This is a genomic window from Catellatospora coxensis (assembly GCF_016862635.1).
GTDB lineage: Bacteria > Actinomycetota > Actinomycetes > Mycobacteriales > Micromonosporaceae > Catellatospora > Catellatospora coxensis.
The window spans coordinates 1-48,863 of record NZ_BONI01000072.1 but is presented as its reverse complement, the minus strand read 5'-3'; the positions used below and the strand labels follow the sequence as shown (position 1 = coordinate 48,863).

Genomic DNA, 48,863 nt, shown 5'->3' with positions numbered 1-48,863 from the left:
TCATGCGTTCCGGTGGTGACACGGTGCTCATGCGAGCGAGCCTCGCACAACCTTGCACAGTGCGCAAAATTACACGACGTGCAACTATGCCGTAACGGCACGAATTCCTTCGACGTCTGCGGTCACCGCGCCGGGGGCAGCGCGAGCGGATACCGGGCGAGCAGCCGAGCCAGCGCCGGCGGGTGCACGTTCGCCGCGCCTAGGTCCTGGTCGTAGTGGGCGAGCACGCGCCGGTCCATGACGCGCCGCCACAGCGGCGGCAGCAGCGCCGCCACGATCATCGTGGCGTACCCGGCGGGCAGCTGCGGCGAGCTGTCGAAGCTGCGCAGCACCTGGTATCGGCGCAGCGGGTTGGCGTGGTGGTCGCTGTGCCGCTGCAGCTGGAACAGGAAGACGTTGGTGACGATCCGGTCGCTGTTCCAGCTGTGCCGCGGATCGACCTTGTCGTAGCGGCCGGTGGCGTTGCGGGGGCGGGCCAGCCCGTAGTGCTCCAGGTAGTTCACGACCTCCAGCAGTGCGAAGCCGACCACCGCCTGCGCGGCCAGCAGCGGCAGCACGACCGGCCCGAACCAGGCGGCCAGCGCGGCGCACAGCGCCACCGTCATGACCCACGCGTTGAGCACGTCGTTGCGCCACGTCCACGGGGTGCGCCCGCGCAGCCGGAAACGCGCGCTCTCCAGCCGCCAGGCCGAACGCAGGCTGCCCAGCACCGTACGCGGCAGGAAGGCCCAGAAGCTCTCCCCCAGCCGGGCGCTGGCCGGGTCCTCCGGGGTGGCCACCCGCACGTGGTGGCCCCGGTTGTGCTCGACGTAGAAGTGCCCGTAACCCGTCGGCGCCAGCGCGATCTTCGACAGCCACCGCTCCAGGCGCTCGCGCTTGTGGCCGAGCTCGTGCGCGGTGTTGATGGCGATGCCGTTCACGATCCCGACGCTGAGCACCAGCCCGGCCGCCGCGAACGGGCTCAGCCCGCCGCGCGCCCACACGGCACAGCAGGCGGCCAGCGCCGCGTACTGCAGGGGCAGGTAGAGGTAGGTGAGCACGCGGTAGTAGCGCGAGCGCTGGAGCGCGGCCGCCGCCTCCTCGGGCGGGTTCACCCGGTCGTCGCCGACGAGCAGGTCGACCACCGGGATCAGTCCGAACACGACGACGGGGGTGAGCCACCAGCCCCACTCGTGGCCGCCGGCGGCGAGGGCCAGGCCCTGGAAGGGCAGCGTGGGCACGAGCAGGGCCGCCGGCCACAGCAGGCGGCGGGGGTCCCGCCAGGTCGCTTCGCTCATGGTCGCCTCCGCGATGAGGGGTGTACGCCGAGAGTCCCATGCTCATCGACTGTCGACAATCACGAGTATTTTGTAAAGTCATGGGATGATGCCCCCGATCGTCCGCCCCGACCGCGCCGCCACCCGGGCCGCGATCGTCGCCGCCGCCCGCGAGCTGACCATCACCCACGGCTGGGCCGAGGTGCGCATGGCGGGCGTCGCCGAGCGGGCCGGGGTGAGCCGGCAGACCGTCTACAACGAGTACGGCGGCCGGGCCGGGCTCGCCGACGCGCTGGCCGACGCCGAGATCGAGCTGTTCATCGCGGGCGTGCGCGCGGTCCTGTTCGCACACGGGTCGCACGTGCGGGCCGCCGTCGCCGCGGCGGTGCGCTTCGCGCTGGACGAAGCCGCCGCGAACCCGCTGGTCCGCGTCATCCTGACCAGCTCCCGCGGCGGCGCGGACCCGCTGCTGCCGTACCTGACGACCCGGTCCGACATGGTCCTGGCGGCCGCGGCGGTGCCGCTGCTGGAGTGGGCCGCGGCGTTCGCGCCCGACGTCGAGCCGGACGAGCTCGCGTTCGCCGCCGAGACCGTGATCCGGCTCGTGGTGAGCCACATCGTGCTGCCGCTGCGCCCGGCCGCGCACACCGCCGACGCGCTCGCCGGACTCGTCGTGCTGCTGCTCGGCGCGAGGCGGCGCGGCGCCTCGGACTGAGCCGGCGCGCTGCCGAGTCGGGTACCCGCTTTGGCGTTTTGTCCATGTTAGGGATACGTCGCCGGTAAACTGGGCCCGACCGCTGTGCCCCGGACGGGCTACGCCCCGAACAGGACGGGGGAACGGGTGTGAAGACCTGGCACATGGTGGCGGCGCTGGCCGCCGCGGCCGTGCTGACCCTGACCATCGGGCTGTTCCCGGCCCGCGCGGCGGCCCCGGGCGACTGCCCACAGGCGGCCTTCGGATTCTCCGACTCCGAACGCGACCGGATGCGCGCCGCCGTCGACAAGGCACGCGCCGACGCGAAGGCGCCCGGGATCACCGCCGGGGTGTTCGTGCCCGGCCGCGGCACCTGGATCTGCGTGGTCGGCGTGTCCGATCAGGAGACCGGCCGGGCGATGAACGCCGCCGACCGGTTCCGCGTCGGCAGCATCACCAAGACGTTCACCGGCACCGCCGTGCTGCGCCTGGTCGACCAGGGGCTGATCGGCCTGGACGAGCCGCTGAGCCGGTACGTGGACTGGCCCGACGGCAACGTGATCACCATCCGCCAGCTGCTGAACATGACCTCTGGTGTGTACGACTACACCGACGACCCGGAGTTCGAAAAGCGCTACCTGGCGGATCCGGCGGGCTCCTTCGGCCCGCGCGACGCCCTCGACATCGCCCGCAACCACGAGCCGTACTTCCCGCCGGGCCAGGGCTTCCACTACTCCAACACGAACTACATCCTGCTGGAGACCGTCGTCGAGCGGGTCACCGGACGGGCGATCGGCGACCTGATCACCGAGGAGATCATCGACAAGCTCGGGCTGGACTCGACCCGCTACCCGGCCACGCCAGCGCTGGAGCCGCCGTACGCGCGCGGCTACGACGAGACGCCCGACCCGGGCGACGGCGCGGCGCTGCGGGACGTCACCGAGTCCAACCCCGGCTACGCCGGAGCCGCCGGAGCGATGGTGTCCAACCTGCACGACCTGCGCATCTGGGCCGCGGAACTGGCCAACGGCGCGCTGATCAGCGAACGCCTGCAGCGCGAACGGCTGCGGACCGTGCCGCTGGCCCAGGGCGCCGAGGTGTCGTACGGGCTGGGCATCGCCGACTGGGGCGGCTGGCTCGGCCACAACGGCACGATCATCGGTTACAACACCGCGATGTTCTACCTGCCCGAGACCGGGGCGGCCATCGTGGTCGAGGTCAACCGGTCGTCCCTGGACACCGACCACGCGACCCCGCTGTTCGGCGAGCTCGCGAAGATCCTCTACCCGGACCGGTGACCTCGTGTCCCAGGCGCCCACCGCATGGCAGGCCGTCCCGCTCGACGAGCGCATCGCCTGGGCCCGCCGCACCATGACACTGACCGCGCGCGCCGCGGCGCAGCTGCCGCCGATGCGCGGCGTACGGCTGGCCTGCACCGCGCACCTGGACCTGAAGATGCTGCTGGCGATCGAGGCGTTCGCCCGCGCGGGCGCGCTGGTGGCGGTCGTGCCGGCCAACCCGCACACCACGCAGTGGGACGTCGTCGGCTGGCTGCACGCCGAGGGCGTGGAGACCGCGTTCACCCGGTTCCCGGACGAGGCGCAGGCGGCCGCCGCCTGTGTGGAGTGGGCCCCGACGCACGCGCTGGAGATGGGCGCGGTGGTGATGACCGCGGCCGCCCGGGCCGGCTATCCCGGGCTGCGGGCCGGTGTCGAGGTCACCCGCACCGGCATCGACCGCCTGTTCCGGGTCGAGGTGGGCCATCCGGTGTTCGACCTGGACGCGGTGCCGCTCAAATCGGCCCTGCACAACCGGTTCGCCGTCGGCACGAGCACCTGGGCCACCCTCGCCGCCCGCACCAACCTGTCACTGCACGCCAAGTCCGTGCTGGTGGTCGGCTACGGCGAGGTCGGCGCGGGCCTGGCCCGCTCGGCCCGCGCGTACGGCGCGCAGATCCTCGTCGCCGAACCCGACCCCTCCCGGCGCGCCGTCGCCTCCTACGAGGGCTACCGCGTCGGCACCGCCGACGAGCTGATCGCCGACGCCGACATCGCCGTCACCGCGACCGGCCGCCCCGCCTCGATCCCCGCCCCACTCCTCGGCCAGGCCAAGGACGGCTGCATCCTCCTCAACGCAGGCCACTCCGACGACGAGATCGAAGTGACCGCCCTCGGCCCCGCCCGCCCCGTCCTCCCCCACCTCACCGCCCACCGCTACGGCGACCGCGAACTCTTCCTCTTCGCCGCCGGCCGCATCGCCAACCTCGTCGCCGGCGACGGCGACAGCCTCAACGTCTTCGACACCACCGCCGCCCTCATGACCGCCTCACTGGGCTGGACCATCACCGAAGGCTCCACCTACCCACCCGGCCTCCACCCCCTCCCCACCACCGCCTGGCGCCCCGCCACCCCCTGACCCCCACCCCCTCGCCGCGGCGATCTTGCGTGGACTGTGGGGATGACACGCTCGAAAGCGACATAAGGGCAACAGTTCGCGCAAGATCGTCACGATCTTGGGGGTGGTGATCTCAGTGCGTGGTCAGGGGGCGTGGTGGGGGTGGGGGGCGGGCCATACTGGCGGCCGTGTCTGAGAATTCACTGCCGTCTGTGATCATGCTGTCGCCGGTGGAGCAGCCGCCGGACACCACCGTGCAGCTGCCGGGATCCAAGAGCATCACCAACCGGGCGCTGCTGTGCGCGGCGCTCGCCGAGGGGACGAGCACGCTGACCGGGGTGCTGTTCGCCGACGACACGCGGGCCATGCTGGGCGCGATCACCGCGCTGGGCGCGCAGGTCACGGTCGACGAGGCCGCCGCGACGGTGACGGTGCGCGGCACCGACCCGCGGGCCGCGACCGGGCCGGTGTCGGTGTTCGCCAACCAGTCCGGCACCACCGCCCGGTTCCTGCTGCCCGCGCTGGCGCTGCGCCCGGCGCGCGGCGTGCTCGACGGCGACGCCCAGCTGCGCGCCCGCCCGTTCGGCCCGCTGGTCGAGGCGCTGCGCACGCTCGGCGCGCGGGTCGAGGAGCCGGCCGAGGCGGGCCGCCTGCCGCTGGCCGTGACCGGGCCGGTGCACGGCGGCCGGGTCCCGCTGCCGGGGCACCTGTCCAGCCAGTTCCTGTCCGGGCTGCTGATGGCCGGGCCGCTGATGCGCGACGGGCTGGCCGTCGAGCTGACCTCGCCGCTGGTCTCGGTGCCGTACGTGACGATGACCGCCGCGGTGATGACCGCGTTCGGCGTGCCCGCCGACGGGCTCGGGGTCGCCCCCGGCCGCTACCGCGCGACCGGGTACGCGGTCGAGCCCGACGCGAGCGCGGCGTCGTACTTCCTGGCCGCGGCGGCGATCACCGGCGGACGCATCACCGTCGCCGGGCTGGGCACGGGCAGCCTGCAGGGCGACGTACGCTTCGCCGACGTGCTGGAGCGCATGGGCGCGCGGGTGTCGCGCGACGCCGACGGGATCACCGTGTCCGGCGGCGAGCCGCTGCGCGGCGTCGACGTCGACATGGCCGACATCTCCGACACGGCGCAGACCCTGGCCGCGGTCGCGGTGCACGCCGACGGCCCGACCCGGGTGCGCGGCATCGGCTTCATCCGCCGGAAGGAGACCGACCGGCTGGCCGCGGTCGTCACCGAGCTGCGCCGGGCGGGCATCGACGCCGAGGAGCACGAGGACGGCTTCACGATCCGGCCGGGGCGGCCCGCGCCGACGCGGTTCGACACGTACGGCGACCACCGCATGGCGATGAGCCTGTCGCTGCTGAGCCTGCGCTCGCCCGGCATCGAGATCGACAACCCGCGGTGCGTCGCGAAGACGTACCCGGAATTCTTCGCCGACCTCTCGCGGGCCACCGCCCGAGCGTGAAGGATCAAGCCCTATGGAGTACGTGAAACTGGGCCGCACCGGCCTCGACGTGTCGCGGCTGAGCCTGGGCTGCATGAGCTACGGCGAGCCGAGCCTGGGCAGCCACACCTGGACGCTGCCCGAGGACGAGTCCCGGCCCTTCATCAAGCGGGCGCTGGAGCTCGGGGTCAACTTCTTCGACACCGCCAACGTGTACTCGCTGGGCAGCAGCGAGGAGATCGTGGGCCGGGCGCTGCGCGACTTCGCCGACCGCGACGAGGTCGTCATCGCCACCAAGGTGTGGGGCGTGATGCGCGACCGGCCCAACGGCCGCGGCCTGTCCCGCAAGGCGATCATGACCGAGATCGACCAGAGCCTGCGCCGGCTCGGCACGGACTACGTGGACCTGTACCAGATCCACCGGTTCGATCCGTACACGCCGCTGGAGGAGACCCTGGAGGCGCTGCACGACGTCGTCAAGGCCGGCAAGGCCCGCTACCTGGGCGCGTCCTCGATGTACGCGTGGCAGTTCGCCAAGGCGCTGCACATGGCCGACGCGCACGGCTGGACCCGGTTCGTGACCATGCAGAACCACTACAACCTGATCTACCGCGAGGAGGAGCGGGAGATGCTGCCGCTCTGCCTCGACGAGGGCGTCGGGGTGATCCCGTGGAGCCCGCTGGCCCGCGGCCGGCTCACCCGCGAGCCCGACACGGTGACCGCCCGCACCAAGGACGACGCCTTCGGCGAAGGCCTGTACGCCTCGACCGAGGCGGCCGACCAGGCGGTCATCGCCGAGGTGGGCCGGATCGCCCGCGAGCGGGGGGTGCCCCGGGCACAGGTCGCGCTGGCCTGGGTGGCGAGCCGGCCGGGCGTGGTCGCGCCCATCGTCGGCGCGACGAAACCGCAGCACCTGGAGGACGCGGTGGCCGCGCTGGAGCTCACCCTGAGCGCGGACGAGGTCGCCGCGCTGGAGAAACCGTACGAGCCGCACCGGATCGCCGGGCAGTGACCCGCGCGGACCGGCGCGGGAACCGGTAGCGTGTGCCCAGCCGTGGCAGGTGCCACAGATGTCATGACGGTCGGCGGAGATTCGAGGACTCGTGAGCGGACAGGTGAAGGACCGGGCGGACAGCACCCGGCGGGCGACCAAGGCGGAGCGGCGTGATGCCCGCATCGCCGCGGCGAGGGCGGCCAAGCGCAGGAAGATCCTGTACGGCACGCTCGGCACGTTCGTCGGCACGGCCTTGATGATCGTATTTGCCTTCGTGGTGTTCAAGGACGGCGGCGGCGAGGACACGGGCGCGCAGCCCGACGCCTCGGCCAGTGCCGGCGCCGGGGCAGGCTCGGCGGCCGACCCGAACGCCGCGGACCCGAACGCTCCCGCGCCGGACGCGAAGTTCCCGCCGCTGCCCGAGGGCGCCGACCCGGCGCTGGGCACCAAGCCGGTCGTCACCAAGGACAACGCGTCGCTCAAGCAGCTGAAGGTCACCCCGCTGATCACGGGCAAGGGCCCGGCGGTCAAGGCCGGCGACACCATCACCGTGAACTACGTGGGCGTGAGCCTCACGACCGGTCAGGAGTTCGACACCTCCTGGAAGCGCGGCCAGGCGTTCACCACGCCGATCGGCGTCGGCCAGGTCATCCCGGGCTGGGACCAGGGCATGGTCGGCGTCAAGGTCGGCAGCCGGGTGCAGATCGACATCCCGTCGGAGCTGGCGTACGGCGACAACGGGCAGGTGCCCGGCCCGCTGCGCTTCGTGGTCGACGTGCTCGCGGCGACTCCCGCCTCCTGACCCGCTCCTTCGCGACACCCCGCCCCCGGCCTGCCTGGCAGCCGGGGGCGGTCTTCTTTGATGGACGTTGGCCTATCTCATCGAAAAACCGGGGCTCGGATTCGACGTGATAGGCCAACGTCTATGAAGAACGGGTGCCGTCGCGTGCAGCCCGAATGGGCAAAACGCCTCATATCCGCTCGCATCGGGCTATGGTCGAGCAGCGGAACGAAGGAGAGGGCGATGGCAACGAGCAAGATCAGCTGGATCACCGCCGGAGTGGTCTCCGCGGCGGCCGCAGGGGTCGGCGCCGTCATGGCGTACCGGCGCCGGCGGATGCAGGCGACCGAGGACAGCTACACGGCACTGGCCGGGCTGAGCACGCACCCGGACAGCACGCCCAAGCACAAGAAGGAGCGGCTGCCGCGCAAGCTCAAGAAGAGCCGCGCGCACGCCGAGGCACTGGCCTCCGGCCACGGCGGCCAGCACTGGTGACTCAGCGGGGCGTCCGCTCCCCCGCCTCGACCGCTACCGCCAGCAGGTTCTCCGGCGGCGGCAGCGGGCACGTGCCGTAGTCGGTGAACGCGCACGGCATGTTGACCGCGCGGTTGAAGTCGACGACCGCCGCGCCGTCCACGCCGGGCTCGGCCACCGTCAGCGAGCGCGCCCCGCCGTGCGTCGTCACACCACTGGTCGCGTCGCGGAACAGCACGGACAGGCTGCCGTCGGCCGCGTCCATGGCCGTCAGGGCCTGCGCGGCCCCGTCGATCTCGAAGCGCAGCACGCCCCGGGCGATCTGATCGTGGGTCAGCCCGGGGATGACCGCGCCGACGGTGACCGGGCGGGGCGTGTCGTACGGCTCGAAGACCGCGTCCAGCACCCAGCGCGCGTCGAGCGTGAACATGGGCACGCCGGTGAAGCCGGTCCGGGTCGGCGCCTGGGGGTCGCGCACGCGCAGGGCGTACGCCCCGCCGCGCTGGATGAGCTCGACGAGCCGGTCGCCGTGGTCGAGCGTGATGCCGATGCCGCCCTCGGCCGGGCTGAGCATCAGCTCGCCCTCGACGGGTTCACCCGCATGGCTGAACCCGTCACCCGCCTCGGCGAGCAGCCGTACACCGTCGGCGTGCACGTGCCAGCGTCCCGGCACGCCGGGCAGGGCGACCTCGTCGGCGGGCAGCCAGTGCAGCGCGGTGAGGCTCAGCCACCCGTGCGGGGCACGCAGCTCCTGCTCGCGGGCGGCACGCCAGGCGTCCCACTCCTCGACCAGCGTCCGGGGGTCGACGGCCATGTCGTGCCTCCTCATCGTCGACGGGGCTCCCGGCAGCCTGCCACGGCCGCAGCACTCTTGCAAGATCAGCAGAGGTGGCCACGAGGTGGCTGTCGGTGACCGGACCCGGCCCGACCCGATCCACGTCGCCCGGTACGGAGCCGCGGGCCGGCGGCCCCGGCGTCCGGCCTGCCTGGCGCGTCAGGCGGTGACGGGCAGGCCCGCGGCCTGCCAGGCGGCGTAGCCGCCCGTGAGGTCGGTGGCCCGGTGCAGGCCGAGCTCCTGGAGCGCGGCAGCGGCCAGCGAGGACGTGTACCCCTCCTGGCAGAACACCACCACCGGCAGGTCGTACCGGCCGGCCTGCGGAAGCCGGGCGTCGCTGCGCGGGTCGAAGCGCCATTCGAGGACGTTGCGCTCGACGATCAGCGCGCCGGGGATGCCGCCGTGCGCGGCCCGCTGGGCCACCGGCCGGATATCGACCAGCAGCGCCCCGTCGCGCTGGGCGGCCGCCGCGGCCGGTGCGTCGAGGCGGGTCAGCCGCGAGCGCGCCGCGGCGAGGATCTCGTCGATGCCGCGCGAGCCCACGGGCGGGGCGGGGTCGGGGTGCACGCTCACCACTGTGCTCCCGCCCGGTCGACGGCAGCCACCCGCAGCCGTCCGCCCTGGAGCCGGTAGCGGGTCATGGTCGTCAGCTCGGGGCCGTACACGTGCACGCTCACGGCGGGCTCGCCGCCCTCGTTGACGATCTGGTGCAGGTGGTGCTCGCCGAACTGGCGGGCCGCCCCGGCGGGCAGCACCCGGCCGGTGAGCCGAGTCGCGCCGTCCGGGCCGGTCACGGTGCGTTCGGTCAGCGTGCCGGAGACGACCACGAACGCGCCCGCGCTGCCCCCGTGGTCGTGCAGGTCGGTCTGCTGGCCGGGCAGCCAGGTGAGCAGCCACGCCTCGACCCCGGGTTCGCCCAGCAGCCGGTGATACCAGCGTCGCTCCGGGTCGAAGCGGGGCGCGACGGGCCAGGCGCCGGGGTCGGCGGCCAGGCGGCGGGCCGTGCTCAGATGGTCGGCCCGGACCCCGGTGTGGACGATCATTCGGATCACCTGCTTTTCCTAGCGGCTTTGTAGGAATTACATCACCAGGCAGGCCGGGGCACAACAGGAAACGCCGATCCGGATCGTGGCGCGGGCCACGGATCCGGGTCGGCGTACGGCGGAAGGGGTCAGTCCTTGGCCAGCGACCGGGCGATCACCATGCGCTGGATCTGGTTGGTGCCCTCGACGATCTGCAGCACCTTGGCCTCGCGGAAGTAGCGCTCGACCGGGTGGTCGGCGACGTAGCCCGCCCCGCCCAGCACCTGCACCGCGTCCGTGGCGACCTGCATGGCCATGTCCGTGGCGAACAGCTTGGTCTTGGCCGCCTCGATCGAGTACGGCAGGCCAGCGTCGCGCAGCCGGGCCGCGTGCAGCATCAGCGCCCGCGCCGCGGTGATCTGCGTCGACGCGTCGGCCAGCATGAAGCCCAGACCCTGCAGGTCGATGATCGGCTTGCCGAACTGCACCCGCTCCCGGGCGTAGTTCACCGCGTAGTCCAGCGCGCCCTGGGCCAGGCCGATCGCGCAGGCCGCGATGCCGAGCCGGCCCGAGTCCAGCGCGCCCATCGCGATCCGGAAGCCCTCGCCCTCGCCGCCGATCAGCCGCTCGGCGGGCACCACCGCGTCGTCGAGCGCGATCTGGGCGACCGGCGAGGAGCGCAGGCCCATGGTCTTCTCCCGCGCCTGCGGGTTCAGGCCGGGCGTGTCCGCCGGTGCCAGCAGGCAGGAGATGCCCTTCGGGCCGGGGCCGCCGGTGCGGCAGAAGACGTTGTAGAAGTCGGCCACGCCCGCGTGGGTGATCCACGCCTTGGTGCCGCTCACCCGGTACCCCTCGCCGTCGCGGACGGCCTTCGTGGCGAGGTTGGCGGCGTCGGATCCGCCGGCGGGCTCGGACAGGCAGTACGCGCCGAGCAGGTCGCCGCCGATCATGTCGGGCAGCCAGCGCTCGCGCTGCTCCGCGGTGCCGTGATGGGCCAGCGGGTAGCAGGCCAGGGTGTGCACGCTGACCGTCTCCGCGATGCCGACCCACCGGCTGGCGAGGATCTCCAGCACCTGCAGGTAGACCTCGTACGGCTGCTCCGCGCCGCCGTACTCGGCGGAGTAGGGCAGGCCGAGCAGGCCGGAGCGGCCCAGGGTGCGGATCAGCTCGCGGGGGAACTCCCCGCGCGCCTCGAAGTCGTCGGCGTGCGGCGCGAGTTCCTTGTCCGCGATCTCGCGGGTGAGCTCGAGCAGGTCGTGTGCTTCGGGGGTGGGAAGCAGTCGGGTAACGCTGGGCATGCAGCCAGCTTAACGAACGTTAGGTGTCCGCGCCTGGCCAGCCTGCCGCCGCACGACCGCACCCGGCTCGTTCCGGTTCTGTCGCCGCCGGCGCCGGGCGCGACGATCGGCCTTGTGGCGCATGTTGCGGATCCTCGTCACCTCGGCCGGCCGCCACCGCCGCGCGACCCAGCCAGGCTCGTCGCGCAGCCCCGGCGGCACCAGCCGGGCAGGGCGGTTGACCGCGTTGACCACCCACTGCAGCACCGTCAACGGCACGGCGAGCGCGCCCAGCAGCACGAACGCGCGGGCCGGACCCAGCGAGTAGAGAGCCGGATCCAGCCGCGCGCAGCCGTGCACCAGGAACTGCAGGCCCAGCGCGATGAGCGAGGCGAGCAGGGCGGTCAGCGGCAGGATCCCGGTCAGGTAGCTGCGGGGGTGGATCAGGTAGACCCGGCCGCCCCGGAACGGCACGTGCCGCCGCGTGCCGCTCCAGATCGGCGGGACCGGTCGCCACAGGGCCCGGATGCCCCAGGCCGCGCCGATGATCAGCGCGAGGCCGATGAGGAGGTCCTTGACGAAGAGCACGCGCCACCGTAGCCGGGCAGCCGCTCGGCGCAAAGCCCTGACCAGCATTTATATACCGCCCGTTTCCCACCGGAGGGGGCCGGGAAAGGACATAGTGGAAGTGAGCTGAGCAGGGAGGCGGGCCATGAGCGTCGGGCTGACCGGGCCGGTGGTGGTGGGCGTGGACGGCTCGCCGGCCGCCACGACGGCGCTGCGCTGGGCTGCCGACGAGGCCGCGCTGCGCGGGCTGCCCCTGCGGATCGTCCACGTGAGCGAGGACCCGGGGCCGAGGCTCGGCGACGGCGTCGCGGAGGCGGCGATCTCGTCTGCCGGGCACACGGTGACCGAGCACGCGATGACCGAGGTCCGGGCGATGCGGCCGGACATCACGCTCACCAGCGAGGTGCTGCGCGACGACCCCGCGCACGGCCTGATCCGGGAGTCGGAGGCGGCGGCGCTGGTCGTCGTCGGCAGCCGGGGCCACGGCGGCTTCCACGACCTGATGCTCGGCTCGACGAGCCTGCAGGTGTCGATGCACGCCCGGTGCCCGGTGGCGGTGGTGCGCCCGCCGGCCGCCCCGGACCGCGCCGGCGTGGGCGCGGTGGGCCGGATCGTGGTCGGGGTGGACGGCTCGCCGCAGTCGGGCGACGCGCTGGCGTTCGCCTTCGACGAGGCCGACCGGCGCGGCTGCGGCATCACCGCCGTGCACGCCTGGCTGGGGCCGATCACCACGGGCGCGGCGGGCATGCCGTTCGTGTACGACATCGACACGCTGCGCGCCCAGGAGGAGTCGGTGCTGGAGACGGCGGTGGCGGGCTGGCACGACCGCTACCCGCACATCGACCTGCAGCGGATCACCATGGAGTCGTCGGCGGCGGCCGCGCTGACCGAGCAGTCCATGGGCGCGCTGCTGGTGGTGGTCGGCTGCCGGGGCCTGGGCGGGTTCACCGGCCTGCTGCTGGGCTCGGTCAGCCAGGCGTTGATCCACCACGCCGGGTGCCCGGTGATCGTCGCGCACCGGCGCGGCGAGGCCAAGAAATAATCGGGCCAAGGATTGACATGCCGGATATGCCGGTCTAACGTGAGAAGTGAAGCCCGACCGATCTCACCAGTGAGATAAGCCGGGCTTCCCGTATGTCCGGGGTCGGGCCGGTCAGTCACCCGGCTGCGACGGCTTGGTGGCCAGCGGCAGCACGTACCAGAGCAGGATGTAGATCAGGGCCATGCCGCCGCCCAGGAAACCCGCCCAGCGCACCCCCGCCACCACGTCGACGACCAGGTAGATGGCCAGCACGATCGCGGCCATCTCGAAGAACAGGCCGAACTGCGCCAGCACGTGCGCGGTGCGCACGATCTGCGGCTTGCGCCCCTCCCGGAACGCCAGCCGGTGGTAGCTGACCGGGGCGATGAGCAGGGACGCCGCGAGCGCGCTGCAGATGAACGTAACGACGTACAGCACCCGCTCGGTGCCGTTGATCTTCCCGAAGCCGACCGAGAACGGCAGCGTCAGCAGGAACGCGAACAGGATCTGCACGCCGGTCTGCGCCACCCGCAGCTCCTGCAGCAGCTCCGAGTAGTTGCGATTCCAGCGCTCGTCCGGGTCCTCCGCCGACTCCTGCCGCCGGTCGCCGTCGATGTCAGTCACTGTCAGCCTCCGCATCCCCAGGGTATGCCCGGGGCAGCGGAGATCATGCCGACTCGGACGGGCTCAGGCGGCGTTCTCCGCCAGGGCGTCCACCAGCCGGCGGCACGGGCTCGCCAGGTTCCACTGCTCGGCCAGGTCGAACAGGCGCTCCGGATCGCGCGGCACCCTGGGCAGGGTCAGGTCGTGCTCGGGCAGCTTCAGGTCGGTGGCCACCCGCACCACCTTCGGCGCCACGGCCAGGTAGTCCGAGGCGGCCTCCAGCTTGGTGCGCAGGCCGGGGGCGAAGTCCGACGCAGGGTCGCCCACTGCCGCGACGATCGCGTCCAGGCTGCCGTAGCGCTCGATCAGCCGGGCGGCGGTCTTCTCCCCCACGCCCGCCACGCCGGGCAGGCCGTCGCTCGGGTCGCCGCGCAGCGCCGCGAAGTCGGCGTAGCCGCCCGCCGGGACGCCGTACTTGGCCAGCACCGCGGCCTCGTCGCAGTCCTCGAGCTTGGCCACGCCGCGGCCGACGTAGAGCAGCCGCACCCCGCGCGCGTCGTCGACCAGCTGGAACAGGTCGCGGTCGCCGGAGACCACCTCGACGGGCGCGGCCTGCGTCGCCGCGAGCGTGCCGAGCACGTCGTCGGCCTCGTTGCCGTCCACCCCGTACGCCACGATGCCGAACGCGTCGAGCACCTCCAGCAGCAGGTCCACCTGCGGCACCAGCTCGTCGGGCACCTCCTCGCCGCCCGCGGGGGCGACCCGGTGAGTCTTGTACGTGCCGATCAGCGCCACCCGCCACGCCGGCCGCCAGTCGTAGTCCAGCGCGCACACCAGCCGGTCCGGCCGGCGGCCCTTGACCAGCGTGGTGACCATGTCCAGGAAGCCGCGCACCGCGTTGACGGGGGTGCCGTTCGGGGCCATCGCCGCCTTGGCGGGCACACCGTGGAAGGCGCGGAAGTACAGGCTCGGCGCGTCGATGGCGAGCAGGGGTCCGGTCATGCCTGACAGCCTGCCACAGGCCTGGGACAGCCGCCCCGGGACGCGTCCGCCCGTGCCACCGGAGCGGCACGGGCGGACGATCGGATCAGGGGCGGCGGGTCACTTGCCGCGCGGGGTGAACGCGGTCGGGCGGCGCACCGTGCCGCGCTGCTGAGCGATCGCGGTGGCCTCCTCGCGGGCGGCCTGCACCCGGTCGAGGTAGGCGCGGGCCTCCAGGTCCTCCTTGGTGGGGGCCGCGCCGATCGCGAAGACCAGGCCGCCGATCACCAGCAGCACCAGCACGCCGATCGGCACCAGCAGGTTCGCCGCGGACGCGCCGCCGACAGCGCCGGCCAGGGTCGGGGCGGCCAGCTTCACCGACATCGCGGCCATGCCGGTGTAGTGCATGCCGCACACCGCGACGCCCATCAGCAGCGCCGCGGCCGCGATGACCAGCGGCTTGGTCAGCGTGACGGTGAACCACAGCGCCACCGTCGCGGCCACCACCGCGATGATCACCGAGGCGGCGACCAGGGCCGTGTCGTAGGCCACCGCGCCGTTCAGCCGCATCGCGAACATGCCGAGGTAGTGCATGCCGGCGACCCCGACACCGGTGAAGATGCCGCCGACGATGACGCGCCCGACGTTGGGCCGCCCGAATCCGACGATCCACAGGCCCAGGCCGACGACGACGATCGCGACCAGGGCGCTCAGCGCCGTGCGCGGGATGTCGTAGCGGATCTGCGCCCCGGTCACGCTGAAGCCCAGCATGGCCATGAAGTGCATGGCCCAGATCGCCGTGCCGCCCAGTGCCCAGGCGGCGAGCACGATCCACCAGAAGCGCTGCTTGCCGGTGGTGGCGGTGCGCATGCGGGCCGTGCAGAGCAGGCCCAGCAGGGAGCCCAGGATGGACAGCCCGTACGCCACGCCGGGCGTGACGAGGCCGTGGGTGAAGTGATGCACGTCGGCCATGCGGTCGACCCTTTCGGCTCATACAGCGAGCGACATTCGCTTTTTTTGCATGATCCCGGAAGAGTGTTTGCGCTGGCAACTCGGTCAGACCGCCGCAGTATACGCAAGTACCCCTCTATTGACCGCGTCCATCGCCGTCCGCGCGGTCTCACGCAGCGACGACGGCGCACCGGTCGCGTCGGCGATCTGTCCGAGAAGATCGATGACTTGTCTCGCCCATCGGACAAAGTCGCCGGCCGGCATGTCGCCCTCCAAGCTGTGCCCGCTCGCGAGCACCTTCGCGAGCGGCTCGCCCTTGGCCCAGCGGTACATCGGCCACACGAAGCCGAGGTCCGGCTCCTTGGTCTGGGCCAGGCCGAGCCGGCGCTCGTCGACGCCCAGCTGGTAGAAGGTGCGCACGGTCGCGTCGACGGCCCCGGCGACCGGGCCGCGCGGCACGGACGCCTGCTCGTCGACGTCGCGGCGGGCCTCGTACAGCACCACCGAGACGGCGGCGGCCAGCTCGTGCGGCTGCAGGCCCTCCCACACCCCGGTGCGCAGGCACTCGGCGACGAGCAGGTCGGCCTCGGTCCAGATCCGGGCCAGCATCCGGCCGGGCGCGGTGACCTCGCCGTCCGGGCCCAGGTAGCCGCGCTCGGTGAGCAGCTCGCAGATCCGGTCGAAGGTGCGCGCCAGCGAGCCGGTGCGGTTGTTCACCTTGTCGCGCAGGTTCTCGGTGTCCTTGAACAGCCGCTGCCGCCGCTCGGCCCAGCGGGCGTGGTCCTCGCGCTCCGGGCAGGCGTGGCACGGGTGCGCCCGCATCGCCTTGCGCAGCGCCAGCAGCTCGCGGTCCTCGTGGCTGCCGTTGCCGCCGCGGCGGCGGCGTCCGGCGCCGCGGGCCACGTCCAGGTTGCGCAGCGAGGCGGCCAGGTCACGGCGCTCGGCGGGCGCCCGGTGGTTGAAGTGGCGCGGCACCCGCACCCGGCCCACCACGTCCACGGTGCCGGCGAACTCCCCGGCCGAGATGCGCCCGGCCCAGCGGTCCTCGGTCAGCACCACCGGGCGCGGCTCGCCGAAGCCGCCGACACCCGGGTCGAGCACGATGGCCAGCCCCGAGTGCTTGCCCGACGGGATGCGGATCACGTCGCCGACCTTGAGCTGCTCCAGCGACTCGACCGCGGCCGCCCGGCGCTCCTGCTGGCTGTTGCGGGTGAGCTGCTTCTCCCGGTCGGCGATGGCCACCCGCAGCGCGAAGTACTCGGCGAAGTCGCCGTGCTCGCAGGCCAGCTCGGTGTCGTACACCGCCAGCACCTCGTTGTTGCGCTGCACCTGGCGGGCCAGGCCGACCACCGAGCGGTCCGCCTGGAACTGCGCGAACGACGACTCCAGCAGGTCGTGGGCGCGCGCCGCGCCGACCGAGCCGACCAGGTTCACCGCCATGTTGTACGACGGCCGGAAGCTCGACCGCAGCGGATACGTCCGGGTGGACGCCAGACCGGCCACGTGGCGCGGGTCCACCTCCGGCCCCCAGACGACGACCGCGTGGCCCTCCACGTCGATGCCGCGCCGCCCGGCCCTGCCGGTGAGCTGTGTGTACTCCCCCGGCGTCAGGTCGACGTGGGCCTCGCCGTTGTACTTGACCAGCCGCTCCAGCACCACGCACCGGGCCGGCATGTTGATGCCCAGCGCCAGCGTCTCCGTGGCGAACACCGCCTTGACCAGGCCCCGGACGAACAGCTCCTCGACGACCTCCTTGAACGCCGGCAGCATGCCCGCGTGGTGGGCCGCCAGGCCCCGCTCCAGCCCGTCCAGCCAGTCCCAGTAGCCCAGGGCGGCCAGGTCCTCACCCGGGATGTTGGCGATGCGCCGCTCCACCACCGTACGGATCTCGGCGCGCTCCTCCGGCGAGGTCAGCCGCAGGCCCGACTGCAGGCACTGCTGCACGGCCGCGTCGCAGCCGGCCCGGCTGAACACGAACAGGATCGCCGGCAGCAGCCCCTCGCCGTCGAGCTTGTCGACGATCTCGGGCCGGTTCGGGCCCGGCCCGCGCCGCCCGCGGCCGCCGCGGCCGCGGCGCAGGTCCACGGCGTCCATCCGGCGGGCCAGCTCGCGGGTGTGCCGCAGCAGCTCCGGGTGCACCTCGTGGGCGCGGGCCGCCTCGGAGTCGTGGAACAGGTCGAACATGCGCTTGCCGACCAGCATGTGCTGCCACAGCGGCACCGGCCGGTGCTCGCTGACCACGACCTCGGTCTTGCCGCGTACGGTGACCAGCCAGTCGGCGAACTCCTCGGCGTTGGACACGGTCGCCGACAGCGACACCAGTGTCACCGAGGCGGGCAGGTGGATGATGACCTCCTCCCACACCGCGCCGCGGAACCGGTCGGCCAGGTAGTGTACCTCGTCCATGACCACGTACGACAGTCCGGCCAGCGCGGACGAGCCGACGTAGAGCATGTTGCGCAGCACCTCGGTGGTCATCACGACCACCGGCGCGTCGCCGTTGATGGAGTTGTCGCCGGTCAGCAAGCCGACCTTGTCCGCGCCGTAGCGCTGCACCAGGTCGTGGAACTTCTGGTTCGACAGCGCCTTGATCGGCGTCGTGTAGAAGCACTTGCGGCCCTGCTCCAGGGCCAGGTGCACGGCGAACTCGCCGACCACCGTCTTGCCCGCGCCGGTGGGCGCGCACACCAGCACGCCGCTGCCGCGCTCCAGGGCCGCGCAGGCGGTCCGCTGGAACGGGTCGAGGGCGAAGCTGAGCCCGGCGGCGAACTCGTCGACCATCGGAGCGGCGGGGGACTTGCGGCCTTGGGAGATGGTCGCTGGTCGGGCGGTTCCGGCGTCCGACCCGGTGCCGGGTCGCCGCTCGGCGGGGCTCGTCATACCGCAAAGGCTAGGCGAAAGAGGCCAGTCGGCGCAGGTCGGTATCCTGCTGACGTGCCCGAGTCCCCGCCGCAGCCGTACGCCCACCCGGCACGGATCGACGGTCACCGCGCCCTCGACGCCGTGCTCTTCGATTTCCACGGCACCCTGGCCGTGACCGTAGACCCGGTGGCCTGGGTCACCGCGGCGGCCGCCGACTGCGGCGTCACGCTGGACCGGGGCAGGGCCACGGTGCTCGCCGACCGGCTGGCCACCGCCGGCGCGCTCCCCGGCGTGTCGCCCCCGGTGCGGGTGCCTCCGCAGCTGGCCATGGCCTGGGCCGACCGCGACCTCTACGAGCACGCCCACCGCGAGGTGTACACCGGCCTGGCGGCGACCGTGCCCAACGACGTCCCCGGGCTGCCCGACGCCCTCTACGCCCGCGTGCTGACGCCCGCCGGGTGGGCGCTGTACCCCGACGTCACGAACACGCTGACGACGCTGCGGGCCGCCGGGGTGCGCACCGCGCTGGTCAGCAACATCGGCTTCGACCTGCGCCCGATGCTGGACGCCTGGGGGCTGACCGCGCTGTTCGACGCGCTGGTGCTGTCGTACGAGGTGGGCTGCATCAAACCCGATCCCAAGATCTTCCTGCGGGCCTGCGGCATGCTGTCGGTCGATCCCGAACGCGCTCTCATGATCGGCGACACCCCCGCCGACGCGGGCGCGGTGAACGCCGGCTGCGCCGCCCTGGTCGTGCCCGCCGCCTCCCCCGGCCGCCCCAACGGCCTCCACCGCGCCCTCTCCCTCGCCCTCCCCAAGTCCCCCTGACATCCACCGCCCCCTTTTTTCATCGACACTGGCCTATCTCATTGAAAACGGGCTCCCGAAAGTCGATGAGATAGGCCAGCGTCGATCACAGCGCGGCGCGGGCCGGCAGTCGGCGCGCAGAATTGGCCGATTCGGGCTGATTCGGGCTGCGTGGCGCGAAGAATGAGCCCATGCGTGTGGTGGTGGATCTGACCAAGTGCCAGGGGTACGCGCAGTGCGCGTTCCTGGCTCCCGAGGCGTTCCGGATGGTCGGCGACGAGGCGCTCATGTTCGACCCGGCGCCGTCGGCCGAGCAGCGGGTGAAGGTGCTGCGGGCCGCGGCCGCCTGCCCGGTGCAGGCGCTGCAGGTGGACGTGGCCGACCTGCCGCATCCGCCGCCCGAGGAGAAGGTCGTGGCGGCCAAGGGCGACCGGCTGCGCCGCGACGGCCGCATCGTGATCGTCGGGGCGTCCCTGGCCGGGCTGAAGGCCGCTGAGCAGCTGCGGGCCGAGGGCTTCACCGGCTCGCTGACGGTGATCGGCGACGAGCCGGAGGAGCCGTACGACCGGCCGCCGCTGTCGAAGCAGGTGCAGACCGGTTTCGTCACGTCGACCGACACCACGCTGCCGCGCCGGCGCGACATCGACGCCGAGTGGAGGCTCGGGGTGCCTGCCACCGGCCTGGACCTGGAACGCAAGCGGGTCTCGCTGGCCGACGGGCAGGAGGTCGAGTTCGACCGGCTGCTCGTCACGACCGGGGTGCGCGCCCGGCCGTGGCCGGTGCCGGAGGAGGCCGCGCTGGACGGCGTGTTCACCATCCGCACCCGCGGCGACGCGGCGGGGCTGCGCGAGCGGCTGCTGGCGAAGCCGAAGCGGGTGCTGGTCATCGGCTCCGGGTTCACCGGCTCGGAGATGGCGTCGGTCTGCGTCGAGCTGGGCATCCCCGTCACCGTCGCCGAGGCGGGCACCGCGCCGCTGGCGGGGGCGCTGGGCGGGGTGATCGGCCGGATCTCGGCGGGCATCATGCGCGAGCACGGCGTGGACCTGCGTACCCACACGAAGGTCAACTCGCTGCAGGGCGAGGACGGCAGGGTGCGCCGGGCGGTGCTGTCCGACGGCACCACCCTCGAGGTGGACGTGGTCGTGGTGGCGCTGGGCGGCATCCGCAACGTCGAGTGGCTGGAGAGCGCCGGCCTGGCCGTGGGCGTATGGGGTCTGGCCTGCGACGCCGGCTGCCGCGCGTTCACCGCCGCGGGGCTGGTCACCGACGACGTCTTCGTCGCCGGGGACGTGGCCCGCCAGCCGCAGCCGATGTTCGGCTACCAGTTCCTGGCGATGGAGCACTGGGGCAACGCGGTCACCCAGGCCGAGGTCGCCGCGCACAACATGATCTCCAGCGAGACCGACCGCTGGCCGCACCTGGAGATGCCCGCGTTCTGGTCGCTGCAGTTCGGCCACAACATCAAGTCGGTGGGCGTGCCGCCGATCGCGGACCAGATCGCGATCACGCAGGGCTCCGTGGAGAGCCGGCAGTTCGTCGCCGCCTACGGCTACAAGGGCCGCGTGGTCGGCGCGGTGAGCTGGAACCAGGGCAAGTGGCTGGACTTCTACCAGCAGCTGATCGAGCAGGCGGCGCCGTTCCCGCTGCCGTACGACATGACCGACCCGCCGGCCGACCGCACACCGGTCCCGGCGGAGTTCCCCGAGCGGGTGTTCCCCGCCCACGACGCGACCGTCGTGGTCACCGGCCACGACCCCAGCGAGCGCCGCGCCGTGCTGATCCGCTCGTCCCGGCGACGCTGAAGCAGGAGAGACACGGATGTGTGAGCGAATCATGAGCACCGCTCAAGACGGTGACGAGCGTAGCGAGGAGCCGTCATGACCGAACCCAGCCTCTTCCAGGAGATCACCGACTTCGGCAACCGGGCCAACCCGTGGCCGCTCTACGAGAAGCTGCGCAGCCGGCCGGTGTGGCAGGAGGCCGACGGCACCTTCGTGGTCGGCACGTTCCGGGAGATCTACTCGCTGCTGCACGACCCCCGGATCAGCTCCGACCCGGCCAACCTGCTCCCGGAGTACGCCGACAAGGCCGGACCGCTGGCCCAGGCCGGCAGCAGCCTGCCGCCGAGCTTCATCCGCACCGACCCGCCGCGCCACGACACGCTGCGCCGCATCGCGATGCGCCAGTTCGGGCCGCCGCACCGGCCGGACCGCATCGAAAAGCTGACACCGCTGCTGGAGGACGTCGTCACGAAGCTCATCGACGGCCTCGCCGACCGGCAGCAGTGCGACCTCGTCGACGACTTCGCGTACCCGTTCCCGGTCGCGGCGATCACGGGACTGCTCGGGGTGCCGCCCGAGGACGAGCCGCGTTTCAGCCAGTGGGTCGGGCCGATCGTCGACTCCACCGGCAAGGACTCGCCCGAGCTGACCCAGCGGCGCACCGACGCGTTCCAGCAGCTCGGCATGTACATGTTCCAGCTGGCGCAGAGCAAGCGGGACAACCCGGGCGACGACATGCTCTCCGGGTTCGTCACCGACGACGGCCCGGACGGTCGGCTGGAGGGCGGCGACCTGTTCTCGGCGCTGATCCTGCTGCTCATCGCCGGCCACGAGACCACGGTGAACCTGATCGCCAACGGCTGGCTGACCCTGCAGCGCCACCCCGAGGTGCTGCAGCGGCTGCGCACGGAGCCGGACCTCGCCATCCGGATGGTCGAGGAGCTGCTGCGCTACGAGGGTTCGGTGCACTTCCTGCCCAACCGGACCGCGGTCGCCGACATCGAGATCGGCGACACGACGATCCGCAAGGGCCACCCGATCGTGCTGGTACTGGCGTCGGGCAACCGGGACACCGGCTGCATCCCGCACGCGGACCGGTTCGACCCGGACCGGCCCGACAACGTGCACCTGGGGTTCGGCAACGGCATCCACTACTGCTTCGGCGCGCCGCTGGCCCGCCTCGAAGCCCAGCTCGCCCTGACCCAGCTCGCCAAGCGCCTGCAGAACCCGCGCCTGGTCGAGGACCCGCCGCCGTACCGGCCGAGCCCGGTGCTGCGCGGCCCGATCCACCTGCCGGTCGCCTACGACGCCGTGCTCCCGGCGTGAGCCGTCCGGTCGGCGGCCGCCCGCGCCCCTGCCGATAGACGTTGGCCTATCTCGTCGACTCGGGTCGACGTTTATTCGCCGAGGTAGGCCAACGTCTATGGGAAGCGCAGGGGCGCGCCGTCAGGAGAGCAACTGGACGGCCTGCGGGACGGCGGTGACCGTGACGGGCAGCGGGCCGATGCGCTCGCCGTCGGCGTAGCAGACGATGCCCTCGGCGGCGAGGGTGATCTCGCGGGCGCGCAGCGAGCGCACCTTCGGGTGGGTGATGTGGGTGCCCTGGTAGACGCGGGGTTTGATGCGGATCAGGGTGGCCCGGGAGACCGGCTCGGCCCACACCATGTCGAGCAGGCCGTCGGTGGCGTCGGCGTCGGGGCAGATGCGCATGCCGCCGCCGTACGCCGCGGTGTTGCCGACAGCCAGCAGCACCGCGTCCAGCACGCTGGTCTGCCCGTCGACGGTGACGGTGTAGCGGCGGGGGCGCAGCCGGACCAGTTCCAGGAACACCGCGAGGTCGTAGCGGAACGGGCCGCGGGGCCAGCGCATGCGGTTGCCGCGCTCGTTGACGATGGCGTCGAACCCGGCCGCGAGCACCGCGCCGTACCAGCGCACCGACCCGTCGAGGCAGGTGATGCGGGCCAGGTCCAGCGCCCGGGTGCGGCCCTCGCGCAGCGCGGCGGCGATGGCGTCGGCGGCCGCGTACAGGTCGGCGGGCACCCCGGCGCTGGTGGCGAAGTCGTTGCCGGTGCCGGCGGGGATCACGCCGAGCGGCACGGCGGTGCCGGCGACGGCCTGCTGGGCCACGTGCACGGTGCCGTCGCCGCCCATCGCGACCAGCGCGGCCGCGCCCGCGGCGACGGCGTCGCGGCAGGCCTGCTCGGCCTCGGCGGCCGACGCCGCGTCCAGCACGCGTACCGGCAGCCCGGCCGCGCCGAGGCGTTCCAGCACACCAGGCAAGGAACCCCGGTGCCGGCCTCTGCCGGCGCCGGGGTTCCGCAGCACCACGATCTCGCTCATGCCCGCTCCTCGACGCGCTCGTCGCGGTCGGGCAGCAAGCCCATGCTCGGCTCGCTCGTGCCCGCCGCTCCTGGCCGCGGGACGAGCCGCCGCGATCAGGTCATGTCGTCGTAGCGTCGCTCGATCGGCTCCGCGGAGGCGACCGGCGCGACCGCTTCGATGCGCTCGCCGGGCGTGATGCTATCCGTGTCGTAGTCGTCGAGTGAAGACGTCTCGTCGTCGCCCAGGTTCGCGTACTGCGACTTGCCGCGGTTGCGCCGTTTGTCGTTGAGCATGGCCACGCCGACGACGATGAAGTACAGCACGGCCATGGCCAGCGCGAGCGCGCTCATGCCGAACGGGTCCGGCGTCGGCGTCACGATGGCGGCGAACAGGAACATCAGGAAGATGGCCACCCGCCACCAGCCCAGCATGCGCCGGCCGGTCACCAGACCGGCGACGTTGAGCATGAGCAGCACCAGCGGGAACTCGAACCCGAACCCGAACAGCAGCATCACACCGGTGACGAAGTCGAAGTACCCCGTCAGGTCGATGTTGATCTCGTAGTTGTCGGACAGCCCGATGAAGAAGACCAGGCTCTTGGTCACCACGAAGAAGGCGAGGAAGGCGCCCGCCGCGAACAGCGGCACCGCGATCGCGGTGAACAGGTAGCTGTAGCGCTTCTCGTGCTTGTGCAGACCCGGGGCGATGAACGCCCACAGCTGGTACAGCCAGATCGGCGAGGAGACGATCAGACCGGCGTACAGGCCGATCTTGAGCTGCAGCAGGAACGGGTCGACCGGCGACACCGAGTTGAACGAGCACTTCGCCGAGCCGATCGCCGTGCCCTTGAAGTTGCAGTAGGGCGCGTTGATGAAGTTCTGGATCTGCTCGGCGAAGTAGATGCCGACGGCCATGCCCAAGACGATGCCCAGGCAGGCTTTGAACAGCCGGCTGCGCAGCTCCCGGATGTGCTCGATGAGAGTCATCGAGCCGTCCGCAGCGCGTTCCTGCTGGGACGGCCCGCGACGTGCCAGGGGGTTCTTCACGTCTTCAGCCCGGGGGAAGGGTTCAGGACTGCTGGCGCTGGACCGGGTCCACGACCGGCTTGGCGGAGGCCTGGCCGTCGAGCGGCTGCTGCGCGGTCACCTGGGCGTCGGCCTTCTCGGCGGTCGCGTCCTTGCCGTCCTTGCCGTCCTCGGACAGCGCCTTGGTCTCGGCCTTGAAGATGCGCATCGAGCGACCGAGCGAACGGGCCGCGTCCGGCAGCTTCTTCGAGCCGAAGAGGATCACCAGCACCGCGACCACGAGGATGAGGTGCCATGGCTTAAGGGCGCCCATGATTGCTCCAGTCAGAGATGAGGGGGTTGAACCAACTTGTTCCGGACTAATGGTACGCGGCCCGGCGGGGTGCTCCCGCAGGTGAAGTGTCGACCATCACCGGAAGCAGCGTCAACGCGATGCGGGAGGTGCTGCAGATTCCTGCAGCAACCGGTGTGACCAGCGATCGACGGCCCGATGAACGGCGATCAAGCCTTCTTGATCTTCAGGGAGTCCTTGCTCGCCTTGATCAGCTCGATGCGCTCCTGGGCCAGCTCAGCCCGGATCTTCAGCGAGTCGCCGTGCGCCTGCAGCCCTTCGGCGAGCTTCGCCAGTTCCTGCGCCCGCGCCGCCACCATCTGCAGCTCCGCCGCAGCCTCCTTGAGCCCCGCCAGGCGCCACAGCACCACGCGCAGCACGAGCCCCAGGAACACCAGGCTCAGCAACACCACCGCGAGCACGATCCACGCCACCACGCCAGCAGCCTAACCCCTGCCCCGCCCACCGCGCCCCGCCGTGCCGCTGACCCGCGCGCCACCGCGGCTCAAGGCGGGCGGATCGCGCACCAAGGTCTACCGATTTGCCAGGCAGGTAGGCGATTGACTACTCAAGATACGTACAGGTGCCGGGCAAGTCGGATGATCGAGGCCGGCCCGGCGCGGGTGCGGCAGCGAGTCCCCTACGCGTACGCCGCGAGCGCCTGCAGGGCGCTGGCGCGGATCGAGTCGGCCAGTTCGGCGGGGGCGACCACGACGACCTGCGGACCGAGGCCGAGCACCAGCCGGCGCGCCCAGTCCATGTCGTTGACGCGCAGCGAGACCAGCCACTCCTCCGGCGTCACCTCTACCACCGACTCGCACGGGTAGTACTCGGTGATCCAGCGGCCGCCCCGGCCGACCCGCAGCGTCACCGTCGGCGCGTCCGGGTCGGGCTGGAACACGCCCTCCGCGACGTCGCCGGACTGCGCCTCGGCCGGCGGCGCGGCCGGGAGGTCCAGCTCGGTCAGCGCGTCGATCCGGTCCACCCGGAACATGCGCACCGCGCCCGCCGAACGGCACCAGGCCTCCAGGTACGAGCGCCCGGACACCGACAGCAGCCGCATCGGGTCGACGATCCGCTCGCTGGACACGTCCCGCGCCGCCGAGTAATAGCTCAGCCGCAGCGCCCTGCCGCGCTCCAGGGCCGCGCGCAGGTCGGCCAGCCGGTCGTCGTTGCCGGGCAGGCGCACCGCCACCGGCGCGTCGATCTCGCCCGCGGCCTGCTCGATCTTCGTCAGCGCGCGGTGGATCGCGTCACGGTCGGCCACGCCGGGCGTCTCGGCCAGCATGCGCAGCGCCACCACGAGCGCCGTGGCCTCGTCGGGGGTCAGCCGCAGCGGCCGGTCGATGCCCGCGTCGTAGGTGATGGTGACCCGGTCGCCGTCGAACGACATGTCGATGAGGTCACCCGGGCCGTACCCCGGCAGGCCGCACACCCACAGCAGCTCCAGGTCCTCGCGCAGCTGCCGCTCGGACACACCCAGGTCGGCGGCGGCTTCGACCAGCTCGATACCCGGCCGGGCCAGCAGGTACGGCACCAGGTTCAGCAGCCGGGCAAGCCGGTCCGCCGACGTCTTCGCGCTGCTCATGCCTTCTCCTCGCTCTGCTCGCCGGCGGCATTCCCGAGCCTGCCGTTTCGCTCGCGGTGCTCGCTCATGACTCAGGCCACCTCTGCCAGCTCGGCGGGGGCGGTCACGCCGGCGATCTCGCGCAGCCGGGCGACGGTCGCCTCGCGCACCTCGGCGGGCTCCAGGACCGTCACGTCCGCGCCGTAGCCGACGAGCCAGGCGGCGAAGCCGTCCGCGTCGGCGTAGCGCAGCTCCAGGACGTCGCCGTCGGGCGTGGCGGTGCAGCTGGCCGCCCAGCGGCGTACGCCCGCGGCCCGGCCCGGACGCACCAGCACCCGGGTGGTGCGATTGCGCTCCACCGGCCCGGACCAGCGGGCCACGTAGCTGATCAGGTCGAGGTCGGCCGGCGGCTCGAAGGCCTTGTCCTCGCCGACCTGGCGCACCGGGCCGACGATGCGCGACAGCCGGAAGCAGCGCGGCGCGTCGCGGACCGTGTCGTGGCCGACGACGTACCAGCGGCCGCGCCAGCAGACGACGCCCCACGGCTGCAGGTGCCGGGTGGTGGGCGCGTCGTCCTCGGGCACCCGGTAGGGGAAGGTCACCTCGCGGCGGGCCCGGGCCGCCCCGGTGAGCGGCTCGAACGCGGCGTCCACGGCGACGACGGGCTCGACGCCCAGGGTCGCGTGCGGGTCCACGTCGACGCCGCCGGCGCGCAGCTTGGCCAGGCCCGAGGTGGCGGCGGCGGCCAGACCCGCGTGCCGCCACAGCCGGGCCGCGACGCCGACCGCGGCGGCCTCGTCGGGCGCGAGCGGGATCGCCGGCAGCGCGTAGTCACGCCGGGCGATGCGGTAACCGGGCTCGGTGTCGAAGACACTGGCGGTGCCGGTCTCCAGCGGCACGCCGAGCGCGCGGAGTTCGGCCTTGTCCCGCTCGAACTTGCGCTGGAACGCCTCGTGTTCCCGGGCGTCGTCGGCGTTGTGCTCGTATCCGGGCACGGTGGCGGCGATCTGCGCGGCGGTCAGGAAGCGCCGCGTGGACAGCAGACAGATCACAAGGTTGACCAGGCGTTCGGTTCGACTGCGCGACACGACCGCCACGCTAGCAGCGCGAGCGCTCGAAACGGTAACCGGCGAGCGCTTGTTCCCCCGCCCGCGCACCCGCAGTCCGACACCTGCTCACGCCCTGTCCGCCGCCCCACCACACCCCGTCACGGCGCGGTGCCGGGCGTCGTGGGCGGGGGCCGGCCGGCGGGCCGATAGGGTCGGGGCGTGATTCGGTGGCGTACAGGCACGGTGGAGCGGCTCGGCCGCAGTTGGCACGGCGCGCAGGAACTCACCGTCGCCCTGGTCGCCCGCACCCCCGACGACCCCGCGACGGTACGCGCCCTCGCCTACCCCGACCTGGTCGGCCGGCCCGAGGTCGGCGACGAGGTGCTGCTGAACACCAACGCTCTCGCCCTCGGCCTCGGCACCGGCGGCTACGCCATGGTCGTCGCGCTGCCGGGACGGCTGCCCGAGGACACGCCCGTGCCCGGGCACATCGTCAAGGCCCGCTACAGCCCGCTGCAGACGATCCGGGTCGCCGCCGACGAGGAGGCCTCCCCGCACCGCGAGACGCTGGCCGCCGCCCAGGACCTCGGCGGCATGCCGGTCGTCGTGGCCGACCTGCACTCGGCGCTGCCCGCGATCCTGGCCGGCATCCACGCCGACGCGCCGACGGCCCGGGTGGCGTACCTGCTCACCGACGGCGGAGCGCTGGCAGCCGGCTTCTCCCGCACCCTCGACGCGCTGCGCGACCGGCTGGCCGGCACCGTGTCCACCGGCCAGGCCTGGGGCGGCGATCTCGAATCCGTCAACGTGCACACCGGGCTGCTCGCCGCCCGGCACGTGCTGCGGGCCGACATCACCATCCTCAGCCAGGGTCCTGGCAACCTCGGCACCGGTACGACCTGGGGTTTCTCCGGCGTCGCGGCCGGCGAGGCGGTCAACGCCGCGGCGGTGCTCGGCGGCCGCCCCGTCGGGGCCCTGCGCATCTCCGACGCCGACCCCCGCGCGCGCCACCGCGGGGTGTCCCACCACAGCCTGACCTCGTTCGGCCGCGTCGCACTCGCCCCCGCCGACCTCGTCGTCCCCGCGGACCTGCCCGAACCCCTCGCCACCGACGTGGCCCGAGCCCTGGCGCCGCTGTCCGCCCGCCACCGGATCGTGACCGTCCCCACCGGCGGCCTCGACGAAGCCCTGCGCGCGTCCCCCGTCAAACTCTCGACCATGGGCCGCGACCTCGACGGCGACCACGCCTACTTCCTCGCCTGCGCCGCCGCCGGCCGCCACGCCACCACCCTGACGACCTGAAGGAAGGGCACCTTCTTAACGCCATACGTAGAGGAAGGGCACCTTCTTAACTGCTGATGGCAGCTGAGCTGGGCGTTCGGCAGGGCAGGCGCGGGTCGGCGGCCGCGCGGCTCACTTGGAGACGATCAGCGCGATCCAGCCCGCCACGAACAGCCCGAGCAGGGCGGCAAGCACCCAGGTCGGCACGGTGTACTCGCCCCGCCGGTTCGCCGAGATCTCGTTGTAGATCTTGTCGCGGCGGCGCTGAACCCAGTTGGTCCGGACTTCCTCGCCGGTGCGCTCGACCGGTTCGGCCTGCCGCTCGTGGTGCTCGCTCATAGTGCTGCGAGCTTAGCCAGCCCGCCCCGCCCTCGACCACCGGCCGCCGGCCCGAGCACCTGCTCGCCACTTCCGGCCCGGCGCAGGTCGCATGATCGCCGTCTCCGGTCACCACGCGGGGCCGAACCGCAGTTTCCGACCCGCCGACCCGAAACAGCGATCACGCCTGCCAGCGGCACCTCAAGCGTTAAGAAGGGCACCTTCTACATCGCGAAGCGATAAGAAGGTGCCCTTCCTTGTACTTGCGGTCACATGCTGGCGATGAGGCGTTCTACGCGCTCGTCGTGGGCCCGGAACGGGTCCTTGCACAGGACCGTGCGCTGCGCCTGGTCGTTCAGCTTAAGGTGCACCCAGTCGACCGTGAAGTCGCGGCGCTTCTCCTGGGCGTGCCGGATGAACTCGCCCCGCAGCCGCGCCCGCGTCGTCTGCGGCGGCGTCTCCTTCGCCTCGAACGTACGCAGGTCGGTCACCACCCGGTCGACCTTGCCGCGCTTCTCCAGCAGCGGGTACAGCCCCCGGCCGCGGCGCAGGTCGTGGTACGCCAGATCCATCTGCGCCACCCGCGGGCTCGACAGCGGCAGATCATGCTTGCGCTGGTACGCCTCGATCACCCGCAGCTTGGTCACCCAGTCGATCTCCCGGCCCACATCGCCCAGGTTGCCCGACTCCACCGCGTCGAGCACCCGGCCCCACAGCTCGACCACCCGCTGCGCCGACGGGTCACCCGAGCGGCGCGCCACGAACTCCGTCGCCTTCTCGTGGTAGATCCGCTGGATCTCCAGCGCGCTGGCCTCCTTGCCGCTGGCCAGCCGCACCTTGCGCCGCCCGGTGATGTCGTGCGACACCTCCCGGATCGCCCGGATCGGGTTCTCCAGCGCCAGGTCCGGCATCGCCACCCCGGTCTCGATCATCCGGAGGACCAGATCCGCGCTGCCCACCTTCAGCAGCGTGGTGACCTCGTTCATGTTCGAGTCGCCGACGATCACGTGCAGCCGCCGGTAGCGCTCGGCGTCCGCGTGCGGCTCGTCGCGGGTGTTGATGATCGGCCGGGACCGGGTCGTCGCCGACGACACGCCCTCCCAGATGTGCTCGGCCCGCTGCGACAGGCAGTAGACCGCGCCTCGCGGCGTCTGCAGCACCTTGCCCGCGCCGCAGATCAGCTGCCGCGTCACCAGGAACGGGATCAGCACGTCCGCCAGCCTGCCGAACTCCCCGTGCCGCGAGACCAGGTAGTTCTCGTGGCAGCCGTACGAGTTGCCCGCCGAGTCGGTGTTGTTCTTGAAGAGGTAGATCTCCCCCGCGATACCCTCGTCGTGCAGCCGCTTCTCGGCGTCGACGAGCAGACCCTCCAGGATCCGCTCGCCCGCCCGGTCGTGCGCCACCAGATCGACCACCGAATCGCACTCGGGGGTCGCGTACTCGGGGTGGGAACCGACGTCGAGGTAGAGGCGTGCGCCGTTGCGCAGGAAGACATTGCTGGACCGTCCCCATGAGACGACCCGGCGGAAGAGGTAGCGCGCCACCTCGTCGGGAGACAGCCGCCGCTGGCCCCGATAGGTGCAGGTGACGCCGTACTCGGTCTCCAGTCCGAAGATTCGTCGGTCCATACACAGACACTAGCCGCCCAAACGCCCAAGGTCACTCTCGTACGACCTGACGCCGCCGGTGTAATCGCGACGGATCCCCGACCGCCCCCGCAACCGCAGGTCGCGCACGGCGCGCCACGGAACGTGACATAAACTTCCGTTGTCATGAAACTTCTGGTCACCGGCGGCGCGGGCTTCATCGGCTCCCACTACGTACGCACCCGGCTCGCCGCACCGGGCCACCCCACCGACCGGATCACCGTGCTCGACCGGCTCACCTACGCCGGCAACCGCGACAACCTCGCCCCCGTCGCCGCCGACCCCCGGCTCACCTTCGTCGAAGGCGACATCTGCGACCCGCACCTGGTCGACGACCTCGTCGCCGGGCACGACGCGGTGATCCACTTCGCCGCCGAATCACACGTCGACCGGTCCATCACCGCCGCCGCCGAGTTCGCCCGCACCAACATGCTCGGCACCCAGATCCTGCTCGACGCCGCCGCACGCCACCGCACCGGCCGCTTCGTGCACGTCTCCACCGACGAGGTCTACGGCTCCACCGACACCGGCAGCTGGACCGAACACCAGCCGCTCGCCCCGCGCTCGCCCTACGCCGCGTCCAAGGCCGGCGCCGACCTGCTCGCGCTCGCCGCGCACACCACCCACGGCCTCGACGTCGTGGTCACCCGTTCGGGCAACACCTACGGGCCCTACCAGTACCCCGAAAAGATCATCCCGCTGTTCACCACCAACCTGCTCGACGGGCTGCCCGTGCCGCTCTACGGCGACGGCTCGCACCGCCGCGAATGGCTGCACGTCACCGACCACTGCGCCGGCGTCGAGCTGGCCCTGCGCCACGGGCGCGCCGGCGAGGTCTACCACCTCGGCGGGCACGACGAACTCGCCAACAGCGACCTCACCGCCCTGCTGCTGAAGCTCACCGACCGCGGCCCGGAACTGGTCCACCACGTCGCCGACCGCCCCGGCCACGACCACCGGTACGCCCTGGACAGCACGAAGGCCACCGAGGAGCTCGGCTACCGGCCCACCGTCGCGCTCACCGACGGGCTGGCCGCCACCGTCGCCTGGTACCGCGCCAACCGCGCCTGGTGGGAACCCCTGACCGCCCGCCACCACTGAACCGCCGTCGCCGAACCACCTGCCGGACGCCCGACCCCTGCGCCACACCCGCCCGGAATTTTATAGACGTTGGCCTATCTCATCGAAAATCCGCGGCTCGGATTCGATGAGATAGGCCAACGTCTATTCAAAAACGGGGCGGGACGGGGCGAGTCACTCCGCCGCAGGTGTGTCGGTCTCAGGGGCCGGTTTCGGGGCCTCCGACTTGGGCGCGGCGGCCTTGGCCGGCTCGGCCTTCGCCGGGCTCACCAGGGCGGCCAGCGCCGCGCCGACCACGCGCCGGAACTTGCGGCCCGGCCGGGCCCGCTCCAGCACCGCGACCTCCAGCTGCTCGGGGGCCAGCGTGCGCGCCGCGCCGCCCTCGCCACCGACGCTGCTCAGCGCCTTCACCGCCAGCTTCAGCGCCTCGCCCAGCGTGTGCGACTCGCTGTGCTCGGCACGCAGCACCCCGGCGATCGCCTCGGCCTGCCCGCCCATCGCCATGAAACCCGGCTCGTCCTGCACCGAACCGTCATAGGTCAGCCGGTACAGCTCGTCGTGCTCCGGCGTCGCGCCCACCTCGGCGACGCAGATCTCCACCTCGTACGGCTTGCCCTGCTCGCTGAAGATCGCGCCCAGGGTCTGCGCGTACGCGCTGGCCAGCGCCCGCCCGGTGACGTCCCGGCGGTCATAGGAGTAACCCCGCAGGTCGGCCATGCGCACACCGGCGTTGCGGAGGTTCTCGAACTCGTTGTAGCGGCCCACGGCCGCGAACCCGATCCGGTCGTAGATCTCGCTCACCTTGTGCAGCGTGGTGGAGAGGTTCTCCGCCACGAACAGCACACCACCGGCGTACGTCAGCACGACCACGCTGCGACCGCGGGCGATGCCCTTGCGGGCGTACTCCGAGCGGTCCCGCATGATCTGCTCAGGCGAGGCGTAGAACTGCATGGCCACGGCGTGTCTTCTCCTTATGGCGTTTCGGGAGAGCGGATGGGATCAGGCGCCCGGCTGCTGCGCCCGCGCCGCGATGACGACCTCGGCCAGGGCCGCGGTCTCCTCGTCGGTCAGGCGCTGCGTGCCCTCGGCGGTCGCGGTCATCACCACAGGGAAGATCTTGCGGATGACGTCCGGGCCACCGGTGGCGGTGTCGTCGTCGGCCGCGTCGTAGAGGGCCTCCACGGCCAGCTGCGACGCCTCGGCGATGCTGAGGCCGCGCTTGTAGCGCTTCTTCAGCGACGACTTCGCGAACAGCGAACCCGAGCCGATCGCGTCATAGCCGCCGTGCTCCTCGTACAGGCCGCCCGCGATGTCGAAACTGAAGATGCGCCCCACCTTGCCGGGCGTCTTCGCGTCGAGATCGAACCCGGCGAACAGCGGGATCACGGCCAGGCCCTGCATGGCCGCGCCGAGGTTCTGCCGGATCATCGTGGCCAGGCGGTTGGCCTTGCCGTCGAGCGAGAGCATCGCGCCCTCGATCTTCTCGTAGTGCTGCAGCTCCACCTGGAACAGCCGCATCAGCTCGATGCCGACGCCGGCCGTGCCCGCGATGCCGATCAGCGAGTACGGGTCGGCGGGGTGCACCTTCTCGATGTCGCGGCTCGCGATGAGGTTGCCCATGGTCGCGCGGCGGTCACCGGCCATCACCACACCCTCGTCGGTGCTGATCGCGACGATGGTGGTGGCGTGCGGGGCCAGGTCGGCGTTCATGCCGGCGGGCAGGGGGCGGCGGCCGGGCAGCAGCTCCGGCGCGACCTGCGTCAGGAAGTCCGTGAAAGACGACGTTCCCGGCGTGGTGAAACTAGCTGGTAGACGCCCGGGTGAACCAAGACCCGCTGCCACGCTGTCTCCTTCAGATACTCGATCGCCCTGGCGAGGTTTTGCCGATCGTCCTTGAACTGTCCAAGGCCGCCGTTGCAGTTGAGGCACAGGATGCCACGTACGTTACCGAATTCATGGTCATGGTCAACGTGCTCGGGGCCCGGTGCGCCGCAGATGGCGCACACGCCGCCCTGCCCCGCAAGCAGCGCCTCGAAGTCCTCCTGCGTCATCCCGTAACGACGCCGCAGGTGGTACTCACGGTTTCCGCCGTAGAGCCTTTGCTTCGCCTCGGCGCTGCGCTTGTTGTGGCATGGCAAGCAGTAGGCATGAAGGCCACCCGCTTTGGCTTTGGCGCGGGCGAAGTCATCTTTGGGCTTGACTTCGTCGCATTGGGGGCACCATTTCATGCCGTCAGGGATGGCCACGGCAGCCCTCTTCGCCGGTGCCACCCCTCGCTTGCGACGGTCTGCCTCAAGCCGACTCCGCGTGCACGAACGACAGTAGAAACTCCGCCCGTCCTTGCGGCTCTTGTTGTTGTAGAAGTCGGTCAAGGGCAAGCGCCGATCACACTGGGGGCAGTTCTTCCAGTCGTCCGGGGAAAAATCGGACATACCGGGATCACTCCCCCCCTTTCTGTACGTAACCCCTAATGAACTCCTCGGCGTTCTCCTCGAGGACGGCGTCGATCTCGTCGAGGATGTCGTCGACGTCCTCGCCGATCTTCTCGACGCGCTCGGCAACCTCGGGGTTCACCTCGGGCGCGACCGACTCGGCTTCCTGCTCGTTCCGAGAGCGGCCCGACTGTGACTGTCCACCGTCCTGCGTGGCCATCTGCGCCTCCCTGACGTCGCCTGTGGGCCTTAAACGTAGCGCGCGGGACCGACGAAAGCGATCACCCCGCGGTGATCACTTCCAGAAGATCCTTTGCGCTGGGGCAACGGTCGAAGAGCGCGCCGACGTGTTTCTTCGTGCCGCGCTCCGGCTCCATCATCGGCACCCTGACCAGGGCCTCCCGGCCCACGTCGAAGATGACCGAGTCCCAGCTCGCGGCGACCACTTCGGACGCGTACTTGCCCAGGCACCGGCCGCGGAAGTACGCCCGCGTGTCGTCCGGCGGGTCGGTCATCGCGGCGCGGGTCGACTCCGGGTCGAGCAGCGTCTTCATCGCGCCGCGGGCGACCAGGCGGTGGTAGAGGCCCTTCTCCGGGCGCACGTCGCTGTACTGCAGGTCGACCAGCTGGAGCTTGGACGACGCCCAGCCCAGGTTCTCCCGCTCGCGGTAGCCCTCCAGCAGGCGCAGCTTGGCCACCCAGTCCAGCTCGTCGGCGAGCTGCATCGGGTCGTCGCCGAGCCGGCTCAGCACGCTCTCCCAGCGGTCGAGCACGTCGCGGGTCTGGGCGTCGGTGTCGGCGCCGGTGCGCGCCTCGACGAACGCGTGGGCCCGCTCGAAGAAGGCCCACTGCAGGTCGAGCGCGGTGAGCCGGCGGCCGTCACGCAGCCGCATGGTGTGCTTGAGGGTCGGGTCGTGGCTGACGGCGCGCAGTTCGGCGACCGGGTCGGCGATGCCGAGGTCGGCGGTGAGCGCCTTCTCCTCGATCATGGTGAGGATCAGCGCGGTGGTGCCGACCTTGAGGTAGGTCGAGATCTCGGACAGGTTCGCGTCACCGATGATCACGTGCAGGCGGCGGTACTTGTCGGCGTCGGCGTGCGGCTCGTCGCGGGTGTTGATGATGGGCCGCTTGAGCGTGGTCTCCAGGCCGACCTCGACCTCGAAGAAGTCGGCGCGCTGGGTGATCTGGAAGCCGGCCTGGCTGCCGTCCTGGCCGATGCCCACCCGTCCGGCGCCGCAGAAGATCTGCCGCGTCACGAAGAACGGGGTGAGGTAGGTGACGATGTCCGCGAAGGGGGTCTGCCGGCGCATGAGGTAGTTCTCGTGCGCGCCGTACGAGGCGCCCTTGTTGTCGGTGTTGTTCTTGTAGAGGTGGATCGGGTGGCTGCCCGGGATCGTCGCGGCGCGCCGCGCGCCCTCGGCCATGACCTGCTCGCCGGCCTTGTCCCAGCGCACCACGTCCAGCGGGTTGGTCACCTCGGGGGTGGAGTACTCCGGGTGGGCGTGGTCGACGTAGAGCCGGGCGCCGTTGGTCAGGATGACGTTGGCCAGGCCGAGGTCCTCGTCGGCGAGCGCCTCCGCCGGGTCGTACGCCGCGCCGGTGTAGCTGAAGCCCCGGGCGTCGCGCAGCGGCGACTCCTCCTCGTAGTCCCAGCGGGCACGTCCGCCCCGGGCCAGCTCGGGCCGGGCCCCGTAGGCGTTCACGACCTGGGAGGAGGTCACCATCGGGTTGGCCCCGGGCTGTCCCGGCACGGAGATCCCGTACTCGACCTCGGTACCCATGATCCGCCGCACGCTCATGGAATGAAGCCTCTCACACCGTCACCGGTGAGACGAGGAGAGCATCCGTGTTCGGGCCAGCCTGGGAGGTTCAGCGCCTTTCGTACACCCGCATGCCGGTGCCGTCCGGGCGTGGATCGGCGGACGGGGATACCATCCCCGTTCTGGACCTGGCACTGCTCGATGAAGGATCCCGCGAGATGACCCCGCCCGCATTGTCTGTCGTGATCCCCATGTACAACGAGCAGGAGGTGCTGCCCCTGCTCGTCGCGCGGCTGCGCCCGCTGCTGGACGGCGCGGGGCTCGACTACGAGGTGGTGGCGGTCGACGACGGCAGCGCGGACGCGACCGCGCCGATGCTGCTGCTGGCCTGCCGGGAGTGGGCGCAGCTGCGGGTGGTCCGGCTGCGGCGCAACAGCGGCCACCAGGCGGCGCTGACGGCGGGTCTGCACCGGGCGCGGGGCGAGTTCGTGGCGAGCATCGACGCGGACCTGCAGGACCCGCCGGAGAAGATCCTGGAGATGCTCGCGCTGGCGCGGGCGGAATCGCTGGACATCGTGTACGGGGTGCGCGACGACCGGACGACGGACACGCCCTTCAAGCGGCACACGGCGCAGGTGTACTACCGGCTGATGCGCCGGCTGGTCGGCAAGAAGGTGCCGCACAACGCGGGCGATTTCCGGCTGCTGAGCCGGGCGGCGGTGGAGGCGCTGCGGGCGATGCCGGAGCGCCAGCCGGTGTACCGGCTGCTGGTGCCGTGGCTGGGTTTCCCGAGCGGCGAGGTGGCCTACCGCCGGGAGGCGCGGGCGGCGGGCAGCACGAAGTATCCGCTGAGCAAGATGGTCCGGCTGGCGGTCGACAGCGTCACGGACTTCTCGGCCGCGCCGCTGCGCCTGGCGACGTGGTCGGGGCTGGCGAGTTTCTTCCTGTGTTTCGTGCTCGGCTGCTACAGCCTGGTGCGGTTCGTGGCCGGGGCGACGGTCAGCGGCTGGACGTCGCTGTTCACGGCGATCCTGTTCCTGGGCGGGGTTCAGCTGCTGTGCCTGGGCCTGCTGGGCGAGTACCTGGGCCGGGTGTTCGTGGAGGTCAAGGGCCGCCCGACGTACATCGTGGGTTACGACTCGGCGGAGACGGCCGAGCAGGCCGCTGCCGGCGTCCGCTGACGAGGACGGCGCCCGCCCCCTGGCGGGGACGGGCGCCGTCTTCGTAGTGCCTGTTACAGGTACTGGCCGGTGTTGCTGGCGGTCTCGATGGACCGGCCCGACTCGGTGCCCTTGCCTCCGGAGACCAGGGTGCGGATGTAGACGATCCGCTCGCCCTTCTTGCCGGAGATTCGTGCCCAGTCGTCGGGGTTGGTGGTGTTCGGCAGGTCCTCGTTCTCGCGGAACTCGTCCAGGCAGGCGTCCAGCAGGTGCTGCAGGCGCAGGCCCTTCTTGCCGGAGGACAGGAACTCCTTGATCGCCATCTTCTTGCCGCGGTCCACGATGTTCTGGATCATGGCGCCGGAGTTGAAGTCCTTGAAGTACAGGACCTCCTTGTCACCGTTGGCGTAGGTGACCTCCAGGAAGCGGTTCTCCTCGGTCTCCGAGTACATCCGCAGCACCACCGAATTGATCATCGCGTGCACGCACGCCTCGGCGTTGCCACCGTGCTCGGCCAGGTCGTCCGGGGACAACGGCAGGCCGGTCAGGATGTACTTGCTGAAGATGTCCTTGGCCGCTTCGGCGTCCGGACGCTCGATCTTGATTTTGACGTCGAGCCGGCCCGGGCGCAGGATCGCCGGATCGATCATGTCCTCGCGGTTCGAGGCGCCGATGATGATGACGTTCTCCAGGCCCTCGACACCGTCGATCTCGCTGAGCAGCTGGGGAACGATGGTGTTCTCCACGTCGGAGGAGACACCGGAGCCGCGGGTACGGAAGATCGAGTCCATCTCGTCGAAGAACACGATCACCGGGGTGCCTTCCGAGGCCTTCTCCCGGGCCCGCTGGAAGATCAGCCGGATGTGCCGCTCGGTCTCGCCGACGTACTTGTTGAGCAGCTCCGGACCCTTGATGTTGAGGAAGTAGCTGGTCTTCTTCTCCTCGCCGCGCCGCTCGGCGATCTTCTTGGCCAGGGAGTTCGCGACCGCCTTGGCGATCAGCGTCTTGCCGCAGCCGGGAGGACCGTAGAGCAGCACGCCCTTCGGCGGGCGCAGCTGGTGCTCGCGGAACAGCTCCGCGTGCAGGAAGGGCAGCTCCACGGCGTCGCGGATCTGCTCGATCTGGTGCACCAGGCCACCGATGTCGTGGTAGTCGACGTCGGGCACCTCCTCCAGGACGAGGTCCTCGACCTCGCTCTTGGGGATGCGCTCGTAGGCGTACGCGGACCGGGGCTCGATCATGAGGGAGTCGCCGGACCGCAGCAGCCCGCCGATCAGGCCCTCCGCGAGGAAGACGATCCGCTCCTCGTCGGCGTGCGAGACCACCAGTGCGCGGTCCCCGCCGTCGAGGATCTCCTTGAGCATGACCACCTCGCCGGCCCGCTCGAAACCGAGCGCGTCGACGATGTTGAGGGCGTCGTTGAGCAGCACCTCCTGTCCCCGTTGCAGCGCGTCGACGTCAAGCGACGGCGACACTGCCACCCTCAGCTTGCGCCCGCCCGTGAAGACGTCCACCGTGCCGTCCTCGTGCCGCGCGAGGAAGACGCCGTACCCGCTGGGCGGTTGCGCCAGCCGGTCGATCTCCTCCTTGAGCGTCACGATCTGGGCGCGCGCCTCCTTGAGCGTGGCCACCAACCGCTCGTTGTTCTCCGTGAGCCGCGACAGCTGGGCCTGGGTAGCGGCGAGCCGCTCCTCCAGCTGCCTGACGTGCCGCGGGCTCTCACTCAACTTGCGCCGCAACAGGGCGAGCTCCTCTTGCAGGAACGCGACCTGAGTGGAGAGATCGTTGGCTTCCTTCTCCCACCGCGCGGCGCGCGCATCCGCGTCGTCGCTCTTTGCCACGTCCCACCTCCCCGGGGGTGTCCTCCCGCCGGTCCTACCTCGTTCGGCCGACGTTTAGGGTGCTCCTAACACTAGCGGCTGATCGCCTCAGTTGAACCCTCCCGACACCCCCGTACCCGGAAGAAGATCGAGAATCTGCCCTGTCGGCCGACCTCCCCCGGGCCCGTGTGGAGCGGGGCGCTAGGGTCGGACACGTGAGTGAGCTGAGGGTGCGAGTAGATCAGGACCTCTGCACGGGCGACGGCCTGTGCGTGCAGTACGCCCCCGAGGTGTTCGAGTTCGACGTCGACGGCCTGGCGTACGTCAAGGGCGACGACGGGGAACTGCTGGTGGCCCCGGGTGCGACCGTCGAGATCCCGGCGCATCTGCGCCTGGAGGTCATCGATGCCGCGCAGGAGTGCCCGGGTGAGTGCATCCACATCCAGCGCACCCACGACGGGGAACCCCTGTCCGAGGAAGAACGCGCCGCGCTGCGCTGACCTTCCCCGCGTCCCACCATCCGGACACCGGGGGCCCCGCCGTCAGAGCATGGGGCGCCCGGCGAGCGACGCCACGAGCTGAGCGAACTCCTCCAGCCGGGCGATCTGTCCGGATCCGCCGTCTTCGAGCGTTTTGCCGAAGCGCAGCGCGTCCTGCCGCACCACGTGCTGCGGGTCGTCGAGCGGGTGTCCGTTGCTGGACTCGTCCAGCGAGCTGAGCAGCAGGTACACGTCGACGCTGTCGACGCGCAGGTGGTTGCCGGCGGTGCGGCTGAGCCGGCGGCGGCAGCCCACCTCGGTGATCACCGACAGCGGCACCACCCGCAGCGACGAGATCATCGAGCCCGCGGGGCCGTCCCCGGGGGCGGTGTCCTCGCCGTGCCACAGCAGCAGCCGGGAGCCGTCGCAGACGACGACCTCCTGCCACACGCCGTTGAACTCGTTGACGAAACGCTCCAGCGTGAACCCGAGCACCTGGGTGCCGCGCAGGACGCCTTCCAGGGCGTCCAGCGCGACCTCCGGATCACGCAGGTAGGCCCGGGCGGCGCTGTCCAGGTCCGGGTACGGCGACCAGTCGGGGAACACGGCCGGGGGCACGTTCACGGGTGTCTCTCCTACTCCCAGACCTCGTCGGCGACGGCTCCGGCGTCGGGCGTCTCGGCGGGGGCGGCGGCCTTCTTCCGCAGGTCGTACGCCTCGCGGCCCTTGCTCGGCTTGCGGCGGCGCGGCGGCGCGGTGACCCCGGGGGCCAGCTTGCGGGCGCGCACCAGGAACGCGGTGTGCGCGATCATGCGGTGGTCCGGGCGCACGGCCAGGCCGTCGGCGTGCCAGTCGCGCACCAGCGACTCCCAGGCCAGCGGCTCGGTGAAGCCGCGCTCGCGCAGCGCCTCGACCAGCTCGGAAAGCTGCGGCGTGGTGGCCACGTAGCCGATGAACACGCCGCCGGGCAGCAGGGCCCGCTCGACCATGTCGAGGGCGGCCCACGGGGTCAGCATGTCCAGGATGATCCGGTCGAAGCCGGTCTCGGTGTTGTCGGCGACGTCGCCGACGTGCAGGTGCCAGGACGGCTGCGACGGGTCGGCCGGCTTGCCGTCGGCGGCCCAGGTGCTGCCGAACCAGTTCTGCACGTTCTTGCGGGCCACCGCGGCGAAGTCGTCGCGCAGCTCGTACGACCACAGCTGCCCCTCGGGCCCCACGGCCCGCAGCAGCGAGCAGGACAGCGCGCCCGAGCCGACGCCCGCTTCCAGCACCTTCGCCCCGGGGAAGACGTCGCCCATGGCGACGATCTGCGCCGCGTCCTTGGGGTAGATCACCTGCGCGCCGCGCGGCATGGACAGCACGTAGTCGGCCAGCAGCGGGCGCAGCGCCAGGTAGGCGGTGTTGCCCGAGGAGTGCACCACGCTGCCGTCGGGCAGGCCGATCAGGTCGTCGTGGGCCAGGATGCCGCGGTGGGTGTGGAACGCCTTGCCGGGCTCCAGCACGATGGTGTGCATCCGGTTCTTCGGGTCGGTCAGCTGCACCCGGTCGCCGGCGACGAAGTTGCCGCGCGGCGCACGTGGCGTCGGTTCGGTCATGATCGGTCAGGTTCCTGTCTCAGTCAGCTTGCGGCCTTGAGCGCCGCGGGGTCGAGCACCTGCACCACGTCCATGACGGTGAGCACGCCCACCACATTGTCCCCGTCGACCACGAGGTAAGGAGTGGCCGGGTCCCCCCGGAGGAGCTTGATCACGTCGGCGCCGCGGGCGGCCGACGGGATGACCGCCACCGCGTCGATGCCGCGGGCCAGCGTCTCCACGGTCACCCAGGGCCGGCGCTGCTCCGGCACGGCCGCCGCGGCCTCGGGCACCACCAGCGCGATCAGCCGCCCGTCCGGGTCGGCCACGCCCAGCACCGAGGCCCGGTGCCCGGCCTCGTTCGCCCGCCGGGTCGCCTCCGCCAGTGAGGTGCCGGTCGGCACCGTGAACAGCGGCCGGGCCAGGCGCACCGGGTCGACCAGCGGGTAGCGCGAGCGCACCCGCGCGGTCATCACCGCGCCGGCCGCGCCCTGCCAGATGCTGAACGCGACGAACATGCCGAACACCACGCCGACCAGCTGGTACCAGCCGGTGTAGTACAGCCACAGCGAGATCAGCGCGGTGGCGACCGCGACGACCCGGCCCGACCAGCCCGCGAACAGCAGGCCCGCGTCCTTGTCGCCCTTGATGCCCCAGACGACGGCGCGCAGCGCCCGGCCGCCGTCCAGCGGCCAGCCGGGCAGCGCGTTGTAGATCGCCACGATGATGTTGCACAGGGCGAGCTGGAAGGCGATCTGGTCGACGATGGTGCCGTTGGGCAGCAGCACCGTGGCGATCACCGAACCGACGCCGAGCAGCGCGGACACACCGGGGCCGGCCAGCGCGGTGGCCAGCTCGACGCCGTGGCGCGGCGAGTCGTGCTCGAACTCGGTGTAGCCGCCGAGCAGGTCCAGCGTGATGCCCTTGACGCCGATGCCGTAGTGGCGGGCGGTGAGCGCGTGGCCGAGCTCGTGTAACAACACCGACAGCAGCAGGCAGGCGACGAAGCCGAGCCCGGCCAGGTAGCGGGCCGCGCCGTCGAGGTGGAGGGTGTCGCCGAGGCGGTCGCCGTACCACCAGGTGATCAGCAGCGACATGACCACCCACGAGGCGCTCAGACGCAGCGGAAACCCGAGGATGCGGCCGACCTGGAAGCCGGATTTCCGCTCGCCCTGCGAAGCGGACTTTGGTGTCGAATCGCTCACGACGTCGTCTCCATCGTGACCATGCTATGTCGTGGCGGCGTGCGGGACCCCGTCGTACCGCTCGCCTAACCTGTGGGTCATGACCGAGCAGGCAAGTGTCCCCCTCCCCTCGCTGTCGCCGTCCCGGGCGGCCGACTTCAAGACCTGTCCCCTGCTCTACCGTTTCCGCAGCATCGACCGCATCCCCGAGCAGCCGACCCCGGAGCAGGTGCGCGGCACGCTGGTGCACGCGGTGCTGGAGAAGCTGTTCGACTCCCCCGCCGCCGACCGCACCCGCGCGGTCGCGGACGAGATGGTCACCCCGCAGTGGGAGCGGCTGGTCGAGGAGCAGCCCGAGCTGGCCACGCTGTTCGACGCGGAGGAGGCGATGAGCCGCGAGGAGTTCCTGTCCTCGGCCACCGACCTGCTCGGCGGCTACTTCGCCGTGGAGGACCCGCGGCGGCTGGAGCCCGCCGAGCGCGAGCAGCTGATCGAGGCGGTGCTGGGCGCGCAGGGCGAGCAGCAGCTGCTGATCCGCGGCTACATCGACCGGCTCGACGTGTCCCCCGACGGCGCGATCCGGGTGGTCGACTACAAGACCGGCGGCGCGCCCCGGGAGGCGTTCGAGGCGCGGGCGCTGTTCCAGCTGAAGTTCTACGCACTGGTGCTGTGGCGCACCCGGGGCGTGGTGCCGCGGGTGCTGCGGCTGCTCTACCTCAAGGACGCCGAGGTGTGCGACTACACCCCCGACGCCGAGGAGCTGACCCGGTTCGAGAAGACGCTGTTCGCGCTGTGGAAGGCGATCGAGACGGCGACCGCCGCGCAGGACTTCCGGCCCAAGCCGAGCAAGCTGTGCGCGTGGTGCAGCCACCAGCAGCGCTGCCCGGAGTTCGGGGGCACCATGCCGCCGTTCCCGCAGCAGGTGACGGCGCAGACGGTGGACAGCAGGCAGGCCCGGCTGGCCGCGGCCCAGCCCGAGGGGTGAGCCGACCGGGTAGCCTGCCCGGGTGCCCCTCACCCCCCTGACCCGGCGCTTGAGCTGGTGGAAGCCCGCCTGGTGGACGCCGCTGCGCGCGGACGCCGCGCTGGCCGCCGGGCTGTTCGTGGTGCAGGTCAGCCTGGCGTACGCCGAGCCGGGCTGGGGCATGCGGACCAGCGCGGCCACGCTGCTGTGGTGCGCGGTGACGCTGCTGCCGGTGGTGCTGCGGCGCACCCACCTGTGGCTGGGCGTCGCCGCGACGGCGGCGTTCACCGCGGTCGGCCTGCTGTGGCCGCAGTCGCTGATGGGCGGGCAGGGCGTCGCGCTGTGGGTGCTGGCGTACACGGCGGCCGCGTACGAGCGGTGGTGGCGGGCCGTGCTGGCCACGGCCGCGCTGTGGCTGGTCAACGACCTGATGTGGGTGTGGGCGTACCGCAACGACGTGATCGTCGACGCCACCGGCGCGGAGATGATCTCCATGTCGGCGGGGATGGTCGTCAACCTCGTGGTGATGGTGATCACCTTCCTGATCGGCCGCACCGTGCGGGCGCGCCGGGAGGCGTCGACGGCGCTCGCCGAGCGGGCCCTGGCCGCCGAGAGCAGCCGGCAGGCGCACGCCGAGCAGGCCGTCGCCGAGGAGCGCCGGCGCATCGCCCGGGAGCTGCACGACGTGGTCGCCCACCACGTCAGCGTCATCGGCGTGATGTCCACCGGCGCGCGGCGCATGCTGCACCGCGACCCGGCCGCCGCCGACGAGGCCCTGGCGACCATCGAGCAGACCAGCCGCACCACCCTGCGCGAGCTGCGCCGGCTGCTGTTCGTGCTGCGCTCGGAGAGCGCCCCTGACGACGACTTCGACCGCAGCCCGCAGCCTGGCCTGGCCGCGCTGCGCACCCTGGTGGAGCAGGTGTGCGAGGCGGGGCTGTCCACGTCGCTGCGGGTGGACGGCGAGCTGGGCGAGGTCGACCCGGGTGTGGCGCTGACGGCGTACCGGATCGTGCAGGAGGCGCTGACCAACGCGCTCAAGCACGCCGGGCCGGCGCGCGCCGAGGTGCGGCTGGCCGTCGACGGCCGGCTGCTGAGCATCGAGGTGTTCGACACCGGGCGGGGACCGTACGCGCGTACCCTCTCCGCAGACGGGATCACCATCGGCGCGGTCACCGGCCACGGCCTGCTCGGCATGCGCGAGCGTGTCGCGGTGTACGGCGGCACCCTGCGCACCGGCCCCCGTCCGGGCGGCGGGTTCCGGGTGCACGCGCGGATCCCGCTCGAACAGGCGGGGACGGCGGGCGCGCCGGCCCCGGACACGGAAGCGGAGGTCGCAGGGTGACGGTGGTTTCGCGGTGAAGCCGATCCGGGTGCTGCTCGCCGACGACCAGCCGCTGCTGCGCAGCGGGTTCCGCATGGTGCTGGGCGCCGAGCCCGATCTCGACATCGTCGGCGAGGCCGCCGACGGCGCGGAGGCCGTGGACCTGGCCCGGCGGCTGCTGCCGGACGTGGTGCTGATGGATGTGCGCATGCCGCGCCGCGACGGGGTCGCCGCGACCCGCGACATCACCGCGGCGAAGCTGCCCGTGCACGTGCTGATCCTGACCACGTTCGACCTCGACGACTACGTGGTCGGCGCGCTGCGGGCCGGGGCCAGCGGCTTCCTGGCCAAGGACGTGCCCGCCGACGAGCTGGTCGCCGCGATCCGCACGGTCGCCGCGGGCGAGGCCGTTGTCGCGCCGCGCATCCTGCGCCGGCTGCTGGACCGCTTCGCCGGGCTGCTGCCCGACCCGGACGCGACCGTGCCGCACTCGCTGAGCACGCTGACCGAGCGCGAGCGCGAGGTGCTGGTGCACGTGGCCCGGGGACTGTCCAATGCCGAGATCGCACGAGCGCTGACGGTGAGCGAGACCACGGTCAAGACGCACGTCGGGCACATGCTGACCAAGCTGGGGCTGCGCGACCGGGTGCAGGCGGTGGTGCTGGCGTACGAGACCGGGCTGGTACGACCCGGCTCTACTACCTGAGGAGGAGCCCGCCGCCCGGAAGACCGTTCCCAGGTCTGAGGGCGGGGTGGGCAGCCGCTGACAGCCTGTGGGGCATGACTTCTCCGGTTACCGAAAGGCCCGCCGCGGGCGCCGGCGCCGCTGCCCGCGCGACAGATCTCTGGAAGGTGTACGGCTCGGGCGAGGCGCAGGTGATCGCCCTGCGCGGGGTGAACGTCGAGCTCGAACGCGGCCGGTTCACGGCCATCATGGGCCCGTCCGGCAGCGGCAAGTCCACCCTCATGCACTGCATGGCGGGCCTGGACTCGGCCACCCGCGGGCAGCTCGCCATCGGCGACACGGCCCTGAACGGGCTGGGCGACGCGGGACTGACCCGGCTGCGCCGGGAGAAGGTGGGCTTCATCTTCCAGCAGTTCAACCTGCTGCCGACGCTGACCGCGGAGGAGAACATCCTGCTCCCGCTGGCCATCGCCGGGCGCAAGCCGGACCCGGGCTGGTTCAGGACGGTCGTCGACACGGTCGGCCTGGGCGACCGGCTCGGGCACCGGCCCAACCAGCTGTCCGGCGGCCAGCAGCAGCGGGTCGCCTGCGCCCGCGCGCTGGTGGCCCGGCCGGAGGTCATCTTCGCCGACGAGCCGACCGGCAACCTGGACAGCCGCTCCGGCGCGGAGATCCTTGGCTTCCTGCGCCGCAGCGTGACCGAGCACGGGCAGACCATCGTCATGGTCACCCACGACGCGAACGCCGCGAGCTACGCCGGCCGGGTCATCTTCCTGGCCGACGGGCAGATCGTCGACGAGCTGACCGAGCCGACGGCCGACGCGGTGCTCGACCGCATCAAGCGCCTCGACGTCGTGTCCACGGGGGCCCCGGAATGATCAAGGCCAGCCTCCGCGGCCTGCTGCAGCGCAAACTGCGCCTGTCGCTGGCCGTCTTCGCCATCGTGCTGTCGGTGGCGTTCCTCGCCGGCAGCATGGTGCTGTCGGACACCCTGAGCGCCCGCTTCACCGCGCTGTTCACCACGGTGAACCAGAACGTCGCGGTGGTCGTGCAGCCGAAGGACCCGCAGGCGGTCGAGCCGGCCCGGCTGACCGAGGCGCAGCTGCGCACCCTGTCCGAGGTGGACGGCGTACGCGTCGTCTCGCCGGACGTGAGCGTGCAGGGCGCGACGCCGTTCCGGGCCACCGACGGCGAGCCGGTCAGCGCCGACGCGGCCCTCGGCTTCGGCGTCGACGGCAACGACGACCCGCTGGGCCTGGTCGAGCTGAGGGAGGGCCGCTGGCCCACCGCCGAGAACGAGGTCGCGATCACCGCGCACACCGCCGAGCTCGCCAAGGTCAAGCGGGGCGAGCAGCTCAAGGTGTACCTGCCGGTGCTCAACGAGCCGCGCTCGTTCACCGTGGTGGGCGTGGCCGGGTACTCCGGCGGCCGGGACAGCCTGGCCGGCGAGGTCGTCGTCATGTTCCAGCAGGCGTTCGCGCAGCGGACCTTCTACGGCGAGACCGGGCGGTTCGGCGGCGCGTCGTTCGCGGCCGAGCCTGGGGTCAGCGACATCGAGCTGAAGCAGCGGATCGAGCAGCGGCTGCCCGCCGGGTTCAAGGCGCTGACCGCGGAGGAGAGCAGCGAGGACCGGGCGGCGCTGTCGGGCGGCGTGATCATCGACGTGTTCAAGTACATCCTGGTCGGGTTCGCGGTGGTCGCGGGCATCGTCGGCATCTTCCTGATCTTCAACACCTTCAACATCATCGTCGCGCAGCGCACCCGCGAGCTGGCCCTGCTGCGGGCGCTGGGTGCCGGCTGGGGCCAGGTCGCCGGTTCGGTGCTGCTGGAGGCGCTGGTGGTCGGCGTGGTCGGGGCGACGCTGGGGCTGGCGGCCGGTGTCGGCGTGGCGGCGGCCGCGGAGCAGTACCTGATGGGCGAGGTCCCGCTGCCGCCCGTCGACCTGGTCGTCGCGCCGCTCACGGTGCTCCTGTCGTACCTGCTGGGCGTGGTGGTGACGCTGGTGGCCGCGTTCGTGCCCGCGGTGCGCGCCTCGTCGGTGCCGCCGGTGGCCGCGATGCGCGACGTGGTGCGCCCCGACAAGTCACTCAAGGCCCTGTCCATCGTCGGCGCGGTCTTCGCCCTGCTGGGCATAGGCCTGGTGGCGCTGGGCGCGTTCGCCGACCTCGGCGGCACCGCGTTCCTGATCCTGCTGTTCGGCGCGCTGCTGCTGTTCGTCGGCACGCTGCTGCTGTCGCCGCTGCTGGCACGTCCGATCGTGCGCGGTCTGGGCGCGCTCATCGGCCGGGGCTCGGCGGGCGACCTCGGGGTGCGCAACGCGGCCCGCAACCCGCGCCGCACCGCCGTCACCGCCGCCGCGATCATCATCGGCGTCACCGTGATCGGCATGACCGCGACCGTGGTCCAGTCCTTCAAGACCAGCCTGGAGGACATCATGGGCGAGAACATCGGCGTGGAGGTGATGATCCAGGCGGCCGTCACCGCCGCCCCGGACGGCCGGCAGGGCTTCAACCCGAAGGCGCTGGACCAGGTGCGCGCCATCCCCGGCGTGAAGGAGGCCGCGGCCTGGCACTTCGACGCGCTCGGGGTGAGCGTCGCGGGGCAGCCGCAGGCGTTCGGCGTCTTCGCCACCGACGTCGGCCAGGCCGCGCGCATGTTCCCGTTCGACGCGACCGGCGGCGAGATCCGCACCCTGGCCGCGCAGGAGCTGGTGCTCGACGGCAACACCGCCGAGACGCTCAAGCTCAAGGCGGGCGACCGGACCCCGGTGGTGATCGGCGGGGTGACCCGCGACTACACCGTCGTCGGCGTGTACCAAGCGACGCCGATCATCCAGGGCATCCTGGTCGGCGAGCCCGCGATCGCGGACTTCCCCGGGCCGCTGGCGTTCCAGGGCTTCGTCTCGCTGAACGACGGCGTCGACGCCGCCCCGGTCGTCGAGAAGATCGAGACGATCATGAAGGACTACCCGGGCGTACAGGTCGGCGACCGGCAGTCCTACGTCGACCAGGCCACCGCGAGCTACGACTTCCTGTTGATCGCGGTGCAGATCCTGCTGCTGGTGGCGCTGGTCATCGCGCTGCTGGGCATCCTGAACACGCTGGTGCTCAGCATCGTCGAGCGCACCCGCGAGCTGGGCCTGGTCCGCGCGGTCGGGCTCAGCCGGGGCGGCCTGGTCTGGATGATCACCGTTGAGTCGGTGCTGATCACCGTGTTCGGGGTGTTCCTCGGGTTGGCCCTCGGGGTCGGTCTCGGGGCCGCGTTCACCAAGGCGCTGATGACGCTGGAGTTCGCGTCGGTCATCGCGATCCCCTGGCTGGAACTGGCGCAGTACCTCCTGGCCGCGGTCGTGGCCGGGGTGCTCGCCGCGGTCATCCCGGCCCGGATGGCGGCCCGGCTGAACGTGCTGGACGCCATCTCGTACGAGTAGCCGCCCGCCCGGGTCAGGGTCGCCCCTGACCCGGGCGTGGGGGGCATTCCCGGCGTGCGATACCCGGGACGGTTCACCCCGCGGGTCGAGGGACGGGGCCTTTGCCGCCCCGACGATGAGTACACCGGCCGGTCGCGTGCCCCGCCTTGGCAGCGGCCGGCCGGTCCATTCGTCGACCGGCCGAGGGAAGAACTCATGACAACAGCAGCCCCGCCCCTGATCCGCCAGCGCGTGGAGACCTCCGCCGCCCGCGCGTCGCAGGTGTGGAAGGTGTACGGCTCCGGCGAGGCCCAGGTGGTGGCCCTGCGCGGGGTGGACGTCGAGCTCGAGCGCGGCCGGTTCACCGCCATCATGGGCCCGTCCGGTTCCGGCAAGTCCACGCTCATGCACTGCCTGGCCGGGCTCGACTCGGTCAGCCGCGGGCAGGTGTACGTCGGCGACACCGAGGTCACCGGCCTCAACGACGCCGGGCTGACCCGGCTGCGCCGCGAGAAGATCGGCTTCATCTTCCAGCAGTTCAACCTGCTGCCGACGCTGACCGCGCAGGAGAACATCCTGCTCCCGCTGGCCATCGCCGGGCGCAAACCGGACCAGGACTGGTTCAAGACGGTCATCGACACCGTGGGCCTGGGCGACCGGCTCGGGCACCGGCCCAACCAGCTGTCCGGCGGCCAGCAGCAGCGC

At 71.8% G+C, this 48,863-nt stretch carries 48 protein-coding genes; 21 read left to right on the top strand and 27 right to left on the bottom strand.

Annotated elements, in window-relative coordinates; all coding sequences use genetic code 11:
- Positions 1-122: 122 nt before the first annotated feature.
- Complete coding sequence (locus tag Cco03nite_RS32410) at positions 123-1,277, bottom strand: alkane 1-monooxygenase (protein WP_203697247.1); 1,155 nt, start codon at positions 1,275-1,277, stop codon at positions 123-125.
- 85 nt (positions 1,278-1,362) lie between these two features.
- Between Cco03nite_RS32410 and Cco03nite_RS32405 the strand changes: the two genes are divergently transcribed.
- The 7 genes from Cco03nite_RS32405 to Cco03nite_RS32375 all read left to right on the top strand — a co-directional run bounded on the left by Cco03nite_RS32405 (position 1,363) and on the right by Cco03nite_RS32375 (position 8,062).
- Entirely contained in the window at positions 1,363-1,971 is a 609-nt protein-coding gene (locus Cco03nite_RS32405) for a TetR family transcriptional regulator (protein ID WP_239167836.1), read from the top strand.
- A gap of 128 nt (positions 1,972-2,099) precedes the next feature.
- Complete coding sequence (locus Cco03nite_RS32400) at positions 2,100-3,248, top strand: serine hydrolase domain-containing protein (protein ID WP_203697245.1); 1,149 nt, start codon at positions 2,100-2,102, stop codon at positions 3,246-3,248.
- Between the two features lie 4 nt (positions 3,249-3,252).
- Complete coding sequence (locus tag Cco03nite_RS32395; RefSeq protein ID WP_203697243.1) at positions 3,253-4,365, top strand: NAD(P)-dependent oxidoreductase; 1,113 nt, start codon at positions 3,253-3,255, stop codon at positions 4,363-4,365.
- A gap of 167 nt (positions 4,366-4,532) precedes the next feature.
- On the top strand, positions 4,533-5,813 hold the full coding sequence (aroA, locus tag Cco03nite_RS32390; protein WP_239167835.1) for a 3-phosphoshikimate 1-carboxyvinyltransferase: 1,281 nt from the start codon (positions 4,533-4,535) through the stop codon (positions 5,811-5,813).
- A gap of 13 nt (positions 5,814-5,826) precedes the next feature.
- On the top strand, positions 5,827-6,804 hold the full coding sequence (locus tag Cco03nite_RS32385) for an aldo/keto reductase (protein ID WP_203697242.1): 978 nt from the start codon (positions 5,827-5,829) through the stop codon (positions 6,802-6,804).
- A gap of 91 nt (positions 6,805-6,895) precedes the next feature.
- On the top strand, positions 6,896-7,588 hold the full coding sequence (locus Cco03nite_RS32380) for an FKBP-type peptidyl-prolyl cis-trans isomerase (RefSeq protein WP_239167834.1): 693 nt from the start codon (positions 6,896-6,898) through the stop codon (positions 7,586-7,588).
- Between the two features lie 222 nt (positions 7,589-7,810).
- Positions 7,811-8,062: a hypothetical protein gene (locus Cco03nite_RS32375; RefSeq protein ID WP_203697240.1), complete on the top strand. Its 252-nt coding sequence runs from the start codon at positions 7,811-7,813 to the stop codon at positions 8,060-8,062.
- A gap of 1 nt (position 8,063) precedes the next feature.
- On the opposite strand, the gene Cco03nite_RS32370 is transcribed toward Cco03nite_RS32375, so the two are convergent.
- The 5 genes from Cco03nite_RS32370 to Cco03nite_RS32350 form a co-directional block, all read right to left on the bottom strand.
- The gene (locus Cco03nite_RS32370) at positions 8,064-8,855 is read right to left on the bottom strand and encodes a DUF1684 domain-containing protein (RefSeq protein WP_203697238.1); all 792 of its coding nucleotides are present in this window, start codon (positions 8,853-8,855) and stop codon (positions 8,064-8,066) included.
- Between the two features lie 180 nt (positions 8,856-9,035).
- Entirely contained in the window at positions 9,036-9,449 is a 414-nt protein-coding gene (locus Cco03nite_RS32365) for a rhodanese-like domain-containing protein (RefSeq protein WP_203697236.1), read from the bottom strand.
- On the bottom strand, positions 9,446-9,919 hold the full coding sequence (locus Cco03nite_RS32360; protein ID WP_203697234.1) for a cysteine dioxygenase: 474 nt from the start codon (positions 9,917-9,919) through the stop codon (positions 9,446-9,448). Before Cco03nite_RS32360 ends, Cco03nite_RS32365 begins: the two co-directional genes overlap by 4 nt.
- Positions 9,920-10,047: 128 nt before the next feature.
- Positions 10,048-11,196 carry an acyl-CoA dehydrogenase family protein gene (locus tag Cco03nite_RS32355; protein ID WP_203697232.1) on the bottom strand — a complete coding sequence of 383 codons (1,149 nt, stop codon included), beginning with the start codon at positions 11,194-11,196 and terminating at the stop codon, positions 10,048-10,050.
- A gap of 9 nt (positions 11,197-11,205) precedes the next feature.
- The gene (locus Cco03nite_RS32350) at positions 11,206-11,763 is read right to left on the bottom strand and encodes a hypothetical protein (protein ID WP_203697231.1); all 558 of its coding nucleotides are present in this window, start codon (positions 11,761-11,763) and stop codon (positions 11,206-11,208) included.
- Positions 11,764-11,887: 124 nt separating this feature from the next.
- On the opposite strand from Cco03nite_RS32350, the gene Cco03nite_RS32345 reads away from it, so the two are divergent.
- Positions 11,888-12,784 carry a universal stress protein gene (locus Cco03nite_RS32345; RefSeq protein WP_203697229.1) on the top strand — a complete coding sequence of 299 codons (897 nt, stop codon included), beginning with the start codon at positions 11,888-11,890 and terminating at the stop codon, positions 12,782-12,784.
- A 111-nt stretch (positions 12,785-12,895) separates the two neighbouring features.
- Here Cco03nite_RS32345 and Cco03nite_RS32340 read toward each other — a convergent pair whose 3' ends face one another.
- The 4 genes from Cco03nite_RS32340 to Cco03nite_RS32325 form a co-directional block, all read right to left on the bottom strand.
- Positions 12,896-13,387: a DUF6328 family protein gene (locus Cco03nite_RS32340; protein ID WP_239167833.1), complete on the bottom strand. Its 492-nt coding sequence runs from the start codon at positions 13,385-13,387 to the stop codon at positions 12,896-12,898.
- Between the two features lie 63 nt (positions 13,388-13,450).
- On the bottom strand, positions 13,451-14,368 hold the full coding sequence (locus Cco03nite_RS32335) for a 5'-3' exonuclease (protein ID WP_203697225.1): 918 nt from the start codon (positions 14,366-14,368) through the stop codon (positions 13,451-13,453).
- A gap of 99 nt (positions 14,369-14,467) precedes the next feature.
- The gene (locus Cco03nite_RS32330; RefSeq protein WP_203697223.1) at positions 14,468-15,319 is read right to left on the bottom strand and encodes an MHYT domain-containing protein; all 852 of its coding nucleotides are present in this window, start codon (positions 15,317-15,319) and stop codon (positions 14,468-14,470) included.
- An 84-nt stretch (positions 15,320-15,403) separates the two neighbouring features.
- Entirely contained in the window at positions 15,404-18,178 is a 2,775-nt protein-coding gene (locus Cco03nite_RS32325) for a DEAD/DEAH box helicase (RefSeq protein WP_203697221.1), read from the bottom strand.
- Positions 18,179-18,232: 54 nt separating this feature from the next.
- Between Cco03nite_RS32325 and Cco03nite_RS32320 the strand changes: the two genes are divergently transcribed.
- From Cco03nite_RS32320 to Cco03nite_RS32310, 3 genes are all read left to right on the top strand, one after another.
- The gene (locus Cco03nite_RS32320; RefSeq protein ID WP_203697219.1) at positions 18,233-18,988 is read left to right on the top strand and encodes an HAD family hydrolase; all 756 of its coding nucleotides are present in this window, start codon (positions 18,233-18,235) and stop codon (positions 18,986-18,988) included.
- Positions 18,989-19,158: 170 nt separating this feature from the next.
- Complete coding sequence (locus Cco03nite_RS32315; protein ID WP_203697216.1) at positions 19,159-20,769, top strand: FAD-dependent oxidoreductase; 1,611 nt, start codon at positions 19,159-19,161, stop codon at positions 20,767-20,769.
- Between the two features lie 75 nt (positions 20,770-20,844).
- Entirely contained in the window at positions 20,845-22,074 is a 1,230-nt protein-coding gene (locus tag Cco03nite_RS32310) for a cytochrome P450 (RefSeq protein ID WP_203697214.1), read from the top strand.
- Positions 22,075-22,194: 120 nt separating this feature from the next.
- On the opposite strand, the gene Cco03nite_RS32305 is transcribed toward Cco03nite_RS32310, so the two are convergent.
- From Cco03nite_RS32305 to Cco03nite_RS32280, 6 genes are all read right to left on the bottom strand, one after another.
- The gene (locus tag Cco03nite_RS32305; RefSeq protein WP_203697212.1) at positions 22,195-23,088 is read right to left on the bottom strand and encodes a YegS/Rv2252/BmrU family lipid kinase; all 894 of its coding nucleotides are present in this window, start codon (positions 23,086-23,088) and stop codon (positions 22,195-22,197) included.
- A 95-nt stretch (positions 23,089-23,183) separates the two neighbouring features.
- Entirely contained in the window at positions 23,184-24,056 is an 873-nt protein-coding gene (gene tatC, locus Cco03nite_RS32300; protein WP_373314380.1) for a twin-arginine translocase subunit TatC, read from the bottom strand.
- Between the two features lie 82 nt (positions 24,057-24,138).
- Positions 24,139-24,408: a Sec-independent protein translocase subunit TatA gene (gene tatA / locus Cco03nite_RS32295; protein WP_203697203.1), complete on the bottom strand. Its 270-nt coding sequence runs from the start codon at positions 24,406-24,408 to the stop codon at positions 24,139-24,141.
- 188 nt (positions 24,409-24,596) lie between these two features.
- Positions 24,597-24,863 carry a hypothetical protein gene (locus tag Cco03nite_RS32290; RefSeq protein WP_203697201.1) on the bottom strand — a complete coding sequence of 89 codons (267 nt, stop codon included), beginning with the start codon at positions 24,861-24,863 and terminating at the stop codon, positions 24,597-24,599.
- Positions 24,864-25,066: 203 nt separating this feature from the next.
- A complete protein-coding gene (locus tag Cco03nite_RS32285; RefSeq protein WP_203697199.1) occupies positions 25,067-26,014 on the bottom strand; it encodes a helix-turn-helix transcriptional regulator in 948 nt (315 codons plus the stop codon).
- Positions 26,015-26,085: 71 nt separating this feature from the next.
- Positions 26,086-27,081 carry a helix-turn-helix transcriptional regulator gene (locus tag Cco03nite_RS32280; RefSeq protein WP_203697197.1) on the bottom strand — a complete coding sequence of 332 codons (996 nt, stop codon included), beginning with the start codon at positions 27,079-27,081 and terminating at the stop codon, positions 26,086-26,088.
- Positions 27,082-27,261: 180 nt separating this feature from the next.
- Here Cco03nite_RS32280 and Cco03nite_RS32275 point away from each other — a divergent pair, with 180 nt between their 5' ends.
- Positions 27,262-28,344, top strand: coding sequence for a DUF3866 family protein (locus tag Cco03nite_RS32275; RefSeq protein WP_203697195.1), 1,083 nt, complete (start codon positions 27,262-27,264; stop codon positions 28,342-28,344).
- Between the two features lie 111 nt (positions 28,345-28,455).
- Here Cco03nite_RS32275 and Cco03nite_RS32270 read toward each other — a convergent pair whose 3' ends face one another.
- Both Cco03nite_RS32270 and pafA read right to left on the bottom strand, forming a co-directional pair.
- Positions 28,456-28,662: a hypothetical protein gene (locus Cco03nite_RS32270; protein WP_203697193.1), complete on the bottom strand. Its 207-nt coding sequence runs from the start codon at positions 28,660-28,662 to the stop codon at positions 28,456-28,458.
- Between the two features lie 248 nt (positions 28,663-28,910).
- Entirely contained in the window at positions 28,911-30,269 is a 1,359-nt protein-coding gene (gene pafA / locus Cco03nite_RS32265; RefSeq protein WP_203697191.1) for a Pup--protein ligase, read from the bottom strand.
- Between the two features lie 144 nt (positions 30,270-30,413).
- Here pafA and rfbB point away from each other — a divergent pair, with 144 nt between their 5' ends.
- On the top strand, positions 30,414-31,388 hold the full coding sequence (rfbB, locus tag Cco03nite_RS32260; protein WP_203697189.1) for a dTDP-glucose 4,6-dehydratase: 975 nt from the start codon (positions 30,414-30,416) through the stop codon (positions 31,386-31,388).
- Between the two features lie 153 nt (positions 31,389-31,541).
- Here the strand turns inward: rfbB and prcA are convergent, their stop codons facing one another.
- The 5 genes from prcA to dop all read right to left on the bottom strand — a co-directional run bounded on the left by prcA (position 31,542) and on the right by dop (position 35,598).
- Positions 31,542-32,324 carry a proteasome subunit alpha gene (gene prcA, locus Cco03nite_RS32255; protein ID WP_203697187.1) on the bottom strand — a complete coding sequence of 261 codons (783 nt, stop codon included), beginning with the start codon at positions 32,322-32,324 and terminating at the stop codon, positions 31,542-31,544.
- Positions 32,325-32,366: 42 nt separating this feature from the next.
- Positions 32,367-33,209, bottom strand: coding sequence for a proteasome subunit beta (gene prcB, locus Cco03nite_RS32250; RefSeq protein WP_203697185.1), 843 nt, complete (start codon positions 33,207-33,209; stop codon positions 32,367-32,369).
- Positions 33,128-33,613, bottom strand: a complete 486-nt coding sequence (locus Cco03nite_RS32245) for an endonuclease VII domain-containing protein (RefSeq protein WP_239167832.1) — start codon at positions 33,611-33,613, stop codon at positions 33,128-33,130. Before Cco03nite_RS32245 ends, prcB begins: the two co-directional genes overlap by 82 nt.
- A 193-nt stretch (positions 33,614-33,806) precedes the next feature.
- Positions 33,807-34,019 (bottom strand): ubiquitin-like protein Pup, encoded by a 213-nt coding sequence (locus Cco03nite_RS32240; RefSeq protein ID WP_203697181.1) that lies wholly within the window; start codon positions 34,017-34,019, stop codon positions 33,807-33,809.
- A 61-nt stretch (positions 34,020-34,080) separates the two neighbouring features.
- On the bottom strand, positions 34,081-35,598 hold the full coding sequence (gene dop / locus Cco03nite_RS32235) for a depupylase/deamidase Dop (protein WP_344348703.1): 1,518 nt from the start codon (positions 35,596-35,598) through the stop codon (positions 34,081-34,083).
- Between the two features lie 179 nt (positions 35,599-35,777).
- Here dop and Cco03nite_RS32230 point away from each other — a divergent pair, with 179 nt between their 5' ends.
- Positions 35,778-36,740, top strand: coding sequence for a glycosyltransferase family 2 protein (locus Cco03nite_RS32230; RefSeq protein ID WP_203697179.1), 963 nt, complete (start codon positions 35,778-35,780; stop codon positions 36,738-36,740).
- Between the two features lie 53 nt (positions 36,741-36,793).
- Here the strand turns inward: Cco03nite_RS32230 and arc are convergent, their stop codons facing one another.
- Positions 36,794-38,560 carry a proteasome ATPase gene (gene arc, locus Cco03nite_RS32225; protein WP_203697177.1) on the bottom strand — a complete coding sequence of 589 codons (1,767 nt, stop codon included), beginning with the start codon at positions 38,558-38,560 and terminating at the stop codon, positions 36,794-36,796.
- 194 nt (positions 38,561-38,754) lie between these two features.
- Here arc and Cco03nite_RS32220 point away from each other — a divergent pair, with 194 nt between their 5' ends.
- Positions 38,755-39,039, top strand: a complete 285-nt coding sequence (locus Cco03nite_RS32220) for a ferredoxin (RefSeq protein ID WP_373314379.1) — start codon at positions 38,755-38,757, stop codon at positions 39,037-39,039.
- A 42-nt stretch (positions 39,040-39,081) separates the two neighbouring features.
- Here the strand turns inward: Cco03nite_RS32220 and Cco03nite_RS32215 are convergent, their stop codons facing one another.
- Genes Cco03nite_RS32215 through Cco03nite_RS32205 form a run of 3 tightly spaced genes read right to left on the bottom strand, consistent with a single transcriptional unit; the run spans position 39,082 to position 41,797 of the window.
- A complete protein-coding gene (locus Cco03nite_RS32215) occupies positions 39,082-39,636 on the bottom strand; it encodes a hypothetical protein (RefSeq protein ID WP_239121003.1) in 555 nt (184 codons plus the stop codon).
- A 17-nt stretch (positions 39,637-39,653) separates the two neighbouring features.
- Complete coding sequence (locus tag Cco03nite_RS32210) at positions 39,654-40,613, bottom strand: tRNA (adenine-N1)-methyltransferase (protein WP_203697173.1); 960 nt, start codon at positions 40,611-40,613, stop codon at positions 39,654-39,656.
- A gap of 23 nt (positions 40,614-40,636) precedes the next feature.
- Positions 40,637-41,797, bottom strand: a complete 1,161-nt coding sequence (locus tag Cco03nite_RS32205; protein WP_239167831.1) for a M50 family metallopeptidase — start codon at positions 41,795-41,797, stop codon at positions 40,637-40,639.
- 79 nt (positions 41,798-41,876) lie between these two features.
- Here Cco03nite_RS32205 and Cco03nite_RS32200 point away from each other — a divergent pair, with 79 nt between their 5' ends.
- From Cco03nite_RS32200 to Cco03nite_RS32175, 6 genes are all read left to right on the top strand, one after another.
- The gene (locus Cco03nite_RS32200) at positions 41,877-42,761 is read left to right on the top strand and encodes a RecB family exonuclease (RefSeq protein WP_203697171.1); all 885 of its coding nucleotides are present in this window, start codon (positions 41,877-41,879) and stop codon (positions 42,759-42,761) included.
- A gap of 22 nt (positions 42,762-42,783) precedes the next feature.
- The gene (locus tag Cco03nite_RS32195; RefSeq protein ID WP_239167830.1) at positions 42,784-44,085 is read left to right on the top strand and encodes a sensor histidine kinase; all 1,302 of its coding nucleotides are present in this window, start codon (positions 42,784-42,786) and stop codon (positions 44,083-44,085) included.
- Positions 44,086-44,098: 13 nt separating this feature from the next.
- Positions 44,099-44,770, top strand: coding sequence for a response regulator (locus Cco03nite_RS32190; protein WP_275412091.1), 672 nt, complete (start codon positions 44,099-44,101; stop codon positions 44,768-44,770).
- 74 nt (positions 44,771-44,844) lie between these two features.
- Complete coding sequence (locus tag Cco03nite_RS32185) at positions 44,845-45,627, top strand: ABC transporter ATP-binding protein (RefSeq protein WP_203697169.1); 783 nt, start codon at positions 44,845-44,847, stop codon at positions 45,625-45,627.
- Positions 45,624-48,179, top strand: a complete 2,556-nt coding sequence (locus Cco03nite_RS32180; RefSeq protein ID WP_203697167.1) for an ABC transporter permease — start codon at positions 45,624-45,626, stop codon at positions 48,177-48,179. Before Cco03nite_RS32185 ends, Cco03nite_RS32180 begins: the two co-directional genes overlap by 4 nt.
- A 195-nt stretch (positions 48,180-48,374) precedes the next feature.
- A partial coding sequence (locus Cco03nite_RS32175; RefSeq protein ID WP_203697165.1) for an ABC transporter ATP-binding protein occupies positions 48,375-48,863 on the top strand: 489 nt, incomplete at its 3' end.

Excerpts from the sequence above, each read along its gene's own strand:
- Cco03nite_RS32410 (WP_203697247.1), bottom strand. The coding sequence starts at position 1,277 with ATGAGCGAAGCGACCTGGCGGGACCCCCGCCGCCTGCTGTGGCCGGCG.
- Cco03nite_RS32405 (WP_239167836.1), top strand. The coding sequence starts at position 1,363 with ATGATGCCCCCGATCGTCCGCCCCGACCGCGCCGCCACCCGGGCCGCG.
- Cco03nite_RS32385 (WP_203697242.1), top strand. The coding sequence starts at position 5,827 with ATGGAGTACGTGAAACTGGGCCGCACCGGCCTCGACGTGTCGCGGCTG.
- Cco03nite_RS32375 (WP_203697240.1), top strand. The coding sequence starts at position 7,811 with ATGGCAACGAGCAAGATCAGCTGGATCACCGCCGGAGTGGTCTCCGCG.
- Cco03nite_RS32370 (WP_203697238.1), bottom strand. The coding sequence starts at position 8,855 with ATGGCCGTCGACCCCCGGACGCTGGTCGAGGAGTGGGACGCCTGGCGT.
- Cco03nite_RS32360 (WP_203697234.1), bottom strand. The coding sequence starts at position 9,919 with ATGATCGTCCACACCGGGGTCCGGGCCGACCATCTGAGCACGGCCCGC.
- Cco03nite_RS32355 (WP_203697232.1), bottom strand. The coding sequence starts at position 11,196 with ATGCCCAGCGTTACCCGACTGCTTCCCACCCCCGAAGCACACGACCTG.
- Cco03nite_RS32345 (WP_203697229.1), top strand. The coding sequence starts at position 11,888 with ATGAGCGTCGGGCTGACCGGGCCGGTGGTGGTGGGCGTGGACGGCTCG.
- Cco03nite_RS32335 (WP_203697225.1), bottom strand. The coding sequence starts at position 14,368 with ATGACCGGACCCCTGCTCGCCATCGACGCGCCGAGCCTGTACTTCCGC.
- Cco03nite_RS32330 (WP_203697223.1), bottom strand. The coding sequence starts at position 15,319 with ATGGCCGACGTGCATCACTTCACCCACGGCCTCGTCACGCCCGGCGTG.
- Cco03nite_RS32325 (WP_203697221.1), bottom strand. The coding sequence starts at position 18,178 with ATGACGAGCCCCGCCGAGCGGCGACCCGGCACCGGGTCGGACGCCGGA.
- Cco03nite_RS32315 (WP_203697216.1), top strand. The coding sequence starts at position 19,159 with ATGCGTGTGGTGGTGGATCTGACCAAGTGCCAGGGGTACGCGCAGTGC.
- Cco03nite_RS32310 (WP_203697214.1), top strand. The coding sequence starts at position 20,845 with ATGACCGAACCCAGCCTCTTCCAGGAGATCACCGACTTCGGCAACCGG.
- Cco03nite_RS32305 (WP_203697212.1), bottom strand. The coding sequence starts at position 23,088 with ATGAGCGAGATCGTGGTGCTGCGGAACCCCGGCGCCGGCAGAGGCCGG.
- tatC (WP_373314380.1), bottom strand. The coding sequence starts at position 24,056 with ATGACTCTCATCGAGCACATCCGGGAGCTGCGCAGCCGGCTGTTCAAA.
- tatA (WP_203697203.1), bottom strand. The coding sequence starts at position 24,408 with ATGGGCGCCCTTAAGCCATGGCACCTCATCCTCGTGGTCGCGGTGCTG.
- Cco03nite_RS32285 (WP_203697199.1), bottom strand. The coding sequence starts at position 26,014 with ATGAGCAGCGCGAAGACGTCGGCGGACCGGCTTGCCCGGCTGCTGAAC.
- Cco03nite_RS32270 (WP_203697193.1), bottom strand. The coding sequence starts at position 28,662 with ATGAGCGAGCACCACGAGCGGCAGGCCGAACCGGTCGAGCGCACCGGC.
- pafA (WP_203697191.1), bottom strand. The coding sequence starts at position 30,269 with ATGGACCGACGAATCTTCGGACTGGAGACCGAGTACGGCGTCACCTGC.
- rfbB (WP_203697189.1), top strand. The coding sequence starts at position 30,414 with ATGAAACTTCTGGTCACCGGCGGCGCGGGCTTCATCGGCTCCCACTAC.
- Cco03nite_RS32240 (WP_203697181.1), bottom strand. The coding sequence starts at position 34,019 with ATGGCCACGCAGGACGGTGGACAGTCACAGTCGGGCCGCTCTCGGAAC.
- dop (WP_344348703.1), bottom strand. The coding sequence starts at position 35,598 with ATGAGCGTGCGGCGGATCATGGGTACCGAGGTCGAGTACGGGATCTCC.
- Cco03nite_RS32230 (WP_203697179.1), top strand. The coding sequence starts at position 35,778 with ATGACCCCGCCCGCATTGTCTGTCGTGATCCCCATGTACAACGAGCAG.
- Cco03nite_RS32210 (WP_203697173.1), bottom strand. The coding sequence starts at position 40,613 with ATGACCGAACCGACGCCACGTGCGCCGCGCGGCAACTTCGTCGCCGGC.
- Cco03nite_RS32200 (WP_203697171.1), top strand. The coding sequence starts at position 41,877 with ATGACCGAGCAGGCAAGTGTCCCCCTCCCCTCGCTGTCGCCGTCCCGG.
- Cco03nite_RS32185 (WP_203697169.1), top strand. The coding sequence starts at position 44,845 with ATGACTTCTCCGGTTACCGAAAGGCCCGCCGCGGGCGCCGGCGCCGCT.
- Cco03nite_RS32180 (WP_203697167.1), top strand. The coding sequence starts at position 45,624 with ATGATCAAGGCCAGCCTCCGCGGCCTGCTGCAGCGCAAACTGCGCCTG.